Below are 56403 nucleotides of genomic sequence, written 5' to 3'. Positions count from 1 at the left end.
CCGGCGTCCAGTAACCCCGCACCTAGGATGGACCCCATGACCCCGAATGCCGGCACCGCCCAGGCTTCCCCGTCCCAGACGCTGTCCCGCGGTATCAGGGCGCTGGAGATCCTCGCCGAGGCCCAGCAGCCGCTGACCATTGCCGAACTCGCCGACGCCATGGGCGTCCACCGCTCCGTGGCCTACCGGATCCTGCGCACGCTCGAGGACCACTCGCTGCTGGTGCGTGACGACGGCGGCCGTGTCCAGCCCGGCCCGGGCCTCGCGGTCCTGGCCCGCGGGGTCTCCCGGAACCTGCAGACGGCGGCGCTGCCGGAACTGACCCTGCTGGCCAACACCCTGACCATGAGCGCTTTCGTGGCGGTCTGGGACCGGGAGGAGTGCGTGACGCTGGTGACCGTGGATCCGCGGCACAGCGGCGCCGCGGTGGTGCAGCACCCGGGGTCGCGGCACCCCATCAGCGCAGGAGCGCCGGGAATTGCGATCCAGTCAGCCTTCCCGGAGCAGGAGTGGCGGGCCCTGGTCCCGGGCATCCCGTACCGGTCCGAGGCGGCCGAGGCCCGGCACCGCGGCTATGCCGCCAGCCATGATGAAGTGATCCCCGGTGTGTCCTCGATTGCGGTGCCGCTGCGTGTTCCGGGCGGGCGTCCGGCCGCCCTCGCCGTCGTCTATATCCGCGCCGCGCAGGATCCGGACGAGGTCGCCGCGGCCCTGACCGAGGCGGCGCGTCGCATCGAGGCGCAGCTGGGCTGAGCCCGCGCCCCGTCCCGCAGGGCGCTGTCCCGTCGGGGTTTATGCGGCCGCGGCCGTCTTCTTCCCGCGCTGCCGCAGTACGACGGCGGCTGCCGTTCCGAGCAGGAACAGCGCCGTGGCGGCGCACACCGGAACCAGGAAGGCCGTCGAATACCCGAAGTTCTGCGCCAGCTGTCCGGCGATGGAGGATCCAAGCGCGGTGCCGGCCACAATGCCGCTGGCCAGGGCCGTCATGACCGTGCCGAGCTTTCCGGCCGGGGCCACGAGGCCGCCGATCGCGAAGACAGTGACCATGAGCGGACCAACGGGCAGGCCCAGGACCAGCAGTACAAGGACCATGGGCAGCGCCGTCGAGGGCAGCAACAACAGTGATGCGAAGCCGGCCATGAGGGCCGCGCAGGCAATCCAGCGGGTGTTCACCGTGAAGCGCCGGGGCCAGTACGCGACCGAGAGGGCGGCCGCGGCGGAGCTCAGTCCCATGACGGCGTAGAGCAGGCCCGCGAGTTCGGAGGTGGCGAAGCTGGCGGAGAAAGAGCTCAGTGCTGTCTGGGTGGAGCCGAAGAACGTGCCCATGCACACCATCGCCAGCACGGGGAGGGCGACGGCGGCGAAGGTTTTGACGCGCTGGGCTGCCGTGCGGGTTTCCCTGTGGTTGTCCCCAGCCGTAGTGGCCGCCGGGCCGGCCGCGTGTCCTGCGGCCGGACCGGCGGGCCGGCGCTTCGTTGTGCGGACCACCGCAAGGTGCGTGGGGTGGACGGCGAAGACGGGTACGAGGACCACTGTCAGTGCTGCGGCGAGGGCCAGCGGAAGCCACGGCGCGAGCAGGCTGGCGAGGATTCCGACGAGTGCGGGGCCGAGCACGAAGGTGAGCTCGTCCGCGGTGCTCTCATAGGAAAGGGCGGTGTCCAGGTCCGCGGAGTTTCCGGCCGCACGGGTTCCGGAGCCGGACGTCTGGGACGTCAGCGCCATCCAGCGGACGCGGGCCAGCGGACCGACCTGCGGGCAGCTCACCCCGGCCACGAAGGCCGCGGCCAGCACGGGCACCGCGGCGGCAAGGTCGTGGACCCCGGGGATGAGGTAGGCCGTGAGGATCAGGGCAACGATGGCCACGGTGTTGGCGATGGCGGATACGAGCAGGACGCCGCGCTGGCCGAGCCGGTCAGCGAGGACGCCGAGGACGGGGGCACCGAGTGCGGAACCGATGCCGACGGCGCCGGCCGCGGCGCCGCCCACGGCGTACGAGCCTGTGACGGCGGTGACGAGTGTCAGGGCGCCGACTGTCAGCATGGCAAGCGGCAGGCGGGCGAAGAGCCCGAGGGGGATGAAGCTGCGGCCGGCGAGCAACGGCAGCTGCGCGTAGCGGCCGCCCTTTGCGGGCGCCGGGGCAGGCAGAGCGTCGGTCGAAATTGCGGGGGCCTGCTGCGCGTAGGTCGGCGGCAGTGGGGCGTCAAGAGTAGACACCAAAGACGTCGGTGAAGGGTTCATGGTTTCCGGGTTCGCTAAATACTGCGCATCGTCCCTCCTCCCGATGCGCGCGACCCGGTAACAGAGCAATGATACCCGATCCCGGGGCGCCGGCCCGGGGACCGGCTCAGGCCCGGGTGTCGTCGCTGATGTGCAGGGTGGAGCCGCTGCGGCCCTTGACCACCTGGAGCTGGGTGCCGATGCGCTGCTTCATTTCGGCGACGTGGCTCACGAGCCCCACCACCCGGCCGCCGTCGCGGAGGCTTTCGAGGGCGTCCATGACCTGTTCCAGCGCCTGTTCGTCGAGGCTGCCGAAGCCCTCGTCCACGAAAAGGGTCTCGATGTCCACGCCGCCGGACTCATGCTGCACGACGTCCGCCAGCCCAAGGGCCAGCGCCAGTGAGGCCATGAAGGACTCGCCGCCGGAGAGGGTGGCGGTGTCCCGGCGCTGGCCGGTCCACTCGTCCACGACCTCCAGGCCAAGGCCGGACTTCGCGCCGCGTGCTGCCTTGGCGTCGGTGTGCTGCAGCGTGTAGCGGCCATCGCTCATACCGATCAGGCGTTCGGAGGCAGCGACGGCCACCTGCTCGAGCCGGGCCGCGAGGACGTAGCTGTTCAGGCTCATGCGGTAGGTGTTGTCTCCGCCGCCCTTGGCCGCGTCCGCGACCGCGGTGAGCATCGCGGCCCGGTCCCGCGGTTCCCTGCCGGCGGCGGCGAGGTCCGCGTAGTCGCCGGCGATGCGCCCGAGTATCCGGAGCGAGTTTTCCGCCAGCCCGGCAGCAAGCATGGCTTCCCGGGCTTTGCGTTCAGCCGCCGCCGATTCCGTCCTGAGCTCCTCGAGGGCGGCGTCGCTGACGATGTCCCCGGCGGCCCGCTCGGCTGCCGCCAGGGCCAGGTCCTCTCCGGCGAACAGTTCCTGGATCCTGGCGGCCTCGTCCTGTCCGGCCCGGATGGCCGTTTCGAGGCTTGTCGCCACCGGCGCTGGCAACAGCGCTTCCCGCGCCGCGGCTTCGGTGCTGAAACCGGCTCCGGGAAGGGCCTCTTCAAGGTTCCGGCGTGCCTCCGCGGTGCGGGCGGCGGCCTGTTCGTGGGCCGAGTGTGCGGCGTCGGCGTGCTCCAGGACCGCCGTGGTTGCCGTCAGGGCGGCGATCCGCTGTTCGAGGGTCGCGTGGCCGGCACGCAGCTTGTCCAGGGTGGCTTCGAGGGCCTGTGCCTGTTCGTCGATTTCGGCGATCGTCGATTGCGTCTGCGCGATGCCGGAGACGGCGTCGGCCTGCGCCCGCTCTGCGTCGGCGATCTCCGCTTCGAGTTCTGCCATCCGGGCCCGGCTGGCAGCAAGGTCCGTGGCAGCGCGGACCGCGTCATCAGCCCGTTCCCGGGCCAAGGCTGCCTCCTCACGGGCTTCCCCGGCAGGTGTGTTGCCGCCTTGGGCGGCCAGGACGGCGACGTTCTGTTGGGCCTCGGCGAGCTCACGACCTAGGGCGGCGACGGTTTCTTCTGCCGTGTCGCTGGCCTGTTGCGCGGCTTTCTCGGCCTCGGCGACGGCCAGGGCGGAGGCTGCTGCGGGGGCAGGCGCCGGGTGTTCAGGGCTGCCGCAGACAGGACATGGGACCCCGGCCAGGAGCTGGGTGGCGAGCTCGGCGGCGGCGTTGGTGAGCCGTTGCTCACGGAGGTCCAGCCAGTGCTGTCTCCGGTCCTGGTGCGTGCTGAGGGCAGCGGCGTGCTGTCCGGCGGTTGCCGCGCACTCGGCCTCGGCGGCGAGGAAGCGGCCAACGATGGTCACGAGTTCGTCCGCTGCCGTGGCTTCCTTGGTGCGCAACTGGACTTCCGCGGCCAGCTCCTCGAGGGGGCGGATGCCGGCGGACAGGGCCGCCGACTCAGTGCGCAGGGTGTCCAGTGCGGCGGCACCGGCCAGCCGTCCTTTTTCCAGCTCCTGCAGTTGCAGGCGCAGCCGGCCGCCGCGCTGTGTGAGCCCGAGGAGCCGGGCTTCGTCGGGCAGGCGTTCGGTGAGCACGGCGTTCAGGGACCGCAGCCGGGCGAGGGTTCCGCGGACGGCCGCGCTGTCCAACATGACGGATTTACCCGCCCGGACAGGGTCGGCATCGTCGTCGTCGGCGGTGGGGACGCCGGCGTCGAGGACGTCCTGCCCGGCGAGCTCCGGGTCTGTGGCGGCCGCGGACCGCAGCTGCCGCGCCGCATCCAGCAGGGCCGTTCCTGCCAGGTCCTCGGCTGCCGCGGCGCTTTCGACCGCCTGCAACTGGCCGCCGAGCATTTCGGCCTGGCGGTGCAGGCCCAGTGTGACGGCCTTGCCCGCCAGGACGGGGGCGGCGGCGTCGGCGTCGATCCGCCGCTGTTCCGCGGCGGCGAGTTTGGCGTGGCGGTTGGCCCGCGCGTTCGCCGCCTCCAACAGGGACGCCTGGTCGGCGGCCTGCTTCTCGGCTCCCCCGGCAGCGCTGCGCCGGCCCTCCACGGCGGCTGCCGCTGCGGCGTCGAGCCAGGCCAACAGGGCATCGGGTTCATCCCGGCCGGGGGCGCCGTCGGGGTCGAGTTCGAGCGCCGCTGTTTCGGACTCCGCCTGTGCCAGCAGCAGGTCCAGCTTCGCGTTGAGGTTGGCGACCTCGGCCTTGGCGGTCTGCGCCTGCCGGGACAGTTCCTGTTCCACGGCTTCAAAGCGCTGCGTACCGAACAGGCTCTGCAGCAGCTCCAGACGGTCGGACGCCTTGGAGCGCAGGAACGCGGCGAAGTCCCCCTGCGGCAACATGACGACGCGCGTGAACTGGTCCCGGTTCATGCCCAGGACGTCGGTGATCTCGGCGCCGGCCTCATCATTCCTGCCCGATTTCTCCACCCACGCGCCGTCGATGCGTTCGCGCAGCAGCGTGTTGGCCTGCTGGACCGTGAAGCCGTTCCGGCCCCGGGCGCTCGGCTTGTCCCACGCGGGCGAGCGGGAGACTTCGAAGTGCCGGCCCTTGGCCGAGAATTCGCAGGTGACGCGCGGCTCGGCGGCGGCCTCCGCGTGGTCGCTGCGCAGCCGCTTTCCGTCCTGGCGGGCCCCGGGAACCGATCCGTAGAGGGCGAAGCAGATGGCGTCCAGGACGCTGGTCTTGCCCGCGCCGGTGGCGCCGTTCAGCAGGAAGAGCCCGTGTGCGCTCAGGCGGTCGAAGTCGATCCGCTCCGTGCCCGCAAACGGGCCGAACGCGGAAATCTCCAGGCGGTGGATCCTCACAGGGACGCTCCTTCCAGGCGCACGACGTCGAGCGCCTCGGCGAGGACTGCGGCTTCGGCGTCGGAAGCCGGCCTGCCCCGGACGTGCTCGAGGAATCCGCAGCAGACGGAGAGGTCGTCCTCGGCTTCGGCCAGCCGGCTGCTGTAGCTGGCTTTGGGCGCCGCGCCGGGACCATCGGGATCGAAGCCGAGCACCAGGGTGTCGGGGAACCGTGCCCGCAGGCGGTCCATCGCCTGGGCCGGGCGGGCCTCGTCAGTCAGCGTGATCTGGCAATACGCAGTCTCGGCCCACGCGAAGTCCTCCGACTCCAGAAGCTCATCCAGCTTCCCGCGGAGCACGGCGAGGGTCCGGGGCGCATCCCACAGCACCTCGCGCACGCCGCCGATCCCCTCGGCGTCGACCTCCACGAGCCAGCTGCCCTTCCTGTGCTTCGCCTCCGAGAACGAATACGCGAGCGGCGAGCCGGAGTAGCGCACTGCCGGCGAGAGCTCCTGCCTGCCGTGCAGGTGGCCCAACGCGGTGTAGCCAAAGCCGTCGAAGAGATCCAGCGGGACCGCGCCGACGCCGCCGATGCTCAGATCCCGTTCGCTGTCGGAGCTGATGCCGCCGCTGGCGAAGGTGTGCGCCAGCACCACCGAATGGACGGTCCGGGTCTGACTCCGCTGCCGCACGTCGGCACGGATCCGTTCGGTGGCGGCGCGGGTGACCTCGAAGTGGCTCGCGGTCTCGACGCCCAGCTGCTCGGCGACCAGCCGGGGCTCCAGCCAGGGGATCCCGTAGATGGCGAGCACCGGCGCTGCCTCATTCCCGGCATCGTCCCCGAGCGGAAAGAGAACGGGAACGTCCAGTTCATTCAGCCGTGTGCGCAAATGCACTCCCCCGCGCTCGAGCAGCCGCGACGCGAACCCCAGCCTGATAGCGGAGTCGTGGTTGCCGCTGGTCAACACAACTTCGGCGCCGGCCCCGGTGAGGCGCACCAGGGCGTCATCCAGCAGGCCGACGACGTCGACGCCCGGCAGTGCGCGGTCATAGACGTCCCCGGCGATGAGGACGACGTCGACGCTCTCATCCCGGACAAAGGCCACAAGCTGGTCGATGAAGGCGCGCTGGGCATCCAGCATACCGATGCCGTGGAAGGACCGGCCCAAGTGCCAGTCGGAGGTGTGCAATAACCGCATATTCCTACGGTATCGGCTGCCACCGACACTCTTGCGCCACCACCCCGGAGGTGTGACGGAGGTTAAAAGTGGTCAGCAGTGGCTACTTCCCGCCCTTGCGGTCGAAGAAGCTGCGGGCCTCGTCGTTGCCGGCGGGGGCGGCCGAAGCAGAAGCGGTGGCGGCGGTGACGCCGGCCAGCCCAGCGTCATCGAAATCGGCGCCATCCGCATCGGCTTCCGTGAGCTCTCCGTCGGACTGGGCGGCGGGCCTTCCGTCGGACTGGCCGGCGGTCTGGGCGGTGGGCTGGCCGGTGACCGCGGCAGTGGCCGGGTCACTGGTCCGGGCCGACTGGACGAAGCCGCGGCATACCAGCCCGGCGATGGCCGCACCGACCACCGGTGCCACCCAGAACAGCCACAGCTGCCCGAGCGCGTCCGGGCCGCTGAAGATGGCCGACGCCGTTGCCCGGGCCGGGTTGAACGGCACATTGCCCAGGGCCTGGCCCAACTGCAGGAGCATCGCCGTCGTCAGGCCGACCGCGAAGGGCGCAGCCGCCCTGGACGGATTCCGGCGGGCGGTCGTGGCAAGGAAGATGGCCACGAGCAGTGCCGTGCCGAGGACCTCCACGAGCAGGACGCCTGCCATGGGCACCTGGATGATCGAGTGCTCGCCGAATCCCGCGGCCACGGTGGCGAATGCGCCTTGGGAGTCGTTGATGGTCGGCACGGTGCGCAGCACGCCGTACAGGGCGACGGCCCCGAGCACGGCGCCCACCAGCTGCGCGCCGATGTAGGCGGCGGCGTCGGCAAGCCGGATCCGGCCGGCGATGGCGTTGCCCACGGTGACGGCGGGGTTGAAGTGGCCGCCGGAGACGTAACCGACGGCGAGCATCGCCGCCGTCAGGGCCAGGCCGGCGGCCAGGGCGGCGGGCAGCGGGCTCGACTGCGGAATGGTGAAGAGCGGCACACCCAGGCCCGCAACCACGACGATCAGGGTCCCCAGGGCCTCGGCGGACAGCCGGGCCACGAGCCCGGGCCGGGGCGGAACGTCGCTGGCGGCCGGCGGCTGGACGTCAACGGCGTCGGGGGCTGGCACAAGCAGGGTCATGGTCAGGATTCCTTTGCTGGCGGCGCGCCCAGGGCTGCAGTTGCGGCGTCGCTGGACCGCCGCCGGGTTCGTGATCCGGGGCGGCCACGGCCGCCTGGAGAATGGGTCCGCCAGCAGTCTGCCAGCGCAATCTGGATGTTGGCTGGATACCGGCTGGGTGCCCGTTCCGGCCCGCCGCTCAGTGCCCCAGGGCGACCGCGGCCACGGCGCTGGCGGCCAGGACCACGACGGCGGCGGCGGCCCAGCGCAGCAGCGGCGCCGGCGGTGCAGCGTTGGACCGCCGGAGCTCGCGCCCGCGGACCAGCACGCACACACCCAGGACCAGCGTCGCGGCCATAGCGGCCAGCGCGCAGAGGCCAAGGAAATCAACAGGACCCGCAGCGCCGCCCCGGGACCCTGCGAGCGCCCAGCTGCGCCAGACCAGCAGGTCCGCCACGATGAGGGCCAGCAACGTCCGGCGCCAGGCCAGGGAGGTCCGCTCGGGCTGCAGCCCAGGGTCCCTGACCGCAGCCGGTTTCACCTCGCCACCAGGATCAGGACCGCGAACACCAGGGCCGCAGCCGCAACGCCGATGGTCATCACCAGCATCACTGCGGAGAACGGCAACTCCCTGTTGTTCCGCATGGCAGCCTCCATGAGACCCCACCGGTGGTAGGACAGGGCGGCCAGGCCCGCGCCCAGGAACGCGAGGATGACGCACAACACGATCCGCACGGGGCCGGGCGCGATCTCCGGGGCCAGCTGGTCGATCGCCAGGGCTCCGGCAATCAGGGCCAGGGACGTGCGGATCCAGGCCAGGAACGTCCGCTCGTTGGCCAGGGAGAACCTGTAGTCGGGGGTGGTCCCGGTCTTCCGCCACGCTGGTTCGCGCATTCGTTTCCTCCGCTGCCCGGCGGTACGGCGCCGGCGGTTGCCTCGTCTGACCGCTGGACGGGTCCTACCAGCACCCTACCGGCCTTCCGCATCCGCCGCCGCCCGGCACCCAGGCGGCGGCGCTAAGTCCCCGGCGGGCGCCGGCATTGCGGGGTGCGGTGCAGCGCCGGGTAAATTTGAGGGCATGAGCACCGAGCCCGGGACCAGCCCCGCACCCGCCCCATCACCCGGCCAGCCACACTCCCCTGCCCACGGCTCGCGCATCCACGGCTGCCTGCTGGGCGGCGCGCTCGGAGATTCGCTGGGCTACGCCGTCGAGTTCGACAGCATTTCCGCCATCCGCGCCCGGTTCGGCCCCGCGGGCCTGCAGGATTTTTCCGCGCTCGACGCCGGCAGCCCGTTTTCGGACGACACGCAAATGACGCTGTACACCGCCGACGGCCTCCTCGAGGCGCTGGAATGGGCCAACGACGGCGTGGCGGCGGACATCAACGCGTGCTTGTGGCTCGCGTACCTGCGCTGGCTGGGCACCCAGGGCGTCGCCGTGCCGGCGTCGGCCCCGTTCCAGCCGCCGCGCTGGATCGATGCCCAGGATGTCCTGAAGAGCCGGCGCTCGCCCGGCAACGCGTGCCTGAGCGGACTGGCCACGGGCGAGATGGGTACCGTGAAGCGCCCGGTCAATCCGGATTCGAAGGGCTGCGGCACCGTGATGCGGTCGGCGCCTTTCGGCCTGATCCCCCACCTCGAAGCGGAAACGGTCTATAAGCTCAGCGCCGATGCCGCGTCCCTGACGCATGGCCACCCCGCGGCACGGCAGAGCGCCGGAGTTTTCAGCCTTCTCATCCATGCCCTGTCCTCCGGCCACGGGCTGCGCGAAGCGGCGGAATCCGCCCTCGGGCAGCTGCTCGGCGGCATCCTGCGCAAGGGCGAAAATCCGGATCCGGAGGTGGTGGCGCGGCTGCAGGCGGCCCTGCGGTTGGCCGGAAACCTGCCCGGCGGCGGAGACGTGCTCAGCCCCGAGGACCTGGTTGGCGAACTCGGCGAGGGGTGGGTGGCCGAGGAAGCCCTCGCCGTCGCGCTGTACGCCGTGCTGGCCACAGCCCCGGGAACCGGGACAGGAACGGGGACGGCGGACACCGGGACTGCGGACGCTGCCGGGACCGACCCCGCCCAGACGCATTTCCGTGCCGCGATCGCGGTGGCGGTGAACCACAGCGGGGACAGCGATTCGACGGCGTCGATCGCCGGGAACATCCTGGGCGCGTTCTACGGCGAGCGGTGCCTGCCGGCAGACTGGCTGGCGGCGCTGCAGGCGCCGGAGGTCATCCGGGGCATGGCCTCGAAGCTGACCGCCGTCACTGGCTCATAGCTTCGGCGGCCAACACTCGGCCGGGCCAGTGAACGCCAGGTCTCGAGTCTCCGGCATTTGCGCAACGCAGCCAGCTGCGTCCGGAAGCCGCGGCCCGGCTTGTCCGCGGGACATGCCCCGTACCGCCCCGCCGCGAAGGACATGCCCATCCCTGGCCGCGGCATCCTCAGGACATGCCCATTTCCGGCGGCGGGGAATGGGCATAGTGCCACTATGTCCACCCGTCAGAGCCTCCAGAGGACATGCCCAGCCCTGGCCGCGGCATCCTCAGGACATGCCCATCTCCGGCGGCGGGGACTGGACATATTGCCACCATGTTCACCCGTCAGAGCCTCCGGAGGACATTTCCGCCCCTGACGGCAGCGCACCCAGGGACATGTCCGGTCGCCCCATGGCTCGAAGGACATGTCCATCCCCAGGCCGCGGCATCCTCAGGACATGCCCATTTCCGGCGGCGGGGACTGGACATATTGCCACTATGTCCACCCGTCAGAGCCTCCGGAGGACGTGTCCCCTGGCGGCAGCGCACCCAAGGACATGCCCAGCCCTGGCGGCCGCTTCGGCGGAACCCAGGCGCCGCGGACCTAAGCGTCCCGGATCCTAGGCGCCGCGGAGCGATATGTTGTTGCAGGCTTCGCAGACGTCCTCGGGGATGAGCCCGCGGCGCTGCAGGAAGCCGAAAATGGTGCAGCCGAGGCAGAACCCGGCGAACGCCTCAAGGGACGCGGCGGTGATCAGCACGGCGAGCAGCACCCACGCCGCCGGCGCGAGGCCGGCGGCCAGCAGCACCGCCGACGCCGTCGACACGGCAGCGCCGATGCCCTGGGCGAACCGCTTGGGCGGACCGGGGACAAGACGGGTCCGCCCGAGCCAGGGCGTCAGGACCTTGACCGAGAGCTGGGCCAGGGGCGAGATCCGGGGACCGAACAGCACGCGCAGCCAGAAACCGGCCGCGATGACGGCGAGCCCCCACCCGAAACCGGTCAGCAGGGTCACGGCGGACAGCGCCACCACCAGGGCCGCGGTGATGCGGGCGGCGTACTCATTCACCGGGTTCGGAAACGCGAACACCCGATGCCAGTCAATTCCGCGCGTCGCCGGTGCTGACTTCGCGGGCGCCGACGACGCCGAGTCCGCTGGCATTGACGCCGACGGCGCTGACTTGGCCGGCGCTGTGGGGACCTGTGCATCCGTGGGTTTGCTCATCCGCCAAGGCTACGAGCGGGCGCGCCGTGGGAGGAATGATTGTTGCGCCGTGTGACCGCAGGGTCAGGCAGAACCCGGACAGTCAGGGCCGGGTCAGGCAGGGCCGGGTCAGGCAGGTGCGGCAGCCAGATGTCCGCCGACCATCTGGAGGAATTCGCCCTCGGACAGGACCTCGATCCGCTGCCCGCGTTCGTGCAGTTCCAGGACGCGGCGCGCCTTGCCGGTCAACCGGCCGGAGCGCAGGTCCGCGGCCACAAACCCGTCGCCCACCACCAGAACGGTAGTACGGGCTGTCACCCGGCTTTCAGGCCTGGCGCCAAGCTCTGCGGAACGGACCTTTGCTTCGGGGCGGGGAATTGCCAGTTCGCCGGTGAACACCACGGTCTGGCCGAACAGTGGGTGGTCGGGGCTGGCGGCGGCGTTGGGTGTCGGGTTGGGGCCTTCCTCCGGCCACCCGGCCACGAAGCGCCGGCCCGGGGCCGAACCGGCGGTTCCCCCGGCGAGCGCCTCCATTGCGGCCAGGGTGGCCTTGGACAGCGGGTCGCGCCGGGGGTCGAACGCCGGCTGGTGGGACACCGTCAGGCCGAGGGACAGGTAGAGTTCCGCGATGCTAGCTGCCCCGTTGCGGGCGGCGATGTCGATCAGGATGCCGGCACAGGCCCGGGCGTCCTCGGCGGCATCGTGGTGGTTGATCAGCGGGACCCCGGCCTCTTCGGCGGCGTACGGCAGCGAATTGGACACCAGGGAGTAGCAGCGCCGGGACAGTATCACTGTGCAGACGTAGTCGTACGCGGGTCCGGCCATCCCGGAGACCTCCAGGCCGGAGCGGATCACACCGAGATCGAACCCTGCATTGTGGGCCGCCAGCACGTCGCCGCCGATGAACGCGCCGATCTCCGGGAACAGCTCCCCGAACCGCGGCAGTCCCGCCACCTGGTCCGGCCGGATGCCGTGGATCCGGACGTTGTGGTGGTCGAAGGTGTCATGGTTTTCCGGTGGCCGCATGAGCCAGGAGGCTTCCTCAACGACGACGCCGCCGCGGACCTTGCTCAGGCCAACAGCGCACGGTGAACCGCGGAAGCCGTTCGCGGTCTCAAAGTCGATCGCCGTAAAGTCCAAAGTCACGGCCCAACTTTACCGCCCGCGGACGGATCCTCCCGCACCGGGAACGGTCCCCGGGGCTGGGCCCCCGGGCCTGCAGCCTGCCGTCAAGTACCCTTAACAGGTGAACGTACTAGCAATGAGCGACCTCGCCGTGTCCGCCCTTGGCGGCGCCGGCCCCGTCCAGCCGCACCTGGCCTCCTTCCTGCCGGACTGGCTCAACCCCCAGGTTTTCCTGGCGAATCCGGCCTTTGCGCCGTGGGTGGTCCTGCTGGTCTGCGGCATCATCTTTGCCGAGACCGGGCTGCTGATCGGATTCTTCCTGCCTGGGGACTCCATGCTGTTCACTGCCGGGCTGCTCGTGGCCACCGGCACCATCCAGGTCAACATCTGGGTCCTGACCGCGCTCATCATCGTCGCCGCGATCATCGGCAACCAGGTGGGCTACCTGATTGGGTCCAAGGCGGGACCTGCCCTGTTCAACAGGCCCAACTCCAAGCTGTTCAAGCGTGAAAACGTGGATAGTGCGCATGCGTTCTTCGAAAAGCACGGCGGCAAGGCCCTGATCCTGGCCCGGTTCGTTCCGATCATCCGCACCTTCGTCCCGGTGATCGTGGGCGTTGCGCAGATGAGCAAACGCAAATTCTTCACCTACAACGTGATCGGCGCGGTGCTGTGGGGCGGCGGCGTCACGCTCCTGGGTTACCTGCTCGGGGACAAAGTGCCGTGGGTCAAGGACAACCTGGACATCATCTTCATCGCCATCGTGCTGGTCTCCGTGATCCCGATCGCCATCGAGGTCATACGGGGCGCCATCGCCAGGCGCCAGGCCGAGAAGTACGGCACGGACGCCGTGGACGAATTCATCGAAGAGCATGAGCCCGAAGAAGAGCGCCGGACCCCGTAGCGCACTGCCGCAGTAAACGCAGCAGATAACAAGGAAGGCGCCCCACCGTGTGGGGCGCCTTCCTTCGTCCTGAGCCTGGCCGGGCAGGCTACTTCCCGGCCAGGGCCTCGACGATGGCCGGCAGGAGCGCCCGGAACGCATGGCCCCGGTGGCTGATGGCGTTCTTCTCCTCGGAACTGAGCTCGGCGCAGCTGCGTTCCAGCCCGTTCGGCTGCAGGACGGGGTCATAGCCGAAGCCGCCCTCCCCGCGCGGCTCCCGCAGGAGTGTCCCTTCCAGCTGCCCGTATTCCACGACTTCCCGGCTGCCGTCGGGCGAGGACCCGGGCACCGCCAGCGCTGCCGCGCAGACGAACGCGGCCCCGCGGTACCCGTCCGGCACGTCGGCCAGCTGGGCGAGCAGCAGCTGCAGGTTCGCGGCGTCGTCGCCGTGCCGGCCGGACCAGCGCGCCGAGAATATCCCGGGCGCGCCGCCGAGGACGTCCACGGCCAGTCCGGAGTCGTCGGCGATCGCCACGAGCCCCGTGGCCTCGGCCACCGCCCGGGCCTTGAGCAGCGAGTTTTCGGCGAAGGTTACGCCGGTCTCGGCGACGTCGGGGGCACCGACGGCGCCGGCGTCCACCACCTGCGTGTCGACGTCGAGCCCGGGAACCTGGCCGCGGAGCAGCTCACGGAGTTCCCGGAGCTTGCCTTTGTTGTGGGTGGCCAGGACAAGCCGCGGGCCCGGGCCGTCGGCTTCCGGCCGGTCCGCGAGGGGCGTCTCCGTCACGGGGCCTCCGCCAGGGTGTCGCGCTGGATCGCGGCGAGCTGCTCCGTGCCCAGCAGCGCGAGGTCCAGCAGCTTGTTCAGTTCGTCACGGTCGAACGGTGCGCCCTCGGCGGTGCCCTGGACTTCGACGAACTTACCGGAGCCTGTCACCACGACGTTCATGTCGGTCTCGGCGCGCACGTCTTCGACGTAGGGCAGGTCGAGCATCGGGACGCCGTCGATGATGCCCACGGACACCGCGGCGATCGTGTCGATCAGGGGCTGGGCGTTGCGGGCGATCATCTTCTTCTCGCGGGCGAACCGGATGGCGTCGGCCAGTGCCACGTAGGCGCCGGTGATCGCCGCGGTGCGCGTGCCGCCGTCGGCCTGCAGGACATCGCAGTCCAGCACGATTGTGATCTCGCCGAGGGCCTTGGTGTCGATGATGGAGCGCAGCGAGCGGCCGATCAGCCGGGAGATCTCATGGGTGCGGCCGCCGATTTTGCCCTTGACCGACTCGCGGTCGGACCGGGTGTTCGTGGCCCTGGGCAGCATGGCGTACTCGGCCGTGACCCAGCCGCGGCCCTCGCCCTTGAGCCAGCGAGGCACGCCCTCGGTCAGGGAAGCCGTGCACAGGACCCGGGTGTTGCCGAACTCGATCAGGGCCGAACCCTCGGCCTGCTTGGACCAGCCGCGCGTGATGCTGATGGGGCGAAGCTGGTCGGGGGTACGGCCGTCGGCGCGGATGACGGGGACACTGGGAGCTTGGGAAGTCATGCCTTTAGCTTATCGACTCACCCGGTCCCGACCGCGCGGGCCGCCTGCGCGCGCTAGACGGTGTAGTGCACGCCCGCGACGGCGACCGCCACGTCCTTGCCGAAGATCTCCTTGGCCTCGGCCATGACGGTGGTCGGCGACGTCCAGACGGGAATGTGCGTCAGCAGCAGCCGGCGCGCGCCGGCGGCGACGGCGGCCTCCCCCGCCCGCTTGCCCGTCAGGTGCACGTCCTTGATCCCGTCGTCGCGGCCTTCCTCGAACGCCGCCTCGCACAGGAAAAGGTCGGCGTCGCGCGCGGCGTCCTCCAGGCCCGCGCAGGAGTCCGTGTCCCCGGAGTAGCTCAGGACGCGGGTCACGGGCGTGCCGTCCTTGGCGGGCTCGGTGACCTCCACGCGGAGGGCGTAGGCCTCCTCGACCGGATGGTTCACCGCAAAGGGCGTCACCGTGAACGGGCCGACGCTGACCGGCTTGCGCTCGGACCAGTTGCTGAAATCGAATTCCTCGTGCATGCCCGGATCCAGGTCCAGCCCGTAGGCCGTGGCCATCCGGTCGGCCGTCGCGGCAGGCCCCCACACCGGAATCCTGCCCCGTCCCCAGCCGCCCGGCTTCCAGCGCACGGCAACATGGAGCCCGCACAGGTCCATGCAATGGTCCGGGTGCAGGTGGGTGAGGAAGATCGCGTCAATGTCCTCCAGGTCCGTGTAGCGCTGGATGGCGCCGAGCGCCCCGCTGCCGAGGTCCAGGACGATCTTCCAGTTCCGCTCGCCGTCGTTGGCGGTCAGCAAATAGCACGACGCCGGCGAGCCCGGCCCCGGGAAGGAGCCGGTACAGCCCACGATGGTCAGCTTCACAGCAGTGGTCCCCCGCCCGCGGATCCGCCCACGAAGTTGGAGATCCGCGGCCGGCCCGCGCCGGCCCGGGCGGCGGCGATCATCTCCGGGGTGATCCGGGCGAGGCTGCCGGTGGGGTACTGCGCCGCGACGTGGTCCACGTGGCGGACACTGAGGACCTCGGGGCCCAGGAAGCGCCGGGCGAGGTGCTCAAACTGGGCGGCGTCGCCGGTGGCGATGAAATTGTGCTCCGGCGCCGCGGCGTCCGTGCGCTCCAGGCCCCGGGAGGCCAAAGCCCGGTAGACGTCCTTGGCGGTTTCCTCAGCGCTGGAAACCAGCGTGACGTCCTCACCCATAACGAAGGAGATCACGCCGGTGAGCAGCGGGTAGTGGGTGCAGCCGAGCACCACCGTGTCCACCCCGGCGGCAATGAGCGGTGCCAGGTAGTCGCGGGCGACGGCGAGCAGTTCCGGTCCGGTGGTAATCCCGGCCTCCACGTACGGCACGAACGCCGGGCAGGCCACGGACGTGATCTCCAGGTCCGGGGCCGCGGCGAAGGTGTCCTCGTAGGCGCGTGAGCCCACCGTGGCCGAGGTCCCGATCACACCCACCCGGCCCGTCCGGGTCGCCGCGACGGCGCGCCGCACGGCCGGCTGGATCACTTCGATCACGGGGATCCCGTACCGGGCCGTGTACCGTTCGCGGGCGTCACGCAGCACGGCGGCGGACGCGGAGTTGCAGGCGATGGTCAGCAGCTTCACGCCGGAATCCACGAGCTCGTCCATGACGCCGAGGGCGTTGGCCCGGACTTCGGCGATGGGAAGGGGGCCGTAGGGGCCGTGCGCAGTGTCACCGACATACAGGATGGATTCGTTGGGCAGCTGGTCAATGATCGAGCGGGCCACCGTGAGGCCGCCGACTCCGGAGTCGAAGACGCCGATGGGGCGCGACGCCAGCCCGGCATTTCCGGCGCTGCCCGCTGCGGTCTCCGCCGCAGCTGGCGCTGCCGGATCCGTATTTGATGCTGAAGTCATGATTATTCGAGGATAGGGCTTCACTACAGGCACGGCCATCACATTGTGTCCTGCAACTCGTGTCTGATGGGTCACACAGGTTTCCGGCGGATGGGCAAGGCGCGGAAGACCCTGCCTTCCAACCGATCTATGACGCCGTTGCTGGTCGCGTATGGGGCTCCGAGGCACTGGTCAGAGGCTTGACGGGAGAGGGGGCTTTTCACGTCCTGTCCAGAGTCGCACCTGAGCAAAAGTACCGTTTCGACCAGGACTGCCGCGTCAAGGCAATCGAGCTGGCATCGCGGCTGTTTCCTGCCGGTGAGGACTTGATTCTCTCCATCAACTTCATGCCGAACGCGGTGTACGAACCGGCCGCGTGCCTTCGTGCGACGCTGCTTGCAGCCAGGCGTTGCAGCTTTCCGACGTCGTCGATCATGTTCGAGTTCACGGAGAATGAGGAGGTTTCCGACACCGCCCACCTCACGAACATCATCACCGAATACCGCAAGCATGGTTTCACCACCGCCATCGACGACTTTGGTGCCGGTCATGCAGGGCTGGGGCTGCTGGCCGATTTCCAGCCGGACCTGGTCAAGATCGACATGAAGCTCATCCGGGGAATCGACACCAGCCCGGCCTTCCAGGCTGTCGTTGCTGGCATCGTCGGCATCGCCAAGGAGCTCGACATCACGGTGCTCGCAGAGGGCACCGAGACGGAGGCGGAGTTCCGGATTCTGAAGGAGGCCGGCATCCGCTTGTTTCAGGGATATTGGTTCGCAAAGCCGGCCTTCGAGGAGCTTCCTCAGATACAGTCCGTGCCTGTTTCTGACGCCACCGCTGTCGCTTAGCGGCCCTACCTATCGAGCGAGTGCGCCATGGCCTGGACCAGCGACTCCTGCAGCCAGGTGGTGAAGTTGTACACCAGGGCCAGGTAGCTTTCGACGTCCTCGGCCTGGGCCCAGTCCTGCATGAGGTGGATGTTGTCGGCGTCGGCGTCGTCACGGATGTCGAGGCGTTCGGCCAGCACCAGCCGGACATCGTTGAGCGCGGTGGCCCAGTGCCGGGCGTCGTCCGGGGTCAGGACGAGGTTGTCCCGGTCCAGGCTCAGTGCGGCCGCCTTCAGCGCGCCGATCTTGCTTTCGCGCAGCGACCGCTCGGTGTAACGGCGGAACTCCAGGGAGGCGGCGTCGTCGTTCTTCATCACGTTCGGCAACAGCCGCCGCATGGCGCGGTCAGAGGGTTCGCGGGCTTCGGTGTCAAGGCCCACCAGGGCCGCCAGCGGGTCCTCGTTGGCGCGCTGCTCCGGCTCCAGCATGGAGATGACGTCATCGAAAAGGCTGCGCAGCAGCTCCCGCTCGGCCGGCTCCAGATGGCCCTTGATGCCCTTGAGCCCGTACTTGAATGCCTTAGCCACGTTTTCCCTTGCCTTTGCCGGAACCGCCCGCGGTGCCGCCGGTGGCCTTTTCCACCGTCGCCCAGAGGCCGTAGCCATGCATCGCGACGGCGTGCTGCTCCACCTGTTCCTTGCTGCCGTGCGCCACGATCGAGCGGCCCTTCTTGTGGACCTCCATCATCAGCTTGTTCGCTTTCGCCTCCGAGTAGCCGAAATAGCTGCGGAACACATAGCTCACATAGCTCATCAGGTTCACGGGATCGTTCCAGATCACGAGGTTCCAGGGGACGTCCGGGGCGGTCAGGACGTCGCCGGACGTCACTGTTCCGGTCTGGGTACTCTCCCGTGTGTCGGGGCCGAGCGCAACGCTGAGGGTCATCTGTCCATTCTATGGGGATGCACACTAGAGTGAATTTGTGAGTACCTCCGCTGGCTGGGACCGTCCCCGCACGTCCCTGTACACAGACCACTACGAGCTGACCATGCTGCAGGGTGCCCTGCAGTCCGGCGCGGCGCACCGCAAATCGGTCTTCGAGGCCTTCGCCCGGCGGCTCCCGGACGGGCGCCGCTACGGCATCGTGGCAGGCACCGGCCGCCTCCTGGAAGGGATCGCGAACTTCCGCTTCGGCGAGCCGGAACTGGACTACCTGCGCCGGACCAAGGTGGTCAACGACCAGACACTGGAGTACCTGGCCGGCTACAGCTTTTCCGGCGACATCTGGGGCTATCCGGAGGGTGAGGCTTACTTCCCGAACTCCCCCGCGCTGATCGTTGAGTCCACGTTCGCCGAGGCCTGCATCCTGGAGACCTACCTGCTCTCCGTGCTCAACCACGACTGCGCCATCGCCTCCGCCGCCTCCCGGATGATCTCCGCGGCCGGGACCCGCCCATGCATCGAAATGGGATCGCGCCGGACCCACGAGGAATCGGCGGCCGCCGCTGCCCGGGCCGCGGTCATCGCCGGGTTCGACAGCACCTCGAACCTGGAGGCCGGATTGCGCTACGGGCTGAAGACGGTGGGCACGGCCGCCCATTCCTTCACCCTCCTCCATGACACCGAGCGGGAGGCCTTCGAGGCGCAGATTGCCGCCTTTGGGCCGGACACCTCCCTGCTGGTGGACACGTACGACGTCGAAACGGCCGTCCGCACCGCCGTCGATCTCGCCGGGGACAAGCTGGGCGCTGTCCGGCTGGACTCGGGCGACCTCGTGGCCCAGGCCCAGTGGGTGCGCCGGCTGCTCGACGAGCTCGGCAACGACCACACCAAGATCGTGGTGACCTCAGACCTCGACGAATTCGCCATCGCGGCGCTGGCGTCCGCGCCGGTGGACTCCTACGGCGTGGGCACCTCGCTCGTGACCGGGTCCGGGGCCCCGACGGCGAGCATGGTCTACAAGCTCGTCAGCCGTACCGACGACGCCGGCGATTTCATCTCCGTCGCCAAGGCCGCCAAGAACAAGGCCAGCAAGGGCGGCCGGAAGTACGCGCTGCGCAAGCTCAATGAGCGCGGGACCGCCACGGCCGAAATCGTCGGCGTCGGCCATCACCCGGAGGACGACGGCAACGACCGTCCGCTGCTGCAGCAGTTCGTCAAGAACGGCGAGCTCCTCCCCGGGTGGACGGGCCCGGAGGGGGTCCAGCGCGCGCGCCGGCGCCACGCGGAAACCATGCGGGAGCTTCCCGCGGTGGTCAACCGGCTCCAGCGCGGCGAGGCGGCCATCCCCACCATCTACGAGGAGGACTGAATGTCCCGCGCCTTGATCATCGTTGACGTCCAAAACGATTTCTGTGAGGGAGGTGCCCTGGCTGTCCCAGGCGGGGCAAGCCTGGCCGGGGAAATCAGCGAGTACGTTGATGCCCACCACGGCCAGTTCGACCACGTCGTGGCCACCCAGGACTGGCACATCGATCCGGGTGAGCACTTCTCGGAGAAACCCGATCTCGTGGACAGCTGGCCGCGGCACTGCGTGGCGGGCACCCGCGGGGCCGAACTGCATCCCGATCTTGATCCCGAACACATCCAGGCGTACTTCCGCAAGGGCCAGTTCGCCGCGGCGTACTCCGGCTTCGAAGGGCTGCTGGCCCCCGAGGACGACGTCCCCACCGGTGACCGCCAGCCCGGCGCCATGCCCGTTACCGGCGCCGGAGGCTCCGGAGACTCCGGAGACTCCGACGACTCCGACGACTCCGACGACACAGTGAGTCCCTTCGCGGGCAGTGATTTCGCCGCTGGCGAGGACGCGATCGGGCTGGACGACTGGCTGCAGAGCCACGACGTCGAGGACATCGTGGTGGTGGGCATCGCCACGGACTACTGCGTCAAAGCGACCGCCCTGGATGCCGTCCAGGCCGGCTACTCCGTCACGGTGCTGCGCGGCCTGACGGTCGGCATTGCCGAAGACCTGGACGATGCCGTGGCCGAGATGGAGCTCGGCGGCGTCGATGTCCTCTGAGCCAGTAGACTCGAAATCCTTGCCCCCATCGCCAGTCTTGCCATATCGACAGACCCGTAGAACCCCGGAGTACACCATGAAGAAGACCCTGACCGTCCTGATTGCCGCCGGAGCGCTGCTCGGCGCGGCCGGCTGCTCTGCCACGCCGCAGCTGACCAACGAGGAAACCTGCGCCCGGGTCAAGACCGTGGTCTCCGCCCAGTCGGCCACATCAGACAAGACCGGCATGACCCGGGTCGCCAACCAGCTGCGGCCCATCAAGGCGGCGGCATCCGAGGACCTGCGGGCCCCGCTGCAGACCATCATCGAATACTTCGACGAGTCAGCCAAGCCCTCCCCGGACACCGCCAAGCTCGAGGACATGAAGGCCGACTACACCGCGGCAGGCCAGACCTACGGCCAGGTCTGCGGCGCCGGCCAGTAGCCGAAGCAAAGTTCAAAGCAGAGTAAACAGCAGAGGGACCAGTTCACAGTGAACTGGTCCCTCTGCTGTTGCCCGGCGCCTATTGGCCTGAGCCCATAACCCTGTGCCCTTAACCCCGTGCCATAACCGCCTGCGCGGGGCTACTTCCGGCCGATGAACCAGTCCTGGAGCTTGCGCAGGCGGGTCTGCAGCTGTTCCTCGTTGGCCTGGGCGACGGCCGGGCCGCCGCAGACGGTCCGGAGCTTGGTATGGATGACGCCGTGCGGGGTCCCGGTGCGGGCAGACCAGGCCGCGACGTTTTTGGCCAGCTCGGTGCGCAGGTCCATAAGCATCCGGTGGTCCGGCACGGCCGGGGCCGCAGCCGCGGCTGCCTCAGTCTGCGGGGAGCGCCTGTTCTTCCGGTTCAGCTGCTCGTGCTGGCGCTGGCGCAACAGCGTGCCGACCTGTTCAGCGTCCAGCAGTCCCGGGATCCCGAGGAAGTCGAGCTCGTCCTCCGAGCCCACCTCGCCGCCGGTGCCGAATTCGCCGCCGTCGAAGAGCACCCGGTCAAAGGACGCCTGGGAGTCGAGGGCCTCGAACTTGCCCTTCATCAGGGAATCGGAGGCCTTCTCCTCGCGGTTCGCCTCGTCCATGAGCGAATCCTCGGGATTGAAGAGGCCGTCGCTGTCTTCCTTCTCCGGGCGGTCCAGGGCGTGGTCGCGCTCGGCCTCCATCGAGTTGGCCAGGGCCATCAGCTGCGGCACGGAGGGCAGGAAGACCGACGCCGTCTCGCCGCGCTTGCGGGCACGCACGAAGCGCCCCACGGCCTGGGCGAAGAACAGCGGGGTGGAGGTCGAGGTGGCGTAGACGCCGACGGACAGCCGCGGAACGTCGACGCCTTCGGAGACCATCCGGACGGCCACCATCCAGCGCTTCTCGCTGGCGGTGAATTCCTCGATCTTGCTGGAGGCCTTCGCGTCGTCGGAGAGGATGACGGTGGGCGATTCGCCGGTGATCTTCTTCAGCTGGCCGGCATACGCGCGGGCGTCCTCGTGGTCCGTGGCAATGACCAGGCCGCCGGCATCCGGGACGCTGCGCCGGACCTCGCTGAGACGCTTGTCCGCGCCGGCCAGGACGGCGGGGATCCATTCGCCGGCCGGGTTCAGCGCGGTGCGCCAGGCCTGGGATGTGATGTCCTTCGTGACGGCCGACTCCCCGAGCGAGGCGGCCATCTCGTCCCCCGCGCTGGTGCGCCAGCGCATTTGGCCGGAGTAGGCCATGAACATCACCGGGCGGACCACGTGGTCGCGCAGGGCCTTGCCGTAGCCGTAGGTGTAGTCGGCCTTGGACCGCCGGATCCCGTCCCGGTCCTCGGAGTACTCCACGAACGGGATGGGCGAGGTGTCCGAGCGGAACGGGGTGCCCGTCAGGGAGAGCCGCCGGGCCGCCGGGTCGAACGCCTCACGGAGGCCGTCACCCCAGGACAGGGCCTCGCCGCCGTGGTGGATTTCGTCCAGGATCACCAGCGTGCGGGCGGCTTCGGTCTTGGCCCGGTGCAGCATGGGCTTGCTGGCCACCTGGGCGTAGGTCACGGCGACGCCGATGAATCCGCGGCCGTGCTGGCCGTCGGCATTCTTGAAGTTCGGGTCGATCGCGATGCCCACCCGGGCCGCGGCGTCGGCCCACTGGCGCTTGAGGTGGTCGGTGGGTGCCACGATGGTCACGCGGTTGACCACTCCGGAATCGATGAGCATGGACGCCACGCGCAGGGCGAAGGTGGTCTTACCCGCGCCGGGGGTTGCGACCGCAAGGAAATCCTTGGGATGGGTGCTGAAGTAGCTGTCCAGCGCCTCCTGCTGCCAGGCGCGCAGCTTGGGGGCGGTGCCCCAGGCGGCCCGCTCGGGATAGGCGGGGGGAAGCGTGGGTCCGCCGAAAAGTGTCTCCGTCATTAAGGCGCCCTCCATCCGCGCATGGCTGCAGCCGACGGAGAAACCCAATTAAGCACAAAAACACCAATCTTTTTGGATGGACCGTAAGGCAGTACCCGGACAGCATGGACCGGCAATCAGGAAAGCAGAAAATCAGGGGCGCGACGGCGCGCCGCCATAGGGAAGCGCCGTCAGACGACGGCTAACGGAACCTGTTGGTTCCGTTGATTGCCCTTACTTGTCGCCGGAGCCCTTGCCGCCGTCGTTTCCGGGGCGCAGGCCCTCGTAGACTTCCTTGCATTCGGGGCAGACGGGGAACTTCTGCGGATCCCGGCCCGGAGTCCAGACCTTGCCGCAGAGCGCGATCACCGGTTCACCGGTCAGCGCGGATTCCATGATCTTTTCCTTGCGCACGTAGTGCGAGAAGCGCTCCCGGTCACCGGGCTCAACTTCCTGGCGCAGTTCCTCGCGCTCGATCGTGGCCGTTGACGTCCCGGCTCCGGAGAGCTCGCGCATCGGATCGTTTTCGAGAGGATCGGTCATGCTAGTCATGACACCCATCTTAGCCGTTGGAAGGGCGCTGCCGGACCTGCGGGGTGCCGGCGGCGGGGCCTAGAGGCCCTGCCAGGCGGGTTTGTGGTCGTAGCTGTGGCGGTAGTAATCCGCCAGCCGCAGCGACGACGCCGCCGCCTCGTCCAGGAGGATGGTGGCGTGCGGGTGCAACTGCAGGACGGAGGCCGCACAGATGGCGGCGACGGGGCCCTCCGCGAGGTCCCGGACGGCCTGGGCTTTTTGCGCACCGGTGGCGATCAGGATCACGTGGCGGGCATCCAGGATGGTGCCCAGGCCTTGGGTCAGGACGTGGTGCGGCACGTCGGCCAGGCTGCCGAAAAACCGTGCGTTGTCCCGGCGTGTCTGCTCGATCAGGGTCTTGATCCGCGTCCGGGACGCCAGCGACGATCCCGGTTCGTTGAACCCGATGTGGCCGTCCGTTCCGACGCCGAGGAGCTGAAGGTCCACGCCCCCGGCATCGCGGATGGCATCTTCGTAGGCCCGGCAGGCTGCGGGGATGTCCGCCGCCGCGCCGTCGGGCACGTGGACGTTGGCCGGACTGATGTTCACCCGTGCGGTGAATTCGCGGGCGATCACCTCGCGGTAGGACTCCGGGTGGCCGGCCGGCAGCCCCACGTACTCGTCCAGGGCGAAGGCGCGGACCCGGCTGAAATCCAGGCCGGCGCGCTCGTGCCGCGCCGCCAGTTCGACATACACCGGCAGGGGCGTGGAACCGGTCGCCAGGCCCAGGACGGCGTCGGGCTTGCGGCGGAGAAGGGCCTCCACCGCATCCGCGGCAAGCGACGCGATCTGTTTGCTGCCGGGAAGGATGACAACTTCCATGATCCTGCCTTACTGGCCTACCTGGTTTCCGAGTCTGCGCACTCCCAGCATGCACCCGTCAGCGGTTGACAGCCAGTTGTGCCAGCAGCTCCGGCGCCCGCCGGTCCAGCCACGCTCCGCCGGTCCGGACACCGACGGCGAAGAGTGTGAGACCAAGCACGGGTCCGAGGGCCAGCGCGATCCAGCCCGGCACGGAGCTCCCAGTGATGAACTGCGCGGCCACGAGCGCCGCCTCGGGAGCCACGAGGACCAGAAGCACGGCCATGCCGCCGAACTGCACGGCGAGGGTCTGGGCCACGTTGCCCGGCGGCTTCTTGAACGGGCTGTCCCCCGGAAGCGGGACGCTCACGGTGTAGCGCGCCGAGATCACCGAGGCCAGGCCCAGGCCGGTGAAGAGGACGCCGAGGCAGAGGCCCAGGACCGCGGGCAGCTTGTCCCAGTCGCCGGTGAAGAAGAACGGCCCGACGCTGAACAGGACCGCCACCGGCAGCGCAAAGCTCAGGCATGCCAGCGCACGGCCGAGCCTGTCGTCGGCGCCGCGCACCCCCGTTGCCACGTGCAGGGCGAAGGCGGTGCTGTCATAGGAGACGTCCGTGGAGATCGACCACGCCAGGAGGAAGGCCGTCAGCGGCCCGACGAACTGGAACGGGCCGTAGAACCCGCTCTGGCTGCCCTGGAAGAGGAACAGCACCGGCAGGAGCGGAACGACCACGAGCGCGCCGGCGTAGCGGGGATCGCGCAGCCAGTAGTACAGGGACCTCGCGGCGACGGCGGCGGCCGGTGTCGCCGGGAGCAACCCGAACAGGCCCGTGCCGCCAGTCCGCCGCTTGGATGTCCCGGCGTAGGGCGGGGTCACCAGGGCGCGCTGCAGCAGGACCTTCCACGCCAGGGCCAGCCCCGCCAGGGTGGCCGCGGCGATGAGGAATTTCACGGTCGCGGCCGCGTAGCTGCCGGCAGCCAGCTCGCCGCCGAGCGAGAACGCCGCCCCGGCCGGCGTCCAGGACAGGGCCCTGGCCAGGCCGGTCAGGAAATCGCCGGAACCGGCGATTCCCCTCGCGATGCCCGCCACGATGGGCCCCGTGAGCACGAGCGGGATGAGGAAGGCGACTGAGCTGATGTCCTTGAAGCGCCGGGAGCTTGCCAGTCCGGCCGTGGCCGTGGTCACGACCTTGGAGAGAACGATGCAGCTCAGCACGCCCAGCACGGCACCGAGGAGGGCGCCGGCTGCGGCCGGCAGGCTGCGGGACCAGGTGCCCACCGTGGCGAGCGCAACGAGTGAGGTGGCGAGACCTGGTATGCCGATCAGGCCGCCGAGCGCCAGCCCGGCCAGCAGCTGCGGCATGGGCACGGCAAAGGTGGTGAACCGGGCAGGGTCCAGCGTCATGTCCGCGGCGGAGACAGCGACGGGAATGACGGCCCAGCCCAGCAGCGCCGTGGCGCCGCCCAGGACCACCACGGTCTGGGCGAGTTCAATCTCCACCCCGCGCAGGACGAACAGCCCGGCCACGCAAACAGCCACGATTCCCAGGGCATACAGGGCGCCGATCCCGAGGCCCACCAGCTGCCACGGGCTGCGCCGGACGCTGTTGCGCAGCAGGGTCAGCTTGAGCCTCAGAAGGTGCGCAACCATTCCAGCCCTTCCGTGTGGTTCCGGCCGCCCACGAGCTGCACGAAGCGGTCCTCAAGGGTGGCGCCGGCGCGGACTTCCTCCACAGTCCCGGCGGCGAGGACCCGGCCGCCCGCGACGACTGCGACGTGGTCGCACATGCGCTGGACCAGGTCCATGACGTGGCTGGAGACGATGACCGTTCCGCCCGAGGAAACGTAGCGGTCCAGGATGTCGCGGATGTTCGCCGCGGAGATCGGGTCCACCGATTCGAACGGCTCGTCGAGGACCAGCAGCCGCGGGGCGTGGATCAGCGCCGAGGCCAGCGCGATCTTCTTGGTCATGCCGGCGGAATAGTCCACCACCAGCGTGCCGGCGTCATTGGCCAGGTCCAGGGCAGCGAGCAGTTCCGCCACCCGCGACGCCACCATTTCCCGGTCCATCCCGCGCAGCAGGCCGGCATAGGTGACCAGCTGCTCGCCGCTGAGGCGGTCGAACAGCCGGACGCCGTCGGGCAGGATCCCCATCAGCTTCTTGGCCTCCAGCGGATGCTGCCAGACGTCGACGCCGTGGACCAGCGCGGTGCCGAAGTCCGGGCGCAGCAGGCCGGTCGCCATGGACAAGGTGGTGGTCTTGCCGGCGCCGTTGGGCCCGACCACTCCGTAGAAGGAGCCGGCCGGAACGTCCAGGCTGATGCCATCGACGGCGATTTTGTCGCCGAAGCGCTTGGCGAGGCCAAGCAGGGACAGGGCAGGAACCGGCGGCGACGACGGACCGGCCGGGGCTGGCTGTCCCTGCTGGCCAGGGGGTTGGAATGTCATGACGCCAGACTAACCGCCGGACGGCGCGAAAAGGATAGTCCGCAAGGCGTACGTTTTCACTCGCGGGAACCGGCACAGCTGTTTCTGGAATGAATGCGGTTCTGGAATGGATGCCGGTTCTAGAACGAATGCCGGGGCAGGGCGCGCTCGTACTGCGGCGGCCACGCGAGGTCATGGCCGAGCTCAAACGCGGCCCGCAGCCACCAGTGCGGATCCCGCAGGGCGGCACGGGCGATGAACACGCCGTCCGCCTGGCCGGTGGCCACCGCGTGCTCGGCCTGCCCGGCGGACGTCAGGAGTCCCACCGTGCCGGTCCTGACCCCGGTTTCGCGCCGGATCCGGGCGGAGAACCCGGTCTGGTAGCCGGGGCCCACGGGAATCTGCTGGTGCGCCACGGCCCCGCCGCTGGAAACGTCCACCAGGTCCACCCCGCGCTCGGCGGCGGCAGCGGCCATCCGGACCGAGGCGTCGGCCTCGATCCCGCCCGGCGCCCAGTCCGAGGCCGAGATCCGCAGCAGCAGGGGCATGGAGTCCGGGATGACCGCGCGGACCGCGTCCACCACGGCAAGCGTCAATCGGTTCCGGCCCGCCTCGTCCCCGCCCCAGCGGTCCGTGCGGTCGTTGACCAGCGGGCTCTGGAACTGGTGCAGCAGGTAGCCGTGCGCGCCATGGATTTCGATCGTGTCGAACCCTGCGTCGACGGCCCGCACGGCGGACGCGGCGAAATCGGCGATCACACCGTCGATCTGCGCTTCCGTCATGGCCGACGGCGGCGCGTAGCCGTCGAATGCGCCGGTGCCAGGACCCACGGTGTCCCAGCCGCCCTCGGACGCCGGCACGCTGCCCAACTTGCCCGAGAACGGCCAGTAGGAGGACGCTTTTCGGCCTGCGTGCGCCAGCTGGGTGCCGATCTTGGTCTCCGCGGTGCCGTGGCGGTGCACGAAGGCGGTGATGCGTTCCCAGGCTGCGGCCTGGTCGTCGTTGTAGAGGCCGGCGTCGCGGGGGCTGATCCTGCCCGCGGCGTTCACGGCGTTGGCCTCGGTGAGGACCAGGGCCGCTCCCCCGGTGGCAAAGGAGCCCAGATGCATCAGGTGCCAGTCTGTGGGCACGCCCTCCCCCGTTTCCGGGTCGCAGCTGTACTGGCACATCGGGGACACCCAGCCACGGTGCTGCAGCCGCAGGGACCTCAGATCCAGCGGCGCGAAAAGTGCCGATCCCACTAGAACAGCACCCGGGCCAGCCCCTGGCGGGCCTTGGCGACGCGGTCGTCGCCGGTGCCGACGACGTCGAAGAGTTCAAGCAGCCTCACCCGGGCGGTCTCCCGTTCCGGGCCGAAGTTGCGGCCAATGAACGTCACGATCCGGCCAAGGCCGTCCTCGATGTGGCCGCCGGCGATATCCAGGTCCGCAACCCCGAGCTGGGCCTCGAGGTCGTCCGGCTCGTCGGCCGCGAGCCGGCGCAGGGCATCTGCCTCGGGCCCGGAGAGGGCCTGCAGGCGATCCATCAGTTCCACCTGTGCCAGGCCGGCCTTGGCCTCCGCGTCGGCGGGCATCTCGTTCAGGGCCTGCCGGTAGGCGGCGGCCGCGGCCGCGTAGTCGCCGGCCTCGATCGCATCGAACGCCGCCTGGTGCAGCGGCGGCAGTGGCGGCGCCTCCGGTTCCGCGCCACCCGGGCCGCCGGCGCCGATCCGCCCGGTCACGCCGTTGGCGGCCGCGACCTTGAGAAGTTCATCGAACAGGCTGCGTACCTGCTGTTCGTCCGCGCCGCCCTGGAAGAGCGGCACGGGCTGGCCCTTGACCACCGCGACGGCGGTCGGCACGGCCTGCACCTGGAACGCCTGGGCAAGTTCCGGGAACACGTCGATGTCCGCGGCCCCGAGGACCAGCCGGCCGTCGTAGCTCTCGACGATGCCTTCAAGGACGTCCACCAGCTGGCCGGAGCCTGGCGAATAGGAGGCCCAGAGCGCGATCACCACCGGCACCTGGGCCGAGAGGTCCACGAGCTCCTGGAAGTTGCCCTCGGTCACATCCACGCGCAACGGCCGGCCTGCGTGGTCGGCCGGGCCGGATGCCGGGGCCACCGGGGCACCGGCAGAACCGGCGGAGGCCGCCGGGCCGGGGGCTGCGGCGCCGGGACGGGCAGGTTCCGGAGAACTCGGCGCCGGCCGCTGTTTTAGGGCGGAGAGATCGACGGCGCCGCGCAGGTTCAGCGGGCTGGCGGCAACTGGCGGGACCGGGCGGGAAGCTGGCGTAGTCATAGCTCCACTCTAACCATTGAAGTCCCGCCCGGCGCCACCATGCCCGCCGGCGAAGGCTACTTGAAGGACGCCCCGACCAGGCCGCGGGTGGCGGCCACGAGCTTCATCGGATCCTTGGAACCGGCCGGCGGAACATAGACAGCCACGGACTCTGCGAAGTCCAGCACCATGCCGGTGCTGGTCTCCTTGCCGCCGGCCAGGGCGGCCGCGTCGTCGCCGATGGTGAGCTTGTCCCCGTCGGCCTTCGGAGTGCCGTCGAACGAGAAGTTCAGCCGTCCCAGGACCAAGGCCCCGCCGTCAGCGGTTCGGAACACGACAGTGTTGTCCGCGGCCGCCTTGTGCGTGAAGGCGAAGGTGCCGTTGACGCCTGATTTGACGACGTCGGCCTGGTAGGCGAGGGTGTCCGCGATGTAAGGGGAGGACTGGCCTTCGACGAGCTTGTCCTTGAAGGTGGAGTCGGCCTTGGTCAGGCGGTCACCGAGCCCGGCGAGGGCTTCGTCGCCGCTGTACGAGAGCCCGGTCTTGTCCGCGGGCGCCAGCGTCTCCGTACCGGCCCGGCCGATTCCCGGGAATGTGGCACCCGGCTGCAGCGGGGTGCTGCTGACCAGCTTGTAGTTATCCCGCGGGGACTCCTGGGTCAGGGTCAGCAGCTGCGGGACAACGTTGCCCTCGCCCTGCGTCACGGCCATGACCGAGCGCGGCCAGCTGCGCTTGTTGGTGACCACCGTGGTCAGCAGCTTGGTGGAGCGGACAGGCATGCGGGCCTCGTAGGAACCGACCTGCGAGCGGATCTTGTAGTTCTGTGTGCGCACCTGGAGTTCGGACTTGGCCACCCGCGGCGCCAGCTTGGCGGCGTCCTTGGCAGCGTCTCCTGCATCGACGGCACCGGCAACCTGTTCCAGGACGCGGCGGAACTGCGCGTCCAGCAGCACCGGCGCATCGCCGGTCTGGCCCTCGCTGCCCGGGGTCGCGGCGTCGGAGCCCGGGGCGCCGGAGACGGGAGCACTGGAGGCCGGGGCACTGGGCGACGGCGCGGGCGTCTGGCTGGCCTGGGCGGCCACTGACGTTCCGGCGACGGCTGCGGCGGTCAGCACCGCCACCACGATGCCGGAACGGCGCACCGTGCCGGAGCCCTTCTTCTGGCCGGCCGCTGCTTTCTCCGGGCCTGTTTTCTCCGGCGTGGCCGGCTGCGGCGCAGTCTCGGGTGCGGGGGTGCCGGGTGCGGGGGTGCCGGGTGCGGCAGGATCCTGGGTGCTTGCCGTCGAGCCGTCGTCCCCGCGGCGTGCCGCGGCCTTGGCCTGCGCGCGGCGGGCGAACGTGCCGCCGCCGGTGCCGCCGCCGTCGCGGTTGCCTGACTTCGGCTTGAGGACCAGCAGCGCCCCGCCGGCGATGATCAGCAGGCCGCCGAGCACCATGAACGGAATGGCCCACGGCGTGGAGGTGTCGTTCGGGAAAGTCATCGTGATGGAGCCCGGGGCGGGCTTGGTGCCGTCCGCGGCGAGGAGCAGCGACCAGTCGCCGTCGGCCGGCGCGTTCCACGAGTAGTCCATTTCGCCGGTGGCGTTCTCGGTAGTGACCCAAAGATCCGATCCGGCGGGCGACGGCGCGGTAGCTTCGCCGTCGGTATGCGTCAGCTGCAGCGCCTTGCCGTCCTCGGAGACGCCGGCGACGGTGTTGTGGGCCGTCTTGCCCACCCAGGCGTCGACGTCGTCCGGCCGGCCCGCGGCCAGCAGGAAGGCCCCTTCACCCTTGACCGTAATCTTCACGGTCCCGGGGTGCAGAGTCTTCAGCTTCTCGTCGAAGACGGTCAGCGGCGCGGCGGTGCCGGTCGGAGCGGTGGCCGTAATCGTCTCCGGGGGAGCCCAGAACGTCTTCTGGCCAATCCCGGCCAGGAGTGTCAGGAGGCCAAGCAGCACCAGGGCGACTGCAGTCTTGAAACGCAAAATACTACCTATCATCAGCGGACAGTTAGCTTCAATAGTAACCATTTTGTTACCCGCGAGTCAGATCGGGGACCCGGACGGCCCCCAGCGGCGGTGCCCGCGGGGGCGTTTTTCCCCTCTGGTGACAAGCCTGCTGATAGTGTTTGCGGTGATCATCACACCAGTGCCGCCAGTGTGGCGCAGCAAGTAATTAAGGGCATTTAACGCAGTGACTGAACATACGGATTCGTCCTCCGCCGGACCAGAAGAAGCGCAGGAATCCGACAGCCAGGAACCCGGCCCCGAACAACCCGTTTCCAGTCCCCGGCCCACAACCTCGCGCCCCCGGATTGCCGCGGCAAATGTCCTGCTGTCCGCGGCCCGGCGCCTGCGCCAGCCCCTGCCCGGAGCCCAGCCGAGAATCCGCTTCGAGATGCCCCCGGAGCACGAGGCCGGGGCCGAGGAGACGTCAGCGGCCGATGCCCGCTTCGGCAGTCCCGGTCCGCGCATGTCGGCCCAGCACCCCCTGTATATGGGCTTCATGGGCACGGTCGGCGTCGGCTTCGCCCTCTTGGTCTACTGGATCGGGTCAAATACGACGCAGTTGCTCTTGTGGATCATCACGGCGCTCTTCATCACCCTGGGGCTGGACCCGGTGGTGCGCTGGCTCGAACGCCGGAATGTCCCCCGGGCCGCCGGCATCCTCCTGTCCGTGTCCACCCTGGCACTCGGAGTCGCCGCATTTTTTGCCACCCTGATCCCCACGATCGTGCAGCAGGTGACGCAAATCGTGCAGCAGGCGCCCAAGTGGGTCCAGGAGTTTATTGACTCGGAATTCTTCCGGAGCGTCGACAGCCAGTTCGGCATCCGGGACCGGATCAGCCAGGAGCTGGAGAAGTTCGTGAACAACCCGGACGCCATGGGCGGCATCTTCGGCGGTGTTGTGGGCTTCGGCTCCACCGTGGCAAACGGACTGTTCGGCGCACTGATCGTGCTGGTCCTGAGCCTGTACTTCCTCGGTGCCCTGCCTGCCATGAAGAAGTGGGGCTACCGGCTCGCGCCGCGCTCGCGCCGGGCCCGGGTTGAAGCCCTGTCCGAGGAAATCACCGGTTCGGTGGGCAACTACGTGATCGGCCAGGCCGCCGTCGCAGTGCTGAACGCCACGTTCGCGTTCATTGTGATGTCGATCATCGGCGTACCGTTCGCCACGCTGCTGGCGTTCGTGGTGGCCCTGCTGGCGTTCATCCCGCTGGTGGGCGGCATGATTGCCGGGTTCCTGGTGACAATCGTGGCACTGACCGCCGGCTGGCAGACCGCGCTCGTCTTCGCCATCTGCTATTTCGCCTACCTCCAGTTCGAGGCTTACTTCATCTCACCGCGCATCATGCAGAAAGCCGTGGCGGTGCCGGGCGCCGTCGCCGTCATCTCGGTCATCGCCGGCGGCAGCCTGCTGGGCGTCCTCGGAGCCCTGATCGCCATTCCCACCGCGGCGGCCATCATGCTGTTGGTCAAAGAAATCCTCATCGCGCGCCAGGACAGCCGCTGACAGTTCCGCCTGGCGGATTTTCGCACTGAAACAGGACAGCCGCACCGTGGTCCACGGTGCGGCTGTCCTGTTTCGGTGCGGTTTTTTCCTTTGCGCCGTTGGCGGCTCAGGCGTGTGCCGTGGCGACCGGCCCGTCCCATTCCTGCGGAAGCACAGTGCCGGCACGCCCTGTGGCGCCGCCGGGGATGACCTCATCCACGATTTCGTTGAGAACCCGCCCGGCGTACTTCTCCCCCACCCACAGGTGCTTGGCGCCGTCGACCCCCAGCACCTGCGCCTGCGGCACCAGCGCGAATCTCGCGGCCGCAGCCGCCGGCTGCAGGTAGTCGTCGTGCTCGGGGACCAGGACCTTCAACGGCTTGCCGGCCTCGGCCCATTCCTTCAGGTGCACGTCCGTGGCCCGGTGCAGCGGGGGCGAGAGCAGCACAGCCCCCTCGATTTCCGAGGCGACGGGCTCGGTAGCGCCGTACATCAGGGCCAGCTCGGTGCCGAAGGACCAGCCGACCAGCCACCGGTTTGGCAGGCCGCGGTCCACGGCGAACTGCACCGCGGCCTCGACGTCGAGACGCTCGCCGACGCCTTCCTCGAAGGCTCCCCCGCTGGTTCCCCGCGGCGATGAGGTGCCGCGTGTGTTAAAGCGCAGGACGGCGATTCCCGCGAGGGCTGGCAGCCGGTAGGAGGCCTTGCGGTAGACGTGCGAATCCATGAAGCCGCCGTGCGTCGGCAGCGGGTGCAGCGTGATGAGTGTTGCCTTGATTCCGCCGGTTTCCGGGACGGCGAGCTCGCCCACCAGCCGGTGCCCGTCCGACGTGCGGAGTTCGACGTTCTCGCGGCGGGCCGGCAGGACCGTGGAGGCGCGGATGGCAGTGGGAGCAGAGGGCTGGGTGAAGACGTAGGACGCGGGATCAAAGCTCATGCTGACCAGCTTAGCGATACCGGTAGCTCCGCGAAGTCCAGCAGTTGCTGTGCCAGTGGCGCCGCTCGGCGAGACCCGCGGCGGCGCCAAAGAGATGGTCCTCGGACCAGACCACCAGGTGGGCGATTCCCGGCAGCACGGCGGTGGAGCAGCCCGGGCAGATGTAGGTCTTCTCGGCGCGGCCCGCGGTGATGGGGCGGACCATCCATTCGCCGTCCGGTGCGCTCTCCCGGCGGGCGAAACCCGAGCGGGCGCGCTCCAGGTCAAGTTCCGGTGCCGGTCCGTGCTTGGCTCCGGCGGCTTTGCTCTTTCCGGGCGCTGTGCCCTTGCCGGAGCCTGTCTTCGCAGAACCGGCGCGGCGGGGTCGGTTGGAACGGGGCATGCCTCCATTCTGCCCCAGTCCGGCTGCCGCCCGTTGCCGGGCCGCCAAGCCGCCGCCCGCGCAGGCGGTAGAGTTGACCGGGTGCGTTTAGTCATAGCCCGCTGCTCCGTTGATTACGTCGGCCGCCTCAAAGCCCACCTGCCGCTGGCCACCAGGCTGCTGCTGGTCAAGGCCGACGGTTCGGTCCTGGTCCATTCCGACGGCGGGTCCTACAAGCCGCTGAACTGGATGAGCCCTCCTGCGTCCCTGCGGGTCTCCACACCCGATGAGGTCGACGTCGAGGTCGGCGTCGTCGAACAGTGGACGGTCCAGTCGGCCAAGACCGATGACCGGCTCATCATCAACATCCACGAGCAGCTGCACGATACCTCCCACGAACTGGGCCAGGACCCCGGCCTGATCAAGGACGGCGTCGAAGCGGACCTCCAGCGGCTCCTGGCCGCCCAGATCGAACTGCTGGGCACCGGGTTCTCGCTGATCCGCCGCGAGTACTTCACCGCGATCGGCCCCGTGGACATCCTTGCCCGGGACGCGGATGGCGCCACCGTGGCCATTGAGCTCAAGCGCCGGGGGGACATCGACGGCGTCGAGCAGCTCACCCGGTACCTGGAACTGCTGAACCGGGACCCGCTGCTGGCCCCTGTCCGGGGAATCTTCGCAGCCCAGCAGATCAAGCCGCAGGCCAAGGTCCTCGCCAAGGACCGCGGAATCGACTGCGTGACCCTGGACTACGACGCCATGCGCGGCGTTGACGACAGCGAATCCCGGCTCTTTTAAGCACCCTGCGGCAGGCTTTCCGTGGCGGCGATTCGCGTTAAGACGTTCTTTGCACAATTTTTATGCAATTCTTCCGTTCGCCCGTTGACCTGACGCAAGTGTCATGAAATTCTTATACGAGTCTTTGTGTAGGTGTTTTTCATGCTCGCAAGACATGTTGCGAGCGTGAAGCTCCTGCCGCCACGGTCCGTGAATCCGGTTCCGTTGCCAAAGGTTCTTCTCGCAGAGTGACCAAGTCCGGTGCGAAGTGCGCCGGATTTATTCAAGATCCACAATGAGGAGAAACAAATGGCTCAGGGAACCGTCAAGTGGTTCAACGCAGAAAAGGGCTTCGGCTTCATCACCCCGGATGACTCCGATGGCGATGTCTTCGTTCACTACTCCGAGATCCAGACCGGTGGCTTCAAGACCCTCGACGAGAACCAGCGTGTTCAGTTCGAGATCGGCCAGGGCGCCAAGGGCCCCCAGGCCACCGGCGTAACGCTGGTCTAGTCTGCCGCCGGGAAGTGCTTTAGGGCATTTCCGGCACCAGGAATGATCCCCGGCATTAGTGCCGGGGATCATTTTTTTGTGCATTCTTCGGCGCGGTGTTTCAGGTCGTCCGCATTGGCCCGGTGCATTCTTCGGCCGAATTCCGCACTAACGCCGGGCACTAACCCGCAGGGCCCTGCCTAACGCACCAAAGTGCGCAGCAGCCGGGCACTTTGCCGGACGGACAACCCGGGAAGGTACGCGCGGCTCAGGGCCCGGCCCATCGCCGGCAATTGCAACGGATCCTGGTAGTAGAGGTACAGCGTGCGGTAGTCCGGTTTGAAACGCGACTTGAAGGTCGCCAACGAGCGGAAGCCGTAGACGGGTTCCAGGGCCCTGCCCACCACGTCCAGGATCCCGGCCAGCCCCTCCGGCCCGGCGTCGCTGCCGCCGGAATCGCTGCCGGAGTCGCTGCCCGAGTCGCTGGCGCCGGCAATGTCTCCGTCACGGTCCTTCGCCAGCGGCGATCCGGACAAGGAGATCACCTCAACCGTGCGCTTGAGTTCCAGCACGGCGGAAGCAATGAGGAACTCCATGACACCAGGGAACGCGTCGCCGCGCCGGCGCATGAAGTCCAGGGTCCAGCTCACGAGCTGTCCGTGCTCGTACACCGGCAGCCAGCTCGTAACGCCCTGCACGCGTCCGGAGGCGTCCACCGCCAGGCAGCACAGCACCTCGTCGTCGTCGAGCTCGTCGATGCTGCCGAGCGTGAAGCCCATCTCCGGCACGTGCTTTTGCGCCGCCCATTCTTCGGAGACCTCGCTGAGCTGGGTCCGCAGCGGGGCCGGGAATTCGCTGTAGCGCCCCCATACGGCCTGGACACCGGTCTTCGCGGCACGGTTCAGGGCGGTGCGGACGTTTTGCCATTCCTTGCCCTTGAACTCGAGTTCGCGCACGGCGAGCCTGGTTTCCTGGGCCACGGCCACGCGGCGGAATCCGCGGGCCCGGAGCATCGGCCAGAGTTCGGCGGTGCAGGAGTAGAAACACGGGATCAGGGCGTGTTCGGCGCAGTAGCGCATGAAACCCGCTGCGGTCTCCTCGCGGAGGGCAGCGGATCCGAACGGGCCCGCCAGCGTCAGGGCCACGTTGCCGTGCTGCTGATAGGCCACGCCGCCGCGCCGGTCCGGCGTAAACCAGTATTTGTTCGGTTCCCAGAGCGCCATCCAGGACAGTGAGTCCCCGCCTTGGCGGATCAGGTCACGCGCCGTGTCCCGGTCCCCGGAGCCGACGTCGGTGCTGTGTCCGGTACCGTGCAGCCGCCGCCGCAGCACCAGCCAGACCGCCGCCAGGGCCACCCCCCAGAAGATGATGCCGGCATAGGCGAACAGAAATGACTCGACGGCGTTGCGGTTCTGGAACAACCGGCTGTAGGCGCCCGGAATGGGCAGCGGCAGGTACTGCCGGGCGAGTTCCGCCGCGAGGCCCAGCACTCCCCCGTCGCGGTCCATCCCGCCGGCGGCGAGCCAGGCCACCGAATACGCCCCGGCGAGCACCAGCCACGTGCCCCCGACCACGATGCCCAGGGTCCGCCTGGCCCGCGGAGCAGTCTCCACCCTGAACTGCCGGCGGTTAAGCCACAGCAGCACAACGAGCAGCAACGGAACGGCGACGAGCGGCAGGACGCGGACGAAGCCTGAGCCCATCACGGCCGTGTGCGGCTGGCTGGCGTAGTGCGGAATCCGGGCGAACAGGGCCAGGTACACGGCGGCCAGGGCTGTCACGCCGAGCTGGACGATGATCGCGATCCGCAGGGCCAGGCGGCGGCCCTGCCGCATGCCGTCCGCACAGATCAGCAGCAGGATCACCGGGACAACCGCCAGCGCGAGGCCCAGCGGACCGGCGAGTCCGGCGCGGCCGGCCTCCAGGCAGCTGACGTCCACCGTGCCGCCGCAGTTTTCCTCCAGCTGGCCCAGTGTGGGCAGCGGGTTCAGCACGACGTCGCGCAACAGGGCCAGGGGCCCGGTGGGGCTGCTGACGGCGGCCGTGAGGATCGGCCCCACCGCGAAGATCGCGACCGTGAGCGCCAGCAGGTTGCGTGTCTCGCGTCCGGTTGAACGGTGCCGGTGCAGGGTCCCCCGGTCGCCCTGGATCCACCAGCCCGCGGCCAGGCCGGCAAGGGCACCGGCGAGCCCAACCACTGTCTCCGGATGCCCGACGTAGAGCACCAGCAGCAGGGACGCGGACAGGCCGGCGGTCCGCAGCCTGCGTTGCCACAGCGTGGGTAGCAGGCCGCTGGCGGCCAGGGCCACGGCCAGGACGGCGGCGTAGGGGCCGATCAGCCGGGCGTTGACCATGAGCCCCAGCCAGCCGTCGCCAATGTACCGGGCCAGCTGGGTGACCAGCAGGAACACCGTCACCGCAGCGAACTGGCCTACAAAGAAGAATACGGCCGTCCGCAGGGTCCCCAGATGCCGTTCAGCGAGTCCCAGCAGCAGGAGGATCATCAGTGATGCGGTCAGGTAGGCCAGCAGGTTGGTGGCGAAGAACAGCGAGGTGAACAAGGACCACCAGTGCCCCGCCTTCAGCCCCGAAGCGTTGACGGACGCTACGGGCAAGAGGGCGCCGGGCGGGCCAGACAGGAAGCTGCCCGTGACGGCCCCGACACCGAGGAAGGCCGCGAGGACCGCCAGCGTGAAGGGTACGGCACGGAAGTGCGCCAGCGTCCGGCGCAGGCCCTGGCGCCAGACACCCTGCAGCGGCGGGATCTCCGGGCCCGGGCCCGCCGCGGTCCGGTTACTGCCGGTCTTGGCCTGGCTCATGGCTCGATCCCCCAGCGTCGGGCCAGGAAGTCCAGGCCGCCGGGAAGGCCGCCGGATGCCACGTCCCAGGAGTGCCCCGCGTTGGCGATCCGGTGTGTTTCGACGCTGAACCCGGCCCGGCGTGCCGCCTCGGAGAGCGCGTCCATGTGGCCGGTGAACTGCGGGTCGCGGTCTCCGGCGGCGAAATACACGCCGTGGCCGTCGAAGCGGTGTTCCGCCATGACGCGCAGCGGGGTCAGCTGGTCGAAGGCCGCGGCGTCGGCGCCGAAGGAGGCCTCAATGGTCTCGGCCCGCACCTTCGCGAGGGCAGGCTCCTCCTCGCTGGAGAAGGCCAGCGCGGCGCTGTAGACGTCCGGATGCCTCGTGACCATCTGCATGGCGCACGTGCCGCCAAAGGAGAAGCCGCCCGCGGCCCACTGGCGGGGATCCGGGTCGACGTCGAGCGTGCGCTTGATCCAGTCCGGCACGTCCCGCGCCAGGAAGGTGTCCGCCTGGGCAATCCGGCTGTCCATGCACAGCGTGTTTCCCGCGGCCGAGCCGTTGGGATCGACCACCACCGTTACCGGCGTCACCCCGGCGTGCTCCGCGGCGAACCGGTCGAGCCGGCTCCGGAGTGCGCCGCCGGTCAGCCAGTCGGCAGGACCTCCCGGCTGGCCGGAAAAGAGGACCAGCACCGGCAGCGCGGGCCGTGGGGAACCCAGGTAGGCCGGAGGGAGATAGACGTAGGCGTCCCGGCTCTGGAAGCCGGAGACGGTGCCCGGGATGACCGCCTTGCGGATGACGCCGTCGGGAAGGTGGGCGGGCGCCTGCCAGTGGGCGAGCCCGGTGGCGGCAGGGGCGCCGGCGGCGCGCGTCAGGCCGGCCTCGAGCGGCTGGATCCGGGCTGCGGCCGCTCCGGTGAGGTCGCCGACAGTGTGGTTCAGGCCGAAGTAAATGTTGATCTGGACGGCGGACAGAGCGACGACGGCCAGGAAAGCCGCCGTGGCTGCTGCGCTTGAACGCCAGCGACGGCTACGGCTCGGATTAGTGCCGGTCGGATTAGTGCCGGTCGGATTAGTGCCGGGCCGTCCGCGGCCCCAGAGCCCAAGCAGGCGCATGAACCACAGCAGCAGGGCGAAGACGCCGGCAACGGACCAGGCGAGGGTTTCCCCCGGCAGTTCGGCAGGGAAGACATTGACGGCGTAGAGCAGGAACCAGTGCACGGCAGCGACGAGCGCCGCGGCGAGCAGGGTCATGGCAGCCGCGACGGCCACGGCCGCGCCGGGCTCGCGGCGGCCGGTGCGCCCAAAACCCGTGCGCGCAAAACCCGTGTGCCGGAGGGCAACGTGGGTCAGGAGGTAGGCCAGGCCCGCCGCGGCGGCGGCCCACACGAGCCACACCACCGGCCCGTCGACCAGGCTCAGGCCATCGAGGTAGTCCACCGGGGCTAGCGCCAGGTGCCGACGCCGATGACGGGTCCGGCCTCAAGCCAGGATGACAACCCTGTGTAGGCATCAAATCGCATGGCCAGCAGGACCTGCTGGCCCTCGTAGCGGAGCTCCACGATAACGGCGTCGGGCTGGACCTTGAGGAGCTCGGATTCGGTCGGCTTCCGCCGGCCAAGCAGCTCCAGTGAGCTACGCCGGAAGGTGTGCTTGGGGCGGACGCTGAGTGAGACCAGGCGGAACCATTCGAGGTCGTTGTCCTGATAACGACAAACCCCCATCTGCCAGCTGTTTCCAGCCGTGCAGATGGAGGCGTCCACCGTGCCCAGGGCGCGCCGCAGATTGAAGCGGCGCACCCCCGAAAGGCACAGTGCAAATACCAGCAACGCAAACGCAGTTGCCAGGACGATGAACGGCAAACCAATATCGTTCATCAAGGTCGTGCTAGCGGATCCCCGCAGTAGCCGCTTCGCCCATTTGGGCGTTGTCAGCAACAATGACCACCCTGTTGTTGTCGACAGAGAAGAATCCCCCGTCAACGACTACAGCGATGCGGTCACCGGATACCGGCTCGATTGCCAGCTCACCTTCGGCCAGAATCGCCAGCAGGGGCGAGTGGCCGGGCAGGATTCCGATTTCACCATCGCTGGTGCGGGCCTTGACCATCTTGGCCGCTCCGGACCACACAAAGTGGTCCGCTGCGACAATCTCAACCTCAAGCTCAGCCATATTACTTGGTCTGTTCCTGGATCTTGGCCCACTGGCGCTCGACGTCGTCCAGGCCGCCGACGTTGAAGAACGCCTGCTCTGCAACGTGGTCAAGGTCGCCGTCGCAGATAGCGGTGAAGCCTTCAACAGTGTCCTTGATGGACACGGTGGAGCCCTCGACGCCGGTGAACTGCTTGGCGGTGTAGGTGTTCTGCGAGAGGAACTGCTGGATGCGCCGTGCACGCGACACGACGATCTTGTCTTCTTCAGAGAGTTCGTCAACGCCGAGGATGGCGATGATGTCCTGAAGTTCCTTGTTCTTCTGCAGGATCTGCTTGACGCGGACGGCCGTGTTGTAGTGGTCGTGGCCGATGTACTGCGGATCCAGGATGCGGGAGGTCGACGTCAGCGGGTCAACGGCCGGGTACAGACCACGGGAAGCGATTTCACGGGAAAGTTCCGTGGTCGCGTCGAGGTGTGCGAAGGTCGTGGCCGGAGCCGGGTCGGTGTAGTCATCTGCGGGAACGTAGATGGCCTGCATCGAGGTGATGGAGTGGCCCTTGGTGGACGTGATGCGCTCCTGGAGGAGGCCCATCTCGTCAGCCAGGTTGGGCTGGTAGCCCACGGCCGACGGCATGCGGCCGAGGAGGGTGGAAACCTCGGAGCCTGCCTGGGTGAAGCGGAAGATGTTGTCGATGAAGAGCAGCACGTCCTGGTTCTGCACATCGCGGAAGTACTCCGCCATGGTCAGGGCGGACAGTGCAACGCGCAGACGCGTTCCCGGCGGCTCGTCCATCTGGCCGAACACAAGGGCGGTGTCCTTGAGGACGCCGGCCTCTTCCATTTCGACCCAGAGGTCGTTACCTTCACGGGTACGCTCGCCGACACCGGCGAACACCGAGGTGCCGCCGAAGTTGCGGGCAACACGGGTGATCATTTCCTGGATCAGCACGGTCTTGCCGACGCCGGCACCACCGAACAGGCCGATCTTGCCACCCTTGATGTACGGGGTGAGGAGGTCGATCACCTTGATGCCGGTTTCCAGCATCTCGGTGGAGCCTTCCAGGGTCGCGAAGGCCGGAGCCTTGCGGTGGATAGGCCAGCGTTCGCTGATCTGGAGTTCGGACTCGGCAACGTCGAGGGGCTGGCCCAGCACGTTGAAGATGTGGCCCTTGACGCCGTCGCCCACGGGCACGGAGATCGGGGCACCGGTGTCCACCACGTTGGAACCGCGGACAAGTCCGTCGGTGGCCTGGAGGGAGATGGCACGGATCAGGTTGTCACCCAGGTGCAGGGCAACCTCGAACGTGATGGTTCGGGTCTCACCGTTGAGAGTGATCTCGGTGGTGAGTGCGTTGTAAATCGAGGGGATTGCGTCAGCCGGGAATTCGACGTCGACAACCGGGCCAATAACACGTGCAATACGACCGGTAGCACCGGACGTTGCGGCTACGTGATCGGTAGCAGTGGCAGTCATCTCTCTCACTTCACTCAGTAGATGGCGTGGGGTTAAGTTTATCTTTTGGTGCAGGTACAGCTGGATCCGGGCTCGTGCTGGCTAGGACGCGGACAACGCGTCGGCACCGGCAACGATTTCGGAAAGCTCCTGCGTAATTTCAGCCTGACGGGCAGTGTTGCGCAGACGCGTGTACTTCTTGATGAGATCCGTCGCGTTGTCGCCGGCGGACTTCATCGCACGCTGGCGGGCTGCGAGCTCGGAAGCTGCTGCCTGCAACATGGCGGCGAAGATACGTGATTCGATGTAGCGCGGCAGCAGGGCATCGAGAACCTGCTCCGTTTCCGGCTCGAATTCGTAGAGGGGCAGCAGGTCCGATTCGGACGCGGCTTTCTCTTCGACAACCTCGAGCGGCAGCAGACGGACGACCGTCGGCTCCTGGGTCACCATCGACTTGAAGCGGGTGTAGACGACGTGGATTTCGTCGACGCCGCCCTCTTCGTAGGCGTTAGCGAATTCGGCCAGCAGTGCTTCACTGACTTCGCGCGCGGTCGCAAACTCCGGTGCATCCGTGTTGCCGGTCCATACGCGAGCGTATTCACGGTTCCGGAAGTCGAAGTACGCCTGCGCCTTGCGGCCGACCAGGAACGTCTTGACTTCCTTGCCTTCCCCGTGGAGCAGCTCGTTGAGGCCTTCGGCCTGCTTGAGGACACTCGCCGAGTAAGATCCCGCGAGGCCACGGTCCGAGGTGATGACCAGGACGGCGGCCCGGCGGATCTGCGCCGGCTCGGTGACCAGCGGGTGGTCGATTTCGCTCTGGCTTGCGACAGCAGAAACGGCACGCGTGATCGCGTTCGCGTAAGGCAGTGAAGCTGCTACGCGTGCGCGGGCCTTGCCGATGCGCGAGGTAGCGATCAGTTCCATCGCCTTGAAGATCTTGCGCATCGACGTCGTCGAGCTGATCTTCTGGCGGTAGACCCGGATCTGGGCTCCCATACTTATCCTTTCCTAAGATCCCGATGGCCGGGACTGCCGGAACCCGTGCGGGTCCCGGCAGTCCCTGCCAGCGAAACTAGCGCTTCTGCTTGACGATTTTTTCCTGGTCGACCTGATCCTCGCCGATGGGGGCGTGCTCCTCGTGCCCCGCACCGACCAGGAGGTTGTCTCCCTCGCCGAAGAAGCCCTTCTTGAAGTCCACGATTGCGGTCTTCAGTGCTTCAGCGGTGTCATCGTCCATGGCGTTGGTCTGGGCCAGCGTCGTCAGGATGGAGGACTTGTGCTTGAGGTGCTCCAGGAACTCGGTCTCGAAGCGGTTGATGTCTTCAACCGGAACCTCGTCCAGGTGGCCGTTGGTGCCGGCCCAGATGGAGACGACCTGGTTCTCGACCGGGAACGGCGAGTACTGGCCCTGCTTGAGCAGTTCCATCAGGCGTGCACCGCGGGTCAGCTGCTGGCGCGACGCGGCGTCCAGGTCCGAGGCAAACATGGCGAAGGCCTGCATGTCGCGGTACTGGGCCAGTTCCAGCTTCAAGGTGCCGGAGACCTTCTTCATGGACTTGACCTGGGCGGCGCCACCAACACGGGAGACGGACACACCGACGTCGACAGCGGGGCGCTGGTTGGCGTTGAAGAGGTCCGACTGCAGGAAGATCTGGCCATCGGTGATGGAGATCACGTTGGTCGGGATGTAGGCGGAAACGTCGTTCGCCTTGGTCTCAATCAGCGGCAGACCGGTCATCGAGCCTGCACCGAGCTCGTCGGAGAGCTTGGCACAACGCTCCAGCAGACGGGAGTGCAAGTAGAAGACGTCGCCCGGGTAGGCTTCGCGTCCCGGCGGGCGGCGGAGCAGCAGCGACACTGCACGGTAGGCCTCGGCCTGCTTGGACAGGTCATCGAACACGATGAGGACGTGCTTGCCGCCGTACATCCAGTGCTGGCCGATGGCCGAGCCGGCGTACGGTGCCAGGTACTTGAAGCCTGCGGGGTCGGACGCCGGGGAAGCCACGATAGTGGTGTATTCCAGGGCGCCGTTGTCCTCGAGGGTCTGGCGGACGGCTGCGATCGTGGATGCCTTCTGGCCGATCGCCACGTAGATGCAGCGCACCTGCTTCGTCACGTCGCCGGAAGCCCAGTTGGCCTTCTGGTTGATGATCGTGTCGATGGCAATGGCGGACTTGCCGGTCTGGCGGTCACCGATGATCAGCTGGCGCTGGCCGCGGCCGATCGGGATCATGGCGTCGATAGCCTTGAGCCCGGTCTGCATCGGCTCGTGGACCGACTTACGCTGGGTCACGCCGGGTGCCTGGAGTTCCAGAGCACGGGTGGTCTCGGCCTTGATCTCGCCGAGGTCATCGATGGGCTGGCCCAGCGGGTCAACCACGCGGCCGAGGAAGGCGTCGCCAACCGGCACGGACAGAACCTGCCCGGTGCGGTGGACTTCCTGGCCTTCTTCGATTCCGGTGAAGTCACCGAGGATGATGACGCCGATCTCGCGGACGTCGAGGTTCTGGGCCAGGCCCAGCGTGCCGTCTTCGAAGCGAAGCAGCTCGTTCGCCATGACCGAGGGAAGGCCCTCAACACGGGCGATGCCGTCACCTGCGGTTGTTACACGGCCGACCTCTACGCGCTCTGCGTTTCCGGGTTCGTAGGACGCCGCGAACTCGTTCAACGCATTACGGACGTCGTCGGCGTTGATGGTCAATTCGGCCATCTGCAGTCCCTGCTCTCCTGTTTTCGTGATCATCGTTGCTCACGATGACCGGGGTTTCTTGTCGTTAGGTTGTGCTTGTCCGGCTAGCCGGCAAGCTGACGCTGGAGCTGGCCCAGGCGGCCGGCGACCGAAGCGTCAACCACTTCGTCACCTACCTGGATCCGGATGCCACCGATCAGTGCCGGGTCAACGTTCATGTTGATCTTGAGCTCGCGCCCGTAAAGGGCGTTCAGCCCCGCCTGCAGGCGGCTGATCTGCGTTTCCGTCAGCGGACGGGTGACGTCGACCGTTGCAATCCAGCGCTGCTGGCGCTTGGCGGCAAGCTCGGCGAAACGGCGGACCAGCCTGGTGACCTTAAGACCGCGCGGAGCCGTGACGGCCTGCCCGATCAGGACTTTCGCTTCCTCGCTCGCACCGGGTACGAGCTTGTCGGCGAGGGACACCTTGGCGGCCGGGCTGGCCTGCGGCTCGGACAGAGCACGCTGGACCTCGTGGCTGGACTCGACGGCCTGGTTGAAGGAGAACAGATCGTTCTCCAGCGATTCCAGTCCGCTGAGCCCGGAGGCAGAGACGGCCGACTTGTTCTCGGCAACAGCGATGACCACCGAAGCGGCAAGAGTCTCGAGTGCATCGCCGATATCCCGTGCCGATGCCCAGCGGGAGCTGGCCAGTCCGGCTGCGATTTCAACAGCGTCAGCGGATACTTTCCCGCCGAAGAGCTGCTTGACCAGCGCCGACTTTTCGTCACCGCTGCGGGACGGGTCAGTCAAAGCACGGCGCAAGCCGGCTGAGCTGTCCACGGTTCCCAGGATTCCGAAGAGTTCCTTTGCCAACTGCAGCGACGCGGTGGGAAGCTTGGCCTCCAGTGCCGCCAGCGCAGCGGCCAGCGATTCGCTCGATACACCTGCCATTACTTAGCTACACCCGCGTTCTGGTTCTCCAGATCTGCCAGGAAGCGGTCCACCACTCGGGCCGACCGTGCATCGTCGCTCAGTGCCTCGCCGACGATGCGGCTCGCCAGAGTCGTGGCCAGCGTGCCGACCTCCGCGCGGAGCGACACAACGGCCGCCTGGCGCTCGGATTCGATCTGCGTGTGGGCCTGCGCGGTGATGCGGGCAGACTCGGCAGCCGCCTTCTCCTTCAGCTCTGCAAGGATCTGGGCACCTTCGGCGCGTGCTTCCTCGCGGATGCGGTTGGCTTCGGTGCGGGCTTCCGTGAGCTGCTGCTTGTACTCTTCGAGTGCTGCGGAGGCCTCGGCCTGGGCCTTTTCGGCCTTGGCGATGCCACCCTCGATGGCTTCGGCCCGCTCTGCGAAGGTCTTCTCGAACATCGGGACAACGTACTTGACCACGATGAACATGAGGAGCGCAAAGCCGGCGAAGACGACAAGCATTTCCCAAGGATTGGGAACGAGGGGGTTAGTACCGCCTTCGGTGGCGGCTGAGATGATCGCTTGATTCATATTTCACCCGTCCTTATCTACTCGGTTCTGGATGTTCGGTTGTTCTGTTTACTTGAGAACGAACGCGAAGACCAGGCCGAGGATGGCGAGGGCTTCAGTCAGCGCGAGGCCGAGGAATGCGATCGGCTGCAGGACGCGCTGGGCTTCCGGCTGACGTGCCACGCCGTTGATGTAGGCAGCGAACACGAGACCCACACCGATACCACCGCCGATGGCGGAGAGGCCGTAGCCGACGAGGTTGAGGGAGCCGTTGATGGAGCCTTCCATTTTTTTGTTCCTTTCAAGATGCCACCCATGTGGCAGGTTGTTTGGTTTGCTTCATCCCCTAGAGGGGAAGACTATGTTGTGCCGTCTGGCCTTCTGCCGTCTGGCGCTGGGCCTAGTGGCTGTCGGCGTGGAGCGCGCCTTCGATGTAGATCGCGGTCAGCAGCGTGAAAACGTAGGCCTGCAGCACCATGATCAGCGCTTCGAGCATGTACATGGCGATCGCACCGCCAAGGACGAGTACGGACGCGCCCTTGAGGAGGACGTTTTCCTGCATCACGAGGAATTCGATGCCCGCACCGGAGATCATCACGATCAAGTGGCCGGCCAGCATGGTGGCGAACAGACGGAGGCTGTGCGTGACCGGGCGGACCAGGAAGTTGGAGATGATCTCGATCGGGACGACGATCGGGAGAATGTAGAACGGCACACCGGAAGGAACTGTTGCCAGCTTGAAGTACTTCAGGCCGTTCCTCTTGATACCGATGGCGATCCAGGTGACATACACGATCGCCGCCATCACGTAGGCTCCGCCGACATGGGAGAAGGTCGGAAGCTGGATCAGCGGGATTGCACCGTAGATGTTGTTCACGAGGATGAAGAAGAACAGGCTGAACAGCAGCGGGACATACTTCATGAAGTCCCGGCCGCCGATAATGTCCTTGGCGATGCCGTTGCGGACGAAGCTGTAGGCAGCCTCGCCTGCGAACTGCAACTTGCCGGGAACCAGCTGCTGCTTCCGCGCAGCGATCACAAAAAATGTAGCGATAATGACAACCGACAGGATTACCAGCAGCATCTGCTTGGAAAATCCTTCGGCCGCACCCCAGGGGATGATAGCCGGCAGGTGAAGTTCTTCAATTCCAGGAGGCGTGAAGGTTCCTGAATCTTGGGCCGGGAGCGCAAGCGCGATCAACGCGTTTCCTCTCTGCAGTGTCCATCATTGGGCGTTGGGCGGGGACCGGCGACATTGGTGCCCGCCTCTCCCCCTGTAAAATTATTTGGCATTACTGTTCCTCGTCCTGGGACGGGCCACGTGCAGCATTGCCGTCACCAGCAGAAATTCTGTTACTGGTGAGGCCGTGCATATGAGAAAGATAGAACCCTCCCGCAGCTCCAAGCAGAGCGCCTGCGAGCACAATCCAGCGGGTTCCCCACAGATTATCCAGTCCCCACCCTATCAAACTCCAGACGATGATTCCGCCAACAATGTAGCTGAAGACGGCGATTCCGGCGTTGTATCCGCCGTCGCTTCCGTCGGTCGATACACCGGGGGCACCGGGCGTAGTTTTGGGTGATTTGGCTGGCTGGTTTTCTGGTCCGGTACGTGGTCCGCCAACTGGCCTGCGGCCGGATTTGCGGCTAAACATCGGTGCCGCCTTTTCGCGTTTCGGGATCGTTGTAAATCTGAAGCCTGGCCTTGCTGAAACCGTAAATTTCGGCTGCCTGCCACAACACGACGGTGACGACGGCGCCGATCAGGAACCAGCGGTCGTGCAGCCAGGCCGGGGCGCCGATGACGAAGAGGACCACGGCGAAGCCGACAACCTTGACGAAGTACGTCGCGACGAACACTCCGATCGCTCCGGAGGGGTTGTTGCGGCCGACGAAGTGGCCCACCGCGAGGCTGATGGCAAAGAAGGCCATCACCAGCGCGCCCCCGAACAGTGCGGACCAGAACCCCACGGCGCCGTTAAAGATGTAGGCGGCTGTGCCGGTCAACACCAGTGCTGCGGCGGAGGCCGCGGAACTGATTGCCAGCAGCCTGAGCCAAAGGGATTTTGTGGGGCCGGAGACGCCAACGGGTCCGTTGCCGGAAGCGGGTTCCGGTTCGGCGTTGGAGGTCATCAGATCCCAATCGTCGCTGGCGTATTGCTGGTCAAGGCAGGCGGCGAAGTACCGCCCCTGAATTCTACATTAGATAGAAATTATTCGGAAAAGCGCGTCGGAGCCGGTTCCCGGGCATGCCGGTCAGGCTATTCGGGAGTGCGGGCCATCTGCCGCGGCCCGCGCTGGCGCAGGTACGGCCAGGCAGTCGCCACGGCCATGATTGCCGCGGCGGCCAGATCGATGGCGAGGACTATGTGCCAGGGGAAGATCGCGAAAGCGAGGCCGCCGAAGGCAAGGATGCAGGTCCACAAGTACATCAGCACGACGGCGCCGCGGTGCGAGTATCCGATGTCCAGGAGTTTGTGGTGCAGGTGTCCGCGGTCCGCCGACCACGGCGACCGGCCCAGCGCTGTCCGCCGCACCACGGCCAGGCACAGGTCCAGCAGCGGCAGGAACAGCACCGCGAACGGCAACAGGATCGGGATGATCGTGGGGATGCCGTTGGCCCGGTCGTAGAGGCCCGAGCTGATCTGGCCGGTCGAGACGACGCCGGCCGAGGCCATCAGCAGGCCAATCAGCATGGCCCCGGAATCGCCCATAAAGATTTTGGAGGGGAACCAGTTATGCGGCAGGAAGCCGACGCAACTGCCGACCACGACGGCGGTCAGCAGGGTGGCGAGGTCCGAACGGTCCAGCAGGACGGCCGTGCGGTGGACCCAGTAGGCCGTGAGGAAGAACGCCGCCCCGCCGATGATCGCCACGCCCGCGGCGAGCCCGTCCAGTCCGTCGATGAAATTGAACGCATTCATGGTGGTGACGATCAGCCCGGCCGTCAGCACAATGCTCACGGCCTCGTTCTGGATCACGATCGGCTCGGGAATGAACGGGATGATCGTCATCCGGACCCCCCAGGTGGCCACGACCAGTGCCGCGGCGCTTTGGCCGATCAGCTTGACCCACCACCGCAGATCCAGCAGGTCGTCCGCCACGCCGACAACGACGATCACGGCGGCCCCGGCCAGGATTCCCCATGGCGCCGTGTTGTTCCGGAAGATGTCCTTGACGAAAAACGAATTGCTCGCCGTGACCAGGGCAACCAGCACGCCCGCGAAGATGCCGAGGCCGCCGAGCCGGGAGATCGGGGTGGAATGCATGTCGCGGCTGCGGATCGGGGAATACAGCTCCAGCTTGTTGCCCGCGAGCCGGGCACCCCATGTCGCCGCGTAGGTCACAATCGCTGCCGTCAGCATCATGAGCAGGTACATGATCACGGGACGACCACCAGCCAAACGCCGTCAGTACCGTCAGCACAGGCACCGCACGCCGGCACGTCCGGCAGCACCGGACGCGCCGGTGAGCTGCGGAAATGGGGTGGATTCGATTGCGGTGGAACTGTCTTTCGAAAAATGAAACTTCTCCGTCGCCGTGCGCAGGGCAGGCAGTGCGTAGTGCCTGACAGGGCTGTATTACAGTGGACTCTAGTCAAGATACTAATGCCAACGGCCACCTGTCTTCGCGTCACACGGCCCTCTGCCGGCGGGAAAACCACTGACGGTCGTGCTGAAAGGACCCCGCGATGACCCCCTCGGTTGCAGTCGCTGCCGTGACGTTTGACCGTCCCAGGGAGCTGGCGGTCCTGATGGACGCCATCAACAACCAGACCGCTCCAGTGCAGTCCATTTGCCTCGTCGACAGTGGCACCGTGCCGTCGACGGACGTTGCCGGCCAGCACGCCAACGTGGACTATGTCCGGTCCGAGGCAAACCTTGGCGGCGCCGGCGGATTCTCGTTGGCCATCCTCAAGGCCGTGGCCAGCGGGGCTGACTGGATCTGGATGATGGACGACGACGCCGAACCGGCAGATCCCGACTGCCTTGCCACGTTGCTCCGTGAGGCCCAGGAACGTGATCTGGACGCCGTCGTGCCCCTCGTGGTGGCCCCCGGCCACCCGGACCAGCTGTCCTTTTTCTTCCGGCTGGGCGGCAAGGTCACGCATGAGCGCGCGGAGGTGGAAAAGGTCGGATTCCTGCCCGACGACGGGCACTTCTTCAACGGCGCCCTGATCCGTTCCGATGTCTTCTTCAAAGTCGGCCTGCCGGACATGCGCCTTTTCATCCGTGGCGACGAGGTGGACTTCACGCTCAGGCTCAGGAAGGCCGGGATCCGCTTCGGCACGGTGACCACCGCCGCCATCACGCACCCGCACGCCTTCGCTGAAACCAAGCACGTCTTCGGTGCGCGGTGGCACGTGATCGTTCCGGATTCCGCCTTCAAGCGCTACTTCTACTACCGGAACCGCGGGTACATGATCCGCCGCCACTTCCGGGTCAAGTCCTTCATCGCGGATGTGGGCGGCTACCTCGGCTACTTCCTGCGCAGCGGCGATTTCCGCGGGCTCGCTGACTGGTTCCGCGCCTTTTCCGCCGGGCTCCGCGGCAAGGGCTTCGGCCCGCTGGAGGACCAGAAGTTCTGACGTGCTCCCCCGCTGGCAGCCCCGCCGGCAGCCTAGGGCTGCCGGCGCAGGCGCCGTCGGAGCAGCAGGCCCAGCAGCACCCAGGGTTCGCCGAACACCCGGTAGGCCACCCGCTGCGGGTGGAGCATGAGCCGCCAGGCCCATTCGAGTCCGAGCCGGCCGATCCAGCGCGGCGCCAGTTTCTGCACACCGGCAATCTGTTCGATGGCGCCGCCGACGGTGCAGTAGACCGCAGGCGGAAGCGCGGCAAGCCGGCGGGCCATGACCTGCTCCTGCAGCGGCATCCCGAGGCCCAGCAGCACAAGTTGGGGGCGCAGCCGGTTCAGCCATTCGACCGCGGCTTCCTCAACTTCCTTGTTCCAGCCTTCGCCAGGCATGCCGTCGACCCGCCCCCCGGGGACGATCTCCCGCAGCTTGGCCACGGCGCCGGCGTTGGCCACGGCACCTGCACCGATGACCGCAATGCGCTCCAGTCCCGCGACATTGCCGAGCGCGGGAATCCAGTCGGTCGACCCCAGCCGGTAGTCCATCACCGGTTCCCTGCCGTCGTCTTCTTCGCCGGTCTTCGCCCAGAGCCAGAGCACCGGTGCGCCGTCGATCAGGACCACGTCGCTGCGCTCGTAGAACGAACGGAAGGCAGGATCGGAGTGCAGCAGCGTCACGCTGTGCAGGTTGTGCCCCACCACGATCCTGGTCACGCCCTCGGCCATGAAGGTGCTGAGGACCGCGGTCAGCTCGGACACCGTCACGGGGGTCGCTTCGACGTCGAGGAAAGGGACGCGCTGACGCTCCAGCGTCATGCGGAACCGGGCTCCGGCGCAGCGGCGGACTCCGCAGCGGGCTCCGCAGCGGGCTCCGGAGCATCCGGAGCATCCGGAGCATCGGCGGCGTTGCCGTCGATGTCCAGGACGCCGGGCACCACGCCGCGCAGGCGGTCGAGGCTGATGGCTCCCTGCCGGACGACGCGCAAGGGCAGCGCCGTCGCGTCGACGATGGTCGAGGCGAGGGCGTCGGCGCCGTCTGCGGGCCGGGGTCCGCCCTCCAGGTAGACCTCCACGGATTCCGCCAGCTGGGCTTCGGCGTCCGCGGCGGTCTGCGCTGCGGCCTGCCCGGTGCGGTTCGCGGAGGACACCGCGAGGGGTCCGGTAAGCGTCAGCAGGTCCTGGGCGATCTCGTCGGCCGGGATCCGCAGGGCGACCGTGCCTTTGGTCTCGCCGAGATCCCAGTCCAACGACGGCTGGGCATGCAGGATCAGGGTCAGGCCGCCGGGCCAGAACGCCTCGGCCAGCCGCCGCGCCTCGGCCGGAACGTCCGTGGCCAGGCCATCGAGGGCGTTCAGCCTCGGGATCAGCACGGGCGGCGGCATCTTCCGGCTCCGGCCCTTGGAGGCGAGCAGCAGGGTCACGGCAAGGGGTGAAAAGGCGTCGGCGGCAATCCCGTAGACCGTGTCCGTGGGAAAGACCACGCACTTGTTCTCCCGGATGGCCCGCTGGGCGTGCTCAAGTCCAGCAGCGCGCTGCTCGGCCGCCGTGCAATCGTAGCTAGTCGTCACTGGCCTATTCTTTCATCACTTGTCACACGATTATTCGCAGGCGTCGGCCCTGACGGTGCCAGGACGGCGCTGGTGGCGCGGTCCTTGCCGTTGAGGTCACGGTGCGTTGTCACCTCGGCGAACACGCCGGTGCGGTTGAGCATCGCGGCGATCCATTCCGACTGGACCTCGGCGTGCTCCATCACGAAGTAGCCGCCGGGGACCAGCAGGCGGGCGGCCGAGGCGGCCGCCGCCGTCGGAAGTTCCATCCCGTCCGCTCCCCCGCCGTAGAGCGCCTCAGGCGGGTCGTGCAGCGCCACTTCGGGTTCGTTCGGGATCGCTTCGGCGGGGATGTAGGGCGGGTTGGAGACGACGACGTCGAACGTGCCGTTGTGTTCGGCCAGCGCATCGCGCAGGTCGCCACGGATGAGGTGGACGCCCAGGGGAGCCAAGTTTTTCTCCGCCCACGCGTGCGCGAATTCGCTGAACTCGACCGCGTGGACTTCCGCGCCGGGAACCTCATGGGCGATCGAGCCTGCAATGGCACCGGACCCGGTGCCCAGGTCCACGACCTTGGGGTGTGCCAGGCCGTGCAGCCGTTTCCTGTCGCTAAGCCAGTCCAGGACCAGCTGCACCACGGATTCGGTCTCCGGCCGCGGGATGAACACACCGGGACCGACGGCGAGTTCGAGGTAGCGGAAGTGCGCCACGCCCGTTATGTGCTGCAGAGGGATCCGCTGCGCCCGTTCGGCGACGAGGTCAGCGTAGCCTTCCGGCGCCGGCGAGTCCCCGAGCATCAGCGCGCGCAGCCGGCCCAGTCCGACGCCGAGCAGGTGCTCGGCCAGGAGCTCGGCGTCCACGCGCGGGCTGGGCACGCCGGCCTCCGCGAGGACCGCCGTCGCCTCGCTGACGGCCTCCGCGAGGCTCGGACCATCACCTGCAGTCATCACCAGTGACCCGCGCCTATTCGCCGATGGCGTCGAGCCGGGACTGCTCGTCCAATTCAATGGCCGACTGGATCACCGGTTCCAGGTCGCCGTTCATGACCTGGTCCAGGTTGTAGGCCTTGTAACCGGTGCGGTGGTCCGCAATCCGGTTTTCCGGGTAGTTATAGGTACGGATGCGCTCGGAGCGGTCCATGGTGCGGATCTGCGACTTGCGCTGCGCCGAGTTTTCGGCGTCGATCAGCTCCTGCTGGTGCGCCAGGATGCGGGCACGCAGCACGCGCATGCCGGCCTCACGGTTCTGCAGCTGCGACTTCTCGTTCTGCATGGCGACGACGATTCCGGTGGGAAGGTGCGTGATGCGCACCGCGGAGTCGGTGGTGTTGACCGACTGCCCGCCGGGACCGGAGGAGCGGTAGACGTCGATCTTGAGATCGTTCTGGTTGATCTCGAGCTCCTCGGGCTCGTCCACTTCGGGCAGCACCAGCACGCCGGCGGCCGAGGTGTGGATGCGGCCCTGCGATTCGGTGACGGGGACACGCTGGACCCGGTGCACGCCGCCTTCGAACTTGAGCCGGGCGTACACGCCTTCGGCCGGATCGTTCGAGCTGCCCTTGACGGCCATCTGGACGTCCTTGTACCCGCCGAGGTCCGATTCGGTGGCAGAGATGATCTCGGTCTTCCAGCCGCGGGATTCCGCGTAACGGCTGTACATCCGCAGCAGGTCCGCGGCGAACAGGGCTGCCTCGTCGCCGCCTTCGCCGCCCTTGACCTCGAGGATCACGTTGCGGGAGTCGTCCGGGTCGCGCGGGATCAGCAGCCGGCGCAGCTTGGCCGCCGCCAGCTCCAGCGCGGCCTCCAGCTCGGGCACCTCGGCCGCAAACTCGGGGTCCTCGTCCGCCATTTCCTTGGCAGCGGCCAGGTCATCGCGGATGCCTTCCCAGCGGTGGTAGGCCTCCACAATGCCGTTCAACTGGGCAGAACGCCGCCCCAGCTTCCGGGCCAGGCGCTGGTCAGCGTAGACAGCAGGATCCCCCAGCTGAGCCTGGATAGAGTCATGCTCATCCAACAGGCCCTGTACGGACTCAAACATTTTCAAACCTCTTTCGACTTGAAACCAAGTCTAGTTACGACAACAAAAACTGGACCGCGGCTGGCGACTTAACGACGAAGCCGCACGGATTTTTCCGCCCCGGGAGTGGCTTCGGGCCTGCCGACGCCGGGTGGCTTGCGATCGTAGATCGTAAGCCACCCGGCGGAGGGGCGGGGGCGGAAAATCCGTGCGGCGTTAGCGCGCGGGACCGCCAGAATCTAGCGGTTGGAGCAGCTATTTGTCGTTATCGGACTTCGCACCAAGCGTCGTCTTCTGCACCTGCATGAGGAACTCGACGTTGCTCTGGGTCTCCCGGATCTTGTTGGTCAGCAGCTCAAGGCTCTGCTGCGTTTCGAGTCCGGACAGGACGCGGCGCAGCTTCCACATGATCTTGACTTCCTCGGGGGAAAGCAGGTTTTCCTCGCGGCGGGTACCGGACGCGTTGACGTCCACGGCCGGGAAGATGCGCTTGTCCGCGAGCTGGCGGGACAGGCGCAGTTCCATGTTGCCGGTGCCCTTGAACTCTTCGAAGATGACCTCGTCCATCTTGGAGCCGGTCTCGACGAGCGCGGTGGCCAGGATGGTCAGCGAGCCGCCGTTTTCGATGTTGCGGGCTGCACCGAAGAAGCGCTTCGGCGGGTACAGCGCTGCGGAGTCCACACCACCGGACAGGATGCGGCCGGAGGCCGGTGCTGCCAGGTTGTAGGCGCGGCCCAGGCGGGTCATGGAGTCCAGGAGCACCACAACGTCCATGCCCATTTCCACGAGGCGCTTGGCACGCTCGATGGAAAGCTCGGCCACGGTGGTGTGGTCGTCGGCGGGACGGTCGAAGGTGGAGGCAATGACCTCACCCTTGACGGTGCGCTGCATGTCCGTGACTTCTTCGGGACGTTCGTCAACGAGCACCATCATGAGGTGGACCTCAGGATTGTTGGTGGTGATGGCGTTGGCGATGGACTGCAGGATGAGCGTCTTGCCGGCCTTCGGCGGCGAAACGATCAGACCGCGCTGGCCCTTGCCGATCGGGGCCACGAGGTCGATGACGCGCGGGCCGATCTTCTTCGGGTCCGTCTCGAGGCGCAGGCGCTCGGAGGGGTACAGCGGGACGAGCTTCGCGAATTCGACGCGGTCCTTGAGCTCTTCCGGCGTCTTGCCGTTCACCGAGGTGACGCGGACCAGGGCGTTGAACTTCTGGCGGGCGGACTGCTGCTGGCTCCCCTGCTGGGCTTCGCCTTCGCGCGGTGCACGGATGGCGCCGACGACGGCGTCGCCCTTGCGCAGGTTGTACTTCTTGACCTGGGCGAGCGAGACGTAGACGTCGTTCGGGCCCGGCAGGTAACCGGACGTGCGGATGAACGCATAGTTCTCGAGCACGTCGAGGATACCGGCGACCGGCAGCAGGACATCGTCCTCGGTGACCTCGACGTCGTCGACGTCGGGTCCCTGCTGACGTCCGCGGCGGCGGTCGTTGCGGTCGCGGAAGCGATCGTTGCGCGAGGAGTTGTCGCGGCTGTCCTGCTGGCCCTGGCGGTCACCGCGGTCGTTGCGGTCACGACGGTTGCGGCGGTTCCGGCGGCTTCCGCCGTCAGAATCATCGCTGTCGCGGGTGTTCTCGCGGGGGCCGGCCGAGTCGTCGCGGCCGCCACGGGTGCGGGTGTCACGGCGCTGGCCGTCTTCGCTGCCGGGCTCGCGCTGTTCGGTGCGCTGTTCACGCTGTTCGGTGCGCTGTTCACGCTGTTCGGTGCGCTGATCGCGCTGCTCGGTGCGCTGTTCAGCGACGGGCTGCTCGGCCGGGGCCTCGACGGCGTTCTGGCCGGCATCCGTGGCCTGGGCTGCGGCTTCGCCGCGGCGGCGGTTGCGGGTGCGCGGCTGCCTCGCGCGGTCGCCGGATTCCGTTCCGGAAACGGCGGCGGCGGATTCTGCAGTGGCGGATTCCCGGGCGCCGGACTCGGTGGAACCCGCGGGGGCTTCAGCCGGGGCGGCGGCGGGTGCCTCAACGGCGGGAGCCGTGACGACTCCGTCGCTGCCTGCACGGCGGCTGCGGCCACGGCGGGCGCGGGGGCTTTCCTGGGCGGTGTTTTCCCTTGCCAGGGACTCGTCCTCGGCGGCGGGCACCGTTGCGGGCGCAGCTGCCGGGGCCGCTGCGTGGGACACAGTGCCGTTGTCGCTCGCCTTTTCGGCAGCGCGGGCCGGAGCCTTGCTTACCGGAGTGCCTGCGCGGTGGGCGGAAATGGCCGTGACCAGATCACCCTTGCGCATGCGGGAACCGCCGGAAATGCCCAGCTGGCTGGCGAGGGCCTGGAGCTGGGCGAGCTTAAGGCCTGCAAGGCCGCTGCTCTTGGCGGGTGCTGCCGTTGATTCGGCAGCAGAAGATGTATCCACAGCCGGAGACAGCTCAGTGGTTTCGGTCACGAAGGATCCTTCCCCCTCGACGGCGTCCAGGCTAAGAGCTGGACGCGGTGATTTGATCTGGGCTGCAGTTCAGATCTGCAGCCGGGATTTCGGCCTTGCCGGATGGATATCGGCCAGCAGGGCCGGATATTGCTTCACCATGCACGATCCGAGAAATGAGGAACGGCGGGCTGAGTTTCAGGGGGCAGATCAATTCTGCTGATTCCTGCGTCAGACCGAAAGCAGGTGGCACCGGAAAATATTGCGCAGTGAAAGATGAGAGAGGCTACGTGGCCAACATCGCGGTCTTACAACGGTTACAAATTTACCGCCTGCGTATTTACCGCCGGTGCACTTCCACTTTAGCACCTTCAACGTCCACGGCCAGCTTCATCACGCGCCAGCCCACTTCCGGCGTGTTGCCCGCGGTGTGGGCGCCGATGAAGTCCACAACCTCACGGGCTTCCGCTTCGCCGTTGGCCAGGACCAGCACGGTGGGT

The 56403-nt window shown here is 67.9% G+C and carries 55 protein-coding genes (1 of these 55 only partly in view); 11 read left to right on the top strand and 44 right to left on the bottom strand.

Annotated elements, in window-relative coordinates; all coding sequences use genetic code 11:
* Positions 1–36: 36 nt before the first annotated feature.
* A complete protein-coding gene (locus ARTB_RS15130) occupies positions 37–753 on the top strand; it encodes an IclR family transcriptional regulator (protein ID WP_243181283.1) in 717 nt (238 codons plus the stop codon).
* Positions 754–792: 39 nt separating this feature from the next.
* Here the strand turns inward: ARTB_RS15130 and ARTB_RS15125 are convergent, their stop codons facing one another.
* The 6 genes from ARTB_RS15125 to ARTB_RS15100 all read right to left on the bottom strand — a co-directional run bounded on the left by ARTB_RS15125 (position 793) and on the right by ARTB_RS15100 (position 8581).
* Positions 793–2217 carry an MFS transporter gene (locus ARTB_RS15125; protein WP_279294328.1) on the bottom strand — a complete coding sequence of 475 codons (1425 nt, stop codon included), beginning with the start codon at positions 2215–2217 and terminating at the stop codon, positions 793–795.
* 127 nt (positions 2218–2344) lie between these two features.
* Positions 2345–5443 (bottom strand): AAA family ATPase, encoded by a 3099-nt coding sequence (locus tag ARTB_RS15120; protein ID WP_243181281.1) that lies wholly within the window; start codon positions 5441–5443, stop codon positions 2345–2347.
* The gene (locus ARTB_RS15115; RefSeq protein ID WP_243181280.1) at positions 5440–6621 is read right to left on the bottom strand and encodes an exonuclease SbcCD subunit D; all 1182 of its coding nucleotides are present in this window, start codon (positions 6619–6621) and stop codon (positions 5440–5442) included. Before ARTB_RS15115 ends, ARTB_RS15120 begins: the two co-directional genes overlap by 4 nt.
* 82 nt (positions 6622–6703) lie before the next feature.
* Complete coding sequence (locus ARTB_RS15110; RefSeq protein WP_243181279.1) at positions 6704–7708, bottom strand: MIP/aquaporin family protein; 1005 nt, start codon at positions 7706–7708, stop codon at positions 6704–6706.
* A 178-nt stretch (positions 7709–7886) separates the two neighbouring features.
* Complete coding sequence (locus tag ARTB_RS15105) at positions 7887–8228, bottom strand: DUF202 domain-containing protein (RefSeq protein WP_243181278.1); 342 nt, start codon at positions 8226–8228, stop codon at positions 7887–7889.
* The gene (locus ARTB_RS15100) at positions 8225–8581 is read right to left on the bottom strand and encodes a YidH family protein (RefSeq protein ID WP_028277508.1); all 357 of its coding nucleotides are present in this window, start codon (positions 8579–8581) and stop codon (positions 8225–8227) included. The genes ARTB_RS15105 and ARTB_RS15100 overlap by 4 nt, the downstream gene beginning before the upstream one ends.
* A 184-nt stretch (positions 8582–8765) precedes the next feature.
* Here ARTB_RS15100 and ARTB_RS15095 point away from each other — a divergent pair, with 184 nt between their 5' ends.
* Positions 8766–9950 carry an ADP-ribosylglycohydrolase family protein gene (locus ARTB_RS15095; protein WP_243181277.1) on the top strand — a complete coding sequence of 395 codons (1185 nt, stop codon included), beginning with the start codon at positions 8766–8768 and terminating at the stop codon, positions 9948–9950.
* 600 nt (positions 9951–10550) lie between these two features.
* Here ARTB_RS15095 and ARTB_RS15090 read toward each other — a convergent pair.
* Both ARTB_RS15090 and ARTB_RS15085 read right to left on the bottom strand, forming a co-directional pair.
* On the bottom strand, positions 10551–11093 hold the full coding sequence (locus ARTB_RS15090; protein ID WP_279294325.1) for a DUF4395 domain-containing protein: 543 nt from the start codon (positions 11091–11093) through the stop codon (positions 10551–10553).
* Between the two features lie 171 nt (positions 11094–11264).
* Positions 11265–12281 (bottom strand): exonuclease domain-containing protein, encoded by a 1017-nt coding sequence (locus ARTB_RS15085; RefSeq protein WP_243181276.1) that lies wholly within the window; start codon positions 12279–12281, stop codon positions 11265–11267.
* Between the two features lie 115 nt (positions 12282–12396).
* Between ARTB_RS15085 and ARTB_RS15080 the strand changes: the two genes are divergently transcribed.
* A complete protein-coding gene (locus ARTB_RS15080) occupies positions 12397–13164 on the top strand; it encodes a VTT domain-containing protein (RefSeq protein WP_243181326.1) in 768 nt (255 codons plus the stop codon).
* Positions 13165–13252: 88 nt separating this feature from the next.
* Here ARTB_RS15080 and rdgB read toward each other — a convergent pair whose 3' ends face one another.
* From rdgB to murI, 4 genes are read right to left on the bottom strand one after another with little or no spacing between them, the layout of a single operon-like run.
* The gene (gene rdgB / locus ARTB_RS15075; protein WP_243181275.1) at positions 13253–13930 is read right to left on the bottom strand and encodes an RdgB/HAM1 family non-canonical purine NTP pyrophosphatase; all 678 of its coding nucleotides are present in this window, start codon (positions 13928–13930) and stop codon (positions 13253–13255) included.
* Entirely contained in the window at positions 13927–14685 is a 759-nt protein-coding gene (gene rph, locus ARTB_RS15070; protein ID WP_028276043.1) for a ribonuclease PH, read from the bottom strand. Before rph ends, rdgB begins: the two co-directional genes overlap by 4 nt.
* A gap of 53 nt (positions 14686–14738) precedes the next feature.
* Entirely contained in the window at positions 14739–15536 is a 798-nt protein-coding gene (locus ARTB_RS15065) for an MBL fold metallo-hydrolase (RefSeq protein ID WP_243181274.1), read from the bottom strand.
* Positions 15533–16549: a glutamate racemase gene (gene murI / locus ARTB_RS15060; protein ID WP_028276045.1), complete on the bottom strand. Its 1017-nt coding sequence runs from the start codon at positions 16547–16549 to the stop codon at positions 15533–15535. The genes ARTB_RS15065 and murI overlap by 4 nt, the downstream gene beginning before the upstream one ends.
* Positions 16550–16608: 59 nt before the next feature.
* Here murI and ARTB_RS15055 point away from each other — a divergent pair, with 59 nt between their 5' ends.
* A complete protein-coding gene (locus ARTB_RS15055; protein WP_243181273.1) occupies positions 16609–17376 on the top strand; it encodes an EAL domain-containing protein in 768 nt (255 codons plus the stop codon).
* 5 nt (positions 17377–17381) lie between these two features.
* Here ARTB_RS15055 and ARTB_RS15050 read toward each other — a convergent pair whose 3' ends face one another.
* Positions 17382–17942, bottom strand: coding sequence for a DUF2017 domain-containing protein (locus ARTB_RS15050; RefSeq protein ID WP_243181272.1), 561 nt, complete (start codon positions 17940–17942; stop codon positions 17382–17384).
* Positions 17935–18300 (bottom strand): ATP-dependent Clp protease adapter ClpS, encoded by a 366-nt coding sequence (gene clpS / locus ARTB_RS15045; protein ID WP_243181271.1) that lies wholly within the window; start codon positions 18298–18300, stop codon positions 17935–17937. Before clpS ends, ARTB_RS15050 begins: the two co-directional genes overlap by 8 nt.
* A gap of 37 nt (positions 18301–18337) precedes the next feature.
* Here clpS and ARTB_RS15040 point away from each other — a divergent pair, with 37 nt between their 5' ends.
* From ARTB_RS15040 to ARTB_RS15030, 3 genes are all read left to right on the top strand, one after another.
* A complete protein-coding gene (locus tag ARTB_RS15040; RefSeq protein WP_243181270.1) occupies positions 18338–19666 on the top strand; it encodes a nicotinate phosphoribosyltransferase in 1329 nt (442 codons plus the stop codon).
* Positions 19667–20374 (top strand): isochorismatase family protein, encoded by a 708-nt coding sequence (locus ARTB_RS15035; protein WP_243181269.1) that lies wholly within the window; start codon positions 19667–19669, stop codon positions 20372–20374. It abuts the gene before it with no gap.
* Between the two features lie 76 nt (positions 20375–20450).
* Positions 20451–20798, top strand: a complete 348-nt coding sequence (locus ARTB_RS15030) for a hypothetical protein (protein WP_223915998.1) — start codon at positions 20451–20453, stop codon at positions 20796–20798.
* Between the two features lie 140 nt (positions 20799–20938).
* Here the strand turns inward: ARTB_RS15030 and ARTB_RS15025 are convergent, their stop codons facing one another.
* The 8 genes from ARTB_RS15025 to ARTB_RS14990 all read right to left on the bottom strand — a co-directional run bounded on the left by ARTB_RS15025 (position 20939) and on the right by ARTB_RS14990 (position 30742).
* Positions 20939–22726 (bottom strand): DEAD/DEAH box helicase, encoded by a 1788-nt coding sequence (locus ARTB_RS15025; RefSeq protein ID WP_243181268.1) that lies wholly within the window; start codon positions 22724–22726, stop codon positions 20939–20941.
* Positions 22727–22939: 213 nt separating this feature from the next.
* A complete protein-coding gene (locus tag ARTB_RS15020) occupies positions 22940–23257 on the bottom strand; it encodes a DUF3039 domain-containing protein (protein WP_370122952.1) in 318 nt (105 codons plus the stop codon).
* Between the two features lie 60 nt (positions 23258–23317).
* The gene (nagB, locus tag ARTB_RS15015; RefSeq protein WP_028276050.1) at positions 23318–24100 is read right to left on the bottom strand and encodes a glucosamine-6-phosphate deaminase; all 783 of its coding nucleotides are present in this window, start codon (positions 24098–24100) and stop codon (positions 23318–23320) included.
* 58 nt (positions 24101–24158) lie between these two features.
* On the bottom strand, positions 24159–25730 hold the full coding sequence (locus tag ARTB_RS15010) for a transporter (protein ID WP_243181267.1): 1572 nt from the start codon (positions 25728–25730) through the stop codon (positions 24159–24161).
* Positions 25712–26527: an ABC transporter ATP-binding protein gene (locus ARTB_RS15005; protein WP_243181266.1), complete on the bottom strand. Its 816-nt coding sequence runs from the start codon at positions 26525–26527 to the stop codon at positions 25712–25714. Before ARTB_RS15005 ends, ARTB_RS15010 begins: the two co-directional genes overlap by 19 nt.
* 119 nt (positions 26528–26646) lie before the next feature.
* Positions 26647–27747, bottom strand: a complete 1101-nt coding sequence (locus ARTB_RS15000; protein WP_243181265.1) for an NADH:flavin oxidoreductase/NADH oxidase — start codon at positions 27745–27747, stop codon at positions 26647–26649.
* Positions 27747–28784, bottom strand: a complete 1038-nt coding sequence (locus ARTB_RS14995; RefSeq protein ID WP_243181264.1) for a tetratricopeptide repeat protein — start codon at positions 28782–28784, stop codon at positions 27747–27749. The genes ARTB_RS15000 and ARTB_RS14995 overlap by 1 nt, the downstream gene beginning before the upstream one ends.
* A gap of 56 nt (positions 28785–28840) precedes the next feature.
* A complete protein-coding gene (locus tag ARTB_RS14990) occupies positions 28841–30742 on the bottom strand; it encodes a hypothetical protein (RefSeq protein ID WP_439954135.1) in 1902 nt (633 codons plus the stop codon).
* A gap of 193 nt (positions 30743–30935) precedes the next feature.
* Here ARTB_RS14990 and ARTB_RS14985 point away from each other — a divergent pair, with 193 nt between their 5' ends.
* Entirely contained in the window at positions 30936–32252 is a 1317-nt protein-coding gene (locus tag ARTB_RS14985) for an AI-2E family transporter (protein ID WP_439954134.1), read from the top strand.
* A gap of 106 nt (positions 32253–32358) precedes the next feature.
* Here the strand turns inward: ARTB_RS14985 and ARTB_RS14980 are convergent, their stop codons facing one another.
* On the bottom strand, positions 32359–33168 hold the full coding sequence (locus tag ARTB_RS14980) for an alpha/beta hydrolase (protein WP_243181262.1): 810 nt from the start codon (positions 33166–33168) through the stop codon (positions 32359–32361).
* Positions 33169–33178: 10 nt separating this feature from the next.
* The gene (locus ARTB_RS14975; protein WP_028276058.1) at positions 33179–33550 is read right to left on the bottom strand and encodes a hypothetical protein; all 372 of its coding nucleotides are present in this window, start codon (positions 33548–33550) and stop codon (positions 33179–33181) included.
* A gap of 81 nt (positions 33551–33631) precedes the next feature.
* Here ARTB_RS14975 and nucS point away from each other — a divergent pair, with 81 nt between their 5' ends.
* Positions 33632–34327, top strand: a complete 696-nt coding sequence (gene nucS / locus ARTB_RS14970; RefSeq protein WP_026266819.1) for an endonuclease NucS — start codon at positions 33632–33634, stop codon at positions 34325–34327.
* Positions 34328–34615: 288 nt separating this feature from the next.
* Complete coding sequence (locus ARTB_RS14965) at positions 34616–34819, top strand: cold-shock protein (RefSeq protein ID WP_011692441.1); 204 nt, start codon at positions 34616–34618, stop codon at positions 34817–34819.
* A 179-nt stretch (positions 34820–34998) separates the two neighbouring features.
* Here the strand turns inward: ARTB_RS14965 and ARTB_RS14960 are convergent, their stop codons facing one another.
* From ARTB_RS14960 to ARTB_RS14895, 14 genes are all read right to left on the bottom strand, one after another.
* Positions 34999–37617 carry a bifunctional lysylphosphatidylglycerol flippase/synthetase MprF gene (locus ARTB_RS14960; protein WP_243181261.1) on the bottom strand — a complete coding sequence of 873 codons (2619 nt, stop codon included), beginning with the start codon at positions 37615–37617 and terminating at the stop codon, positions 34999–35001.
* Complete coding sequence (locus tag ARTB_RS14955) at positions 37614–39038, bottom strand: alpha/beta hydrolase (protein ID WP_243181260.1); 1425 nt, start codon at positions 39036–39038, stop codon at positions 37614–37616. The genes ARTB_RS14960 and ARTB_RS14955 overlap by 4 nt, the downstream gene beginning before the upstream one ends.
* Before the next feature lie 5 nt (positions 39039–39043).
* Complete coding sequence (locus ARTB_RS14950) at positions 39044–39475, bottom strand: DUF2550 domain-containing protein (protein WP_028276062.1); 432 nt, start codon at positions 39473–39475, stop codon at positions 39044–39046.
* A 10-nt stretch (positions 39476–39485) separates the two neighbouring features.
* Positions 39486–39770 carry a F0F1 ATP synthase subunit epsilon gene (locus ARTB_RS14945; protein WP_018775711.1) on the bottom strand — a complete coding sequence of 95 codons (285 nt, stop codon included), beginning with the start codon at positions 39768–39770 and terminating at the stop codon, positions 39486–39488.
* A gap of 1 nt (position 39771) precedes the next feature.
* Complete coding sequence (gene atpD, locus ARTB_RS14940) at positions 39772–41226, bottom strand: F0F1 ATP synthase subunit beta (protein WP_243181259.1); 1455 nt, start codon at positions 41224–41226, stop codon at positions 39772–39774.
* Positions 41227–41307: 81 nt separating this feature from the next.
* Complete coding sequence (locus ARTB_RS14935) at positions 41308–42201, bottom strand: F0F1 ATP synthase subunit gamma (protein WP_028276063.1); 894 nt, start codon at positions 42199–42201, stop codon at positions 41308–41310.
* A gap of 76 nt (positions 42202–42277) precedes the next feature.
* A complete protein-coding gene (gene atpA / locus ARTB_RS14930; protein ID WP_243181324.1) occupies positions 42278–43915 on the bottom strand; it encodes a F0F1 ATP synthase subunit alpha in 1638 nt (545 codons plus the stop codon).
* An 83-nt stretch (positions 43916–43998) separates the two neighbouring features.
* Entirely contained in the window at positions 43999–44826 is an 828-nt protein-coding gene (locus ARTB_RS14925; protein ID WP_223916019.1) for a F0F1 ATP synthase subunit delta, read from the bottom strand.
* The gene (locus ARTB_RS14920) at positions 44826–45377 is read right to left on the bottom strand and encodes a F0F1 ATP synthase subunit B (protein WP_028276066.1); all 552 of its coding nucleotides are present in this window, start codon (positions 45375–45377) and stop codon (positions 44826–44828) included. The genes ARTB_RS14925 and ARTB_RS14920 overlap by 1 nt, the downstream gene beginning before the upstream one ends.
* A gap of 48 nt (positions 45378–45425) precedes the next feature.
* Positions 45426–45644 (bottom strand): ATP synthase F0 subunit C, encoded by a 219-nt coding sequence (gene atpE / locus ARTB_RS14915; protein ID WP_028276067.1) that lies wholly within the window; start codon positions 45642–45644, stop codon positions 45426–45428.
* Positions 45645–45756: 112 nt separating this feature from the next.
* Entirely contained in the window at positions 45757–46557 is an 801-nt protein-coding gene (gene atpB / locus ARTB_RS14910; protein WP_028276068.1) for a F0F1 ATP synthase subunit A, read from the bottom strand.
* A 91-nt stretch (positions 46558–46648) separates the two neighbouring features.
* Positions 46649–47011, bottom strand: coding sequence for a hypothetical protein (locus ARTB_RS14905; RefSeq protein ID WP_243181258.1), 363 nt, complete (start codon positions 47009–47011; stop codon positions 46649–46651).
* Positions 47004–47489: a hypothetical protein gene (locus tag ARTB_RS14900; RefSeq protein WP_243181257.1), complete on the bottom strand. Its 486-nt coding sequence runs from the start codon at positions 47487–47489 to the stop codon at positions 47004–47006. Before ARTB_RS14900 ends, ARTB_RS14905 begins: the two co-directional genes overlap by 8 nt.
* 128 nt (positions 47490–47617) lie before the next feature.
* Entirely contained in the window at positions 47618–48742 is a 1125-nt protein-coding gene (locus tag ARTB_RS14895) for an MraY family glycosyltransferase (RefSeq protein ID WP_243181323.1), read from the bottom strand.
* A gap of 305 nt (positions 48743–49047) precedes the next feature.
* On the opposite strand from ARTB_RS14895, the gene ARTB_RS14890 reads away from it, so the two are divergent.
* Positions 49048–49944 (top strand): glycosyltransferase, encoded by an 897-nt coding sequence (locus tag ARTB_RS14890; RefSeq protein ID WP_243181256.1) that lies wholly within the window; start codon positions 49048–49050, stop codon positions 49942–49944.
* Between the two features lie 32 nt (positions 49945–49976).
* On the opposite strand, the gene ARTB_RS14885 is transcribed toward ARTB_RS14890, so the two are convergent.
* The 6 genes from ARTB_RS14885 to thrB form a co-directional block, all read right to left on the bottom strand.
* Positions 49977–50744 (bottom strand): WecB/TagA/CpsF family glycosyltransferase, encoded by a 768-nt coding sequence (locus ARTB_RS14885; RefSeq protein ID WP_243181255.1) that lies wholly within the window; start codon positions 50742–50744, stop codon positions 49977–49979.
* Positions 50741–51496, bottom strand: coding sequence for an L-threonylcarbamoyladenylate synthase (locus tag ARTB_RS14880; protein WP_243181254.1), 756 nt, complete (start codon positions 51494–51496; stop codon positions 50741–50743). Before ARTB_RS14880 ends, ARTB_RS14885 begins: the two co-directional genes overlap by 4 nt.
* Complete coding sequence (prmC, locus tag ARTB_RS14875; protein WP_243181253.1) at positions 51493–52422, bottom strand: peptide chain release factor N(5)-glutamine methyltransferase; 930 nt, start codon at positions 52420–52422, stop codon at positions 51493–51495. Before prmC ends, ARTB_RS14880 begins: the two co-directional genes overlap by 4 nt.
* A gap of 16 nt (positions 52423–52438) precedes the next feature.
* Entirely contained in the window at positions 52439–53512 is a 1074-nt protein-coding gene (prfA, locus tag ARTB_RS14870; RefSeq protein WP_079554478.1) for a peptide chain release factor 1, read from the bottom strand.
* 234 nt (positions 53513–53746) lie between these two features.
* Positions 53747–55924: a transcription termination factor Rho gene (gene rho / locus ARTB_RS14865; protein ID WP_243181252.1), complete on the bottom strand. Its 2178-nt coding sequence runs from the start codon at positions 55922–55924 to the stop codon at positions 53747–53749.
* 319 nt (positions 55925–56243) lie between these two features.
* A protein-coding gene (gene thrB, locus ARTB_RS14860; RefSeq protein WP_243181251.1) for a homoserine kinase crosses the window boundary here: on the bottom strand, positions 56244–56403 show its end. It continues 827 nt past the right edge of the window; the window shows 160 of its 987 coding nt (coding positions 828–987); its start codon lies beyond the right edge, outside the window; the stop codon is at positions 56244–56246.

Source organism: Arthrobacter humicola (assembly GCF_022803015.1).
Taxonomy (GTDB): Bacteria; Actinomycetota; Actinomycetes; order Actinomycetales; family Micrococcaceae; genus Arthrobacter; species Arthrobacter humicola_A.
This window is presented reverse-complemented; position numbering and strand designations above follow the sequence as displayed.

Bases quoted from the DNA above. Each gene is read 5' to 3' on its own strand.
- ARTB_RS15130 (WP_243181283.1), top strand. From the start codon at position 37: ATGACCCCGAATGCCGGCACCGCCCAGGCTTCCCCGTCCCAGACGCTG.
- ARTB_RS15115 (WP_243181280.1), bottom strand. From the start codon at position 6,621: ATGCGGTTATTGCACACCTCCGACTGGCACTTGGGCCGGTCCTTCCAC.
- ARTB_RS15110 (WP_243181279.1), bottom strand. From the start codon at position 7,708: ATGACCCTGCTTGTGCCAGCCCCCGACGCCGTTGACGTCCAGCCGCCG.
- ARTB_RS15100 (WP_028277508.1), bottom strand. From the start codon at position 8,581: ATGCGCGAACCAGCGTGGCGGAAGACCGGGACCACCCCCGACTACAGG.
- ARTB_RS15095 (WP_243181277.1), top strand. From the start codon at position 8,766: ATGAGCACCGAGCCCGGGACCAGCCCCGCACCCGCCCCATCACCCGGC.
- ARTB_RS15090 (WP_279294325.1), bottom strand. From the start codon at position 11,093: ATGCCAGCGGACTCGGCGTCGTCGGCGCCCGCGAAGTCAGCACCGGCG.
- ARTB_RS15080 (WP_243181326.1), top strand. From the start codon at position 12,397: ATGAGCGACCTCGCCGTGTCCGCCCTTGGCGGCGCCGGCCCCGTCCAG.
- rph (WP_028276043.1), bottom strand. From the start codon at position 14,685: ATGACTTCCCAAGCTCCCAGTGTCCCCGTCATCCGCGCCGACGGCCGT.
- murI (WP_028276045.1), bottom strand. From the start codon at position 16,549: ATGACTTCAGCATCAAATACGGATCCGGCAGCGCCAGCTGCGGCGGAG.
- clpS (WP_243181271.1), bottom strand. From the start codon at position 18,300: ATGACCCTCAGCGTTGCGCTCGGCCCCGACACACGGGAGAGTACCCAG.
- ARTB_RS15035 (WP_243181269.1), top strand. From the start codon at position 19,667: ATGTCCCGCGCCTTGATCATCGTTGACGTCCAAAACGATTTCTGTGAG.
- ARTB_RS15030 (WP_223915998.1), top strand. From the start codon at position 20,451: ATGAAGAAGACCCTGACCGTCCTGATTGCCGCCGGAGCGCTGCTCGGC.
- ARTB_RS15025 (WP_243181268.1), bottom strand. From the start codon at position 22,726: ATGACGGAGACACTTTTCGGCGGACCCACGCTTCCCCCCGCCTATCCC.
- ARTB_RS15020 (WP_370122952.1), bottom strand. From the start codon at position 23,257: ATGACTAGCATGACCGATCCTCTCGAAAACGATCCGATGCGCGAGCTC.
- nagB (WP_028276050.1), bottom strand. From the start codon at position 24,100: ATGGAAGTTGTCATCCTTCCCGGCAGCAAACAGATCGCGTCGCTTGCC.
- ARTB_RS15010 (WP_243181267.1), bottom strand. From the start codon at position 25,730: ATGGTTGCGCACCTTCTGAGGCTCAAGCTGACCCTGCTGCGCAACAGC.
- ARTB_RS15005 (WP_243181266.1), bottom strand. From the start codon at position 26,527: ATGACATTCCAACCCCCTGGCCAGCAGGGACAGCCAGCCCCGGCCGGT.
- ARTB_RS14995 (WP_243181264.1), bottom strand. From the start codon at position 28,784: ATGACTACGCCAGCTTCCCGCCCGGTCCCGCCAGTTGCCGCCAGCCCG.
- ARTB_RS14990 (WP_439954135.1), bottom strand. From the start codon at position 30,742: ATGATAGGTAGTATTTTGCGTTTCAAGACTGCAGTCGCCCTGGTGCTG.
- ARTB_RS14980 (WP_243181262.1), bottom strand. From the start codon at position 33,168: ATGAGCTTTGATCCCGCGTCCTACGTCTTCACCCAGCCCTCTGCTCCC.
- ARTB_RS14975 (WP_028276058.1), bottom strand. From the start codon at position 33,550: ATGCCCCGTTCCAACCGACCCCGCCGCGCCGGTTCTGCGAAGACAGGC.
- ARTB_RS14965 (WP_011692441.1), top strand. From the start codon at position 34,616: ATGGCTCAGGGAACCGTCAAGTGGTTCAACGCAGAAAAGGGCTTCGGC.
- ARTB_RS14960 (WP_243181261.1), bottom strand. From the start codon at position 37,617: ATGAGCCAGGCCAAGACCGGCAGTAACCGGACCGCGGCGGGCCCGGGC.
- ARTB_RS14950 (WP_028276062.1), bottom strand. From the start codon at position 39,475: ATGAACGATATTGGTTTGCCGTTCATCGTCCTGGCAACTGCGTTTGCG.
- ARTB_RS14945 (WP_018775711.1), bottom strand. From the start codon at position 39,770: ATGGCTGAGCTTGAGGTTGAGATTGTCGCAGCGGACCACTTTGTGTGG.
- atpD (WP_243181259.1), bottom strand. From the start codon at position 41,226: ATGACTGCCACTGCTACCGATCACGTAGCCGCAACGTCCGGTGCTACC.
- ARTB_RS14935 (WP_028276063.1), bottom strand. From the start codon at position 42,201: ATGGGAGCCCAGATCCGGGTCTACCGCCAGAAGATCAGCTCGACGACG.
- atpA (WP_243181324.1), bottom strand. From the start codon at position 43,915: ATGGCCGAATTGACCATCAACGCCGACGACGTCCGTAATGCGTTGAAC.
- ARTB_RS14925 (WP_223916019.1), bottom strand. From the start codon at position 44,826: ATGGCAGGTGTATCGAGCGAATCGCTGGCCGCTGCGCTGGCGGCACTG.
- ARTB_RS14920 (WP_028276066.1), bottom strand. From the start codon at position 45,377: ATGAATCAAGCGATCATCTCAGCCGCCACCGAAGGCGGTACTAACCCC.
- atpE (WP_028276067.1), bottom strand. From the start codon at position 45,644: ATGGAAGGCTCCATCAACGGCTCCCTCAACCTCGTCGGCTACGGCCTC.
- ARTB_RS14905 (WP_243181258.1), bottom strand. From the start codon at position 47,011: ATGTTTAGCCGCAAATCCGGCCGCAGGCCAGTTGGCGGACCACGTACC.
- ARTB_RS14900 (WP_243181257.1), bottom strand. From the start codon at position 47,489: ATGACCTCCAACGCCGAACCGGAACCCGCTTCCGGCAACGGACCCGTT.
- ARTB_RS14890 (WP_243181256.1), top strand. From the start codon at position 49,048: ATGACCCCCTCGGTTGCAGTCGCTGCCGTGACGTTTGACCGTCCCAGG.
- ARTB_RS14885 (WP_243181255.1), bottom strand. From the start codon at position 50,744: ATGACGCTGGAGCGTCAGCGCGTCCCTTTCCTCGACGTCGAAGCGACC.
- prmC (WP_243181253.1), bottom strand. From the start codon at position 52,422: ATGACTGCAGGTGATGGTCCGAGCCTCGCGGAGGCCGTCAGCGAGGCG.
- prfA (WP_079554478.1), bottom strand. From the start codon at position 53,512: ATGTTTGAGTCCGTACAGGGCCTGTTGGATGAGCATGACTCTATCCAG.